The 46,357-nt window shown below is 58.6% G+C and carries 48 protein-coding genes (1 of these 48 running past the window's edge); 16 read left to right on the top strand and 32 right to left on the bottom strand.

What is annotated here, in order from left to right:
• Nucleotides 1-422, bottom strand: a 422-nt coding sequence (locus tag ACIPY9_RS17445; RefSeq protein WP_400703882.1) for a pyridoxal-phosphate dependent enzyme, incomplete at its 3' end; no start/stop codon positions are given.
• Between the two features lie 145 nt (nucleotides 423-567).
• Between ACIPY9_RS17445 and rpiA the strand changes: the two genes are divergently transcribed.
• A complete protein-coding gene (gene rpiA / locus ACIPY9_RS17440) occupies nucleotides 568-1,239 on the top strand; it encodes a ribose-5-phosphate isomerase RpiA (RefSeq protein ID WP_400703861.1) in 672 nt (223 codons plus the stop codon).
• Between the two features lie 51 nt (nucleotides 1,240-1,290).
• Here rpiA and ACIPY9_RS17435 read toward each other — a convergent pair whose 3' ends face one another.
• The 4 genes from ACIPY9_RS17435 to ACIPY9_RS17420 all read right to left on the bottom strand — a co-directional run bounded on the left by ACIPY9_RS17435 (nucleotide 1,291) and on the right by ACIPY9_RS17420 (nucleotide 5,538).
• Nucleotides 1,291-2,196 (bottom strand): SdiA-regulated domain-containing protein, encoded by a 906-nt coding sequence (locus ACIPY9_RS17435; protein WP_400703858.1) that lies wholly within the window; start codon nucleotides 2,194-2,196, stop codon nucleotides 1,291-1,293.
• A gap of 147 nt (nucleotides 2,197-2,343) precedes the next feature.
• Entirely contained in the window at nucleotides 2,344-3,264 is a 921-nt protein-coding gene (locus ACIPY9_RS17430; protein ID WP_400703855.1) for an SdiA-regulated domain-containing protein, read from the bottom strand.
• A 176-nt stretch (nucleotides 3,265-3,440) separates the two neighbouring features.
• The gene (locus ACIPY9_RS17425) at nucleotides 3,441-4,106 is read right to left on the bottom strand and encodes a fumarylacetoacetate hydrolase family protein (protein ID WP_400703852.1); all 666 of its coding nucleotides are present in this window, start codon (nucleotides 4,104-4,106) and stop codon (nucleotides 3,441-3,443) included.
• Between the two features lie 37 nt (nucleotides 4,107-4,143).
• Complete coding sequence (locus tag ACIPY9_RS17420) at nucleotides 4,144-5,538, bottom strand: FAD-binding oxidoreductase (RefSeq protein WP_400703849.1); 1,395 nt, start codon at nucleotides 5,536-5,538, stop codon at nucleotides 4,144-4,146.
• A gap of 161 nt (nucleotides 5,539-5,699) precedes the next feature.
• Between ACIPY9_RS17420 and serA the strand changes: the two genes are divergently transcribed.
• Nucleotides 5,700-6,929 carry a phosphoglycerate dehydrogenase gene (serA, locus tag ACIPY9_RS17415; protein WP_400703846.1) on the top strand — a complete coding sequence of 410 codons (1,230 nt, stop codon included), beginning with the start codon at nucleotides 5,700-5,702 and terminating at the stop codon, nucleotides 6,927-6,929.
• An 81-nt stretch (nucleotides 6,930-7,010) separates the two neighbouring features.
• Here the strand turns inward: serA and ACIPY9_RS17410 are convergent, their stop codons facing one another.
• Together ACIPY9_RS17410 and ACIPY9_RS17405 are read right to left on the bottom strand one after the other, a co-directional pair.
• Nucleotides 7,011-7,448, bottom strand: coding sequence for a DUF4399 domain-containing protein (locus ACIPY9_RS17410; RefSeq protein ID WP_400703843.1), 438 nt, complete (start codon nucleotides 7,446-7,448; stop codon nucleotides 7,011-7,013).
• A 157-nt stretch (nucleotides 7,449-7,605) separates the two neighbouring features.
• A complete protein-coding gene (locus ACIPY9_RS17405) occupies nucleotides 7,606-8,241 on the bottom strand; it encodes a 2OG-Fe(II) oxygenase (protein WP_400703879.1) in 636 nt (211 codons plus the stop codon).
• A 142-nt stretch (nucleotides 8,242-8,383) separates the two neighbouring features.
• On the opposite strand from ACIPY9_RS17405, the gene ACIPY9_RS17400 reads away from it, so the two are divergent.
• On the top strand, nucleotides 8,384-9,145 hold the full coding sequence (locus tag ACIPY9_RS17400) for a DUF2059 domain-containing protein (RefSeq protein WP_400703840.1): 762 nt from the start codon (nucleotides 8,384-8,386) through the stop codon (nucleotides 9,143-9,145).
• 20 nt (nucleotides 9,146-9,165) lie between these two features.
• Here ACIPY9_RS17400 and ACIPY9_RS17395 read toward each other — a convergent pair whose 3' ends face one another.
• Complete coding sequence (locus ACIPY9_RS17395; RefSeq protein WP_400703837.1) at nucleotides 9,166-10,107, bottom strand: alpha/beta hydrolase; 942 nt, start codon at nucleotides 10,105-10,107, stop codon at nucleotides 9,166-9,168.
• Nucleotides 10,108-10,210: 103 nt separating this feature from the next.
• On the opposite strand from ACIPY9_RS17395, the gene ACIPY9_RS17390 reads away from it, so the two are divergent.
• Together ACIPY9_RS17390 and ACIPY9_RS17385 are read left to right on the top strand one after the other, a co-directional pair.
• A complete protein-coding gene (locus ACIPY9_RS17390) occupies nucleotides 10,211-10,780 on the top strand; it encodes a DUF6436 domain-containing protein (RefSeq protein WP_400703834.1) in 570 nt (189 codons plus the stop codon).
• A 149-nt stretch (nucleotides 10,781-10,929) separates the two neighbouring features.
• Entirely contained in the window at nucleotides 10,930-13,317 is a 2,388-nt protein-coding gene (locus ACIPY9_RS17385) for a penicillin acylase family protein (protein WP_400703831.1), read from the top strand.
• A 75-nt stretch (nucleotides 13,318-13,392) separates the two neighbouring features.
• On the opposite strand, the gene ACIPY9_RS17380 is transcribed toward ACIPY9_RS17385, so the two are convergent.
• The 7 genes from ACIPY9_RS17380 to ACIPY9_RS17350 all read right to left on the bottom strand — a co-directional run bounded on the left by ACIPY9_RS17380 (nucleotide 13,393) and on the right by ACIPY9_RS17350 (nucleotide 21,765).
• Complete coding sequence (locus ACIPY9_RS17380) at nucleotides 13,393-14,256, bottom strand: ABC transporter permease subunit (RefSeq protein WP_400703828.1); 864 nt, start codon at nucleotides 14,254-14,256, stop codon at nucleotides 13,393-13,395.
• The gene (locus tag ACIPY9_RS17375) at nucleotides 14,253-15,173 is read right to left on the bottom strand and encodes an ABC transporter permease subunit (RefSeq protein WP_400703825.1); all 921 of its coding nucleotides are present in this window, start codon (nucleotides 15,171-15,173) and stop codon (nucleotides 14,253-14,255) included. Before ACIPY9_RS17375 ends, ACIPY9_RS17380 begins: the two co-directional genes overlap by 4 nt.
• Complete coding sequence (gene potA, locus ACIPY9_RS17370) at nucleotides 15,170-16,312, bottom strand: polyamine ABC transporter ATP-binding protein (RefSeq protein ID WP_400703822.1); 1,143 nt, start codon at nucleotides 16,310-16,312, stop codon at nucleotides 15,170-15,172. Before potA ends, ACIPY9_RS17375 begins: the two co-directional genes overlap by 4 nt.
• A gap of 57 nt (nucleotides 16,313-16,369) precedes the next feature.
• The gene (locus ACIPY9_RS17365; RefSeq protein ID WP_400703876.1) at nucleotides 16,370-17,437 is read right to left on the bottom strand and encodes a polyamine ABC transporter substrate-binding protein; all 1,068 of its coding nucleotides are present in this window, start codon (nucleotides 17,435-17,437) and stop codon (nucleotides 16,370-16,372) included.
• A gap of 252 nt (nucleotides 17,438-17,689) precedes the next feature.
• Nucleotides 17,690-18,787 (bottom strand): polyamine ABC transporter substrate-binding protein, encoded by a 1,098-nt coding sequence (locus tag ACIPY9_RS17360; RefSeq protein ID WP_400703819.1) that lies wholly within the window; start codon nucleotides 18,785-18,787, stop codon nucleotides 17,690-17,692.
• 188 nt (nucleotides 18,788-18,975) lie between these two features.
• Nucleotides 18,976-20,334, bottom strand: a complete 1,359-nt coding sequence (locus ACIPY9_RS17355) for an aspartate aminotransferase family protein (protein WP_400703816.1) — start codon at nucleotides 20,332-20,334, stop codon at nucleotides 18,976-18,978.
• Between the two features lie 72 nt (nucleotides 20,335-20,406).
• A complete protein-coding gene (locus tag ACIPY9_RS17350; protein WP_400703813.1) occupies nucleotides 20,407-21,765 on the bottom strand; it encodes a glutamine synthetase family protein in 1,359 nt (452 codons plus the stop codon).
• A gap of 612 nt (nucleotides 21,766-22,377) precedes the next feature.
• Here ACIPY9_RS17350 and ACIPY9_RS17345 point away from each other — a divergent pair.
• Together ACIPY9_RS17345 and ACIPY9_RS17340 are read left to right on the top strand one after the other, a co-directional pair.
• On the top strand, nucleotides 22,378-23,754 hold the full coding sequence (locus ACIPY9_RS17345; protein WP_400703810.1) for a glutamine synthetase family protein: 1,377 nt from the start codon (nucleotides 22,378-22,380) through the stop codon (nucleotides 23,752-23,754).
• 160 nt (nucleotides 23,755-23,914) lie between these two features.
• Nucleotides 23,915-24,553, top strand: coding sequence for a TetR/AcrR family transcriptional regulator (locus ACIPY9_RS17340; RefSeq protein ID WP_400703807.1), 639 nt, complete (start codon nucleotides 23,915-23,917; stop codon nucleotides 24,551-24,553).
• A 60-nt stretch (nucleotides 24,554-24,613) separates the two neighbouring features.
• On the opposite strand, the gene ACIPY9_RS17335 is transcribed toward ACIPY9_RS17340, so the two are convergent.
• From ACIPY9_RS17335 to ACIPY9_RS17310, 6 genes are all read right to left on the bottom strand, one after another.
• Nucleotides 24,614-24,829, bottom strand: a complete 216-nt coding sequence (locus ACIPY9_RS17335; RefSeq protein ID WP_025262382.1) for a molybdopterin-binding protein — start codon at nucleotides 24,827-24,829, stop codon at nucleotides 24,614-24,616.
• A gap of 26 nt (nucleotides 24,830-24,855) precedes the next feature.
• Entirely contained in the window at nucleotides 24,856-25,668 is an 813-nt protein-coding gene (ssuB, locus tag ACIPY9_RS17330; protein ID WP_400703803.1) for an aliphatic sulfonates ABC transporter ATP-binding protein, read from the bottom strand.
• Nucleotides 25,665-26,462, bottom strand: coding sequence for an aliphatic sulfonate ABC transporter permease SsuC (gene ssuC / locus ACIPY9_RS17325; RefSeq protein ID WP_400703800.1), 798 nt, complete (start codon nucleotides 26,460-26,462; stop codon nucleotides 25,665-25,667). The genes ssuB and ssuC overlap by 4 nt, the downstream gene beginning before the upstream one ends.
• Before the next feature lie 28 nt (nucleotides 26,463-26,490).
• Nucleotides 26,491-27,456, bottom strand: coding sequence for a sulfonate ABC transporter substrate-binding protein (locus ACIPY9_RS17320; RefSeq protein WP_400703797.1), 966 nt, complete (start codon nucleotides 27,454-27,456; stop codon nucleotides 26,491-26,493).
• Between the two features lie 341 nt (nucleotides 27,457-27,797).
• Nucleotides 27,798-28,436, bottom strand: a complete 639-nt coding sequence (locus tag ACIPY9_RS17315; protein WP_400703794.1) for a peroxiredoxin — start codon at nucleotides 28,434-28,436, stop codon at nucleotides 27,798-27,800.
• A 171-nt stretch (nucleotides 28,437-28,607) separates the two neighbouring features.
• On the bottom strand, nucleotides 28,608-29,942 hold the full coding sequence (locus tag ACIPY9_RS17310) for an OprD family porin (RefSeq protein WP_400703791.1): 1,335 nt from the start codon (nucleotides 29,940-29,942) through the stop codon (nucleotides 28,608-28,610).
• 439 nt (nucleotides 29,943-30,381) lie between these two features.
• Between ACIPY9_RS17310 and ACIPY9_RS17305 the strand changes: the two genes are divergently transcribed.
• The 4 genes from ACIPY9_RS17305 to tauC all read left to right on the top strand — a co-directional run bounded on the left by ACIPY9_RS17305 (nucleotide 30,382) and on the right by tauC (nucleotide 34,058).
• Nucleotides 30,382-31,299: an aliphatic sulfonate ABC transporter substrate-binding protein gene (locus tag ACIPY9_RS17305; protein ID WP_400703788.1), complete on the top strand. Its 918-nt coding sequence runs from the start codon at nucleotides 30,382-30,384 to the stop codon at nucleotides 31,297-31,299.
• A 129-nt stretch (nucleotides 31,300-31,428) separates the two neighbouring features.
• The gene (gene tauA, locus ACIPY9_RS17300; protein WP_400703785.1) at nucleotides 31,429-32,406 is read left to right on the top strand and encodes a taurine ABC transporter substrate-binding protein; all 978 of its coding nucleotides are present in this window, start codon (nucleotides 31,429-31,431) and stop codon (nucleotides 32,404-32,406) included.
• A gap of 24 nt (nucleotides 32,407-32,430) precedes the next feature.
• A complete protein-coding gene (gene tauB, locus ACIPY9_RS17295; RefSeq protein WP_400703782.1) occupies nucleotides 32,431-33,222 on the top strand; it encodes a taurine ABC transporter ATP-binding subunit in 792 nt (263 codons plus the stop codon).
• Nucleotides 33,219-34,058 carry a taurine ABC transporter permease TauC gene (gene tauC / locus ACIPY9_RS17290; protein ID WP_400703779.1) on the top strand — a complete coding sequence of 280 codons (840 nt, stop codon included), beginning with the start codon at nucleotides 33,219-33,221 and terminating at the stop codon, nucleotides 34,056-34,058. The genes tauB and tauC overlap by 4 nt, the downstream gene beginning before the upstream one ends.
• A gap of 280 nt (nucleotides 34,059-34,338) precedes the next feature.
• Here the strand turns inward: tauC and ACIPY9_RS17285 are convergent, their stop codons facing one another.
• The gene (locus tag ACIPY9_RS17285; protein WP_400703776.1) at nucleotides 34,339-34,779 is read right to left on the bottom strand and encodes a hypothetical protein; all 441 of its coding nucleotides are present in this window, start codon (nucleotides 34,777-34,779) and stop codon (nucleotides 34,339-34,341) included.
• Between ACIPY9_RS17285 and ACIPY9_RS17280 the strand changes: the two genes are divergently transcribed.
• Complete coding sequence (locus ACIPY9_RS17280) at nucleotides 34,778-35,233, top strand: tRNA (cytidine(34)-2'-O)-methyltransferase (protein ID WP_400703773.1); 456 nt, start codon at nucleotides 34,778-34,780, stop codon at nucleotides 35,231-35,233. The genes ACIPY9_RS17285 and ACIPY9_RS17280 overlap by 2 nt on opposite strands.
• A gap of 52 nt (nucleotides 35,234-35,285) precedes the next feature.
• Here ACIPY9_RS17280 and secB read toward each other — a convergent pair whose 3' ends face one another.
• The 3 genes from secB to ACIPY9_RS17265 are packed head-to-tail and all read right to left on the bottom strand — an operon-like array spanning nucleotide 35,286 to nucleotide 36,478.
• Nucleotides 35,286-35,771: a protein-export chaperone SecB gene (secB, locus tag ACIPY9_RS17275; protein ID WP_400703770.1), complete on the bottom strand. Its 486-nt coding sequence runs from the start codon at nucleotides 35,769-35,771 to the stop codon at nucleotides 35,286-35,288.
• A gap of 37 nt (nucleotides 35,772-35,808) precedes the next feature.
• The gene (gene grxC, locus ACIPY9_RS17270; protein WP_400703767.1) at nucleotides 35,809-36,063 is read right to left on the bottom strand and encodes a glutaredoxin 3; all 255 of its coding nucleotides are present in this window, start codon (nucleotides 36,061-36,063) and stop codon (nucleotides 35,809-35,811) included.
• Nucleotide 36,064: 1 nt separating this feature from the next.
• Nucleotides 36,065-36,478, bottom strand: a complete 414-nt coding sequence (locus tag ACIPY9_RS17265) for a rhodanese-like domain-containing protein (protein ID WP_400703764.1) — start codon at nucleotides 36,476-36,478, stop codon at nucleotides 36,065-36,067.
• Nucleotides 36,479-36,624: 146 nt separating this feature from the next.
• Here ACIPY9_RS17265 and gpmI point away from each other — a divergent pair, with 146 nt between their 5' ends.
• The 4 genes from gpmI (at nucleotide 36,625) to ACIPY9_RS17245 (ending at nucleotide 41,760) form a co-directional block, all read left to right on the top strand.
• Nucleotides 36,625-38,157 (top strand): 2,3-bisphosphoglycerate-independent phosphoglycerate mutase, encoded by a 1,533-nt coding sequence (gene gpmI, locus ACIPY9_RS17260; protein WP_400703761.1) that lies wholly within the window; start codon nucleotides 36,625-36,627, stop codon nucleotides 38,155-38,157.
• Nucleotides 38,158-38,310: 153 nt separating this feature from the next.
• Nucleotides 38,311-39,606, top strand: coding sequence for a murein hydrolase activator EnvC family protein (locus ACIPY9_RS17255; protein WP_400703758.1), 1,296 nt, complete (start codon nucleotides 38,311-38,313; stop codon nucleotides 39,604-39,606).
• A 33-nt stretch (nucleotides 39,607-39,639) separates the two neighbouring features.
• On the top strand, nucleotides 39,640-40,971 hold the full coding sequence (locus ACIPY9_RS17250) for a S41 family peptidase (protein ID WP_400703755.1): 1,332 nt from the start codon (nucleotides 39,640-39,642) through the stop codon (nucleotides 40,969-40,971).
• A 3-nt stretch (nucleotides 40,972-40,974) separates the two neighbouring features.
• The gene (locus tag ACIPY9_RS17245; protein WP_400703752.1) at nucleotides 40,975-41,760 is read left to right on the top strand and encodes a divergent polysaccharide deacetylase family protein; all 786 of its coding nucleotides are present in this window, start codon (nucleotides 40,975-40,977) and stop codon (nucleotides 41,758-41,760) included.
• A gap of 33 nt (nucleotides 41,761-41,793) precedes the next feature.
• Here ACIPY9_RS17245 and ACIPY9_RS17240 read toward each other — a convergent pair whose 3' ends face one another.
• The 7 genes from ACIPY9_RS17240 to ACIPY9_RS17210 form a co-directional block, all read right to left on the bottom strand.
• Nucleotides 41,794-42,549: a substrate-binding periplasmic protein gene (locus tag ACIPY9_RS17240; RefSeq protein WP_400703750.1), complete on the bottom strand. Its 756-nt coding sequence runs from the start codon at nucleotides 42,547-42,549 to the stop codon at nucleotides 41,794-41,796.
• 146 nt (nucleotides 42,550-42,695) lie between these two features.
• Nucleotides 42,696-43,466, bottom strand: a complete 771-nt coding sequence (gene hisF / locus ACIPY9_RS17235) for an imidazole glycerol phosphate synthase subunit HisF (protein WP_400703747.1) — start codon at nucleotides 43,464-43,466, stop codon at nucleotides 42,696-42,698.
• A gap of 93 nt (nucleotides 43,467-43,559) precedes the next feature.
• Entirely contained in the window at nucleotides 43,560-44,297 is a 738-nt protein-coding gene (hisA, locus tag ACIPY9_RS17230) for a 1-(5-phosphoribosyl)-5-[(5-phosphoribosylamino)methylideneamino]imidazole-4-carboxamide isomerase (protein WP_400703744.1), read from the bottom strand.
• A gap of 22 nt (nucleotides 44,298-44,319) precedes the next feature.
• Entirely contained in the window at nucleotides 44,320-44,580 is a 261-nt protein-coding gene (locus ACIPY9_RS17225) for a DUF2164 domain-containing protein (protein WP_400703742.1), read from the bottom strand.
• Between the two features lie 5 nt (nucleotides 44,581-44,585).
• A complete protein-coding gene (hisH, locus tag ACIPY9_RS17220; protein WP_400703739.1) occupies nucleotides 44,586-45,224 on the bottom strand; it encodes an imidazole glycerol phosphate synthase subunit HisH in 639 nt (212 codons plus the stop codon).
• Nucleotides 45,224-45,817, bottom strand: a complete 594-nt coding sequence (gene hisB, locus ACIPY9_RS17215; protein ID WP_025262442.1) for an imidazoleglycerol-phosphate dehydratase HisB — start codon at nucleotides 45,815-45,817, stop codon at nucleotides 45,224-45,226. The genes hisH and hisB overlap by 1 nt, the downstream gene beginning before the upstream one ends.
• A 175-nt stretch (nucleotides 45,818-45,992) precedes the next feature.
• Nucleotides 45,993-46,357, bottom strand: the 3' end of a protein-coding gene (locus ACIPY9_RS17210; protein ID WP_400703736.1) for an aromatic amino acid transaminase. Its footprint extends 844 nt past the window's final position; the window shows 365 of its 1,209 coding nt (coding positions 845-1,209); its start codon lies beyond the right edge, outside the window; it ends in the stop codon at nucleotides 45,993-45,995.

Here is a 46,357-nt window from a genome sequence, read left to right as displayed (position 1 = left end):
ACGAAGCCTTTTTCTTCCACCAGCTTGAGTGAATACGCCAGCGCCTCCGGGAAGGAATCGCCGTGCAGCACCACCAGACCGCCGCGTGAGCGCACACCTTCGACCTTGATCTCGGGAGTGGTCTTGGGCATGACGATGGTGGCCTTGATCCCCAGTTCCCGTGCCGCCAGCGCCAGCCCCTGGGCATGGTTGCCCGCCGAGGCGGTGACCACGCCGCGTGCCAGCTCTTCCGGGGTCAGTTGCGCCAGCTTGTTGTAGGCACCCCGGATCTTGAACGAGAACACCGGTTGCAGGTCTTCGCGCTTGAGCAGCACCTGGTTGGACAGCCGTTCGGACAGCTGACGAGCGCCCTGGAGCGGGGTTTCGACGGCGACGTCATAGACGCGGGAGGTGAGGATTTTCTTGACGTACTGTTCAAGCATCGGGGCGATATCACTGGCGTTGGGGGCAAGGTCGGGAAGTCTACCCCGCACTCCGATGAACGACCATACGAATGAAAAGGCTTTGCGGCGCAGTCGCCGCTATAATGCGGCCCCTTTTTGCATCTTTGGCACCCGTGGAGCCAGCATGACCCAGGATCAACTCAAACAGGCCGTGGCCCAAGCCGCTGTCGATTTCATTCTTCCCAAGATCGACGACAAGAGCATCATCGGTGTCGGCACCGGCTCCACAGCCAACTGCTTTATCGATGCACTGGCCAAGCACAAGGCCGCCTTCGACGGCGCGGTCGCCAGCTCCGAAGCCACGGCAGCACGCCTCAAGAGCCACGGGATTCCGGTCTATGAACTCAACACGGTCAGCGATCTGGAGTTCTACATCGACGGCGCCGACGAAAGCGACGAGCACCTGAACCTGATCAAGGGCGGCGGCGCGGCGCTGACACGCGAAAAGATCGTGGCCGCCGTAGCCAAGACGTTCATCTGCATCGCCGATGGCAGCAAACTGGTGCCCGTGCTGGGCGCCTTCCCGCTGCCGGTCGAAGTCATCCCGATGGCTCGCAGCCACGTTGCACGCCAGCTGGTCAAACTGGGCGGCGACCCGGTCTATCGTGAAGGTGTACTGACCGATAACGGCAACATCATTCTCGACGTCCACAACATGAGCATCACCAACCCGGTGGAGCTGGAAACCCAGATCAACGCCATCGTGGGCGTGGTCACCAACGGCCTGTTCGCAGACCGTCCGGCCGACCTGCTGTTGCTGGGTACTGCCGAAGGCGTGAAAACCCTGACGCGCTAAGCTGCAGGCAAGCCTGTACAGGACCTCCACACATCGTGGAGGTCCTGATGCTTACGGCTTGCGAAACGAATAGAACAGGTTCGGCTCGCTCACCACGTAAAGAGTCCCCTCGTCATCCATGGTGAAGCCCTCGGCCTGTGGCACGCTCTTGCTCAAGCCCATCTGGCCCTTTTTCAACGAAGCACTGGCAATGGGTCGCCCCAGCTCATTGAGTTCCAGAATCTGTTTCGACTCATCGGACATGGCCATCAAATGCCCTGTGGGCGCATCGAAATACAGGCTGGACAGGTCGCGTACAAACAGGCCGGCATCACGCTTGCCATCAAAAATGACATTCAGGCTATTGGCGTCCCCGGTATCGGGCTGCGGGAACCCGCGCACTTCAATGATCTGCACCGGTTCGCTTTCCTTGGCAATAAACAACCGCTGCCCTTTCGCGTCATAGGCCAGACCTTCAAAGCCCTTGTTGCGCCCCGTATCGAGGCTCAGGGTCAGTAGCTCGGCATCGGCAGCATCGAGCGAACGGGTCGTGTCGTCGACATTAACCTTGAGCAGCCGTTGCTGGCGTTCATCGCTGATGACGTAAACACCGGGACTGATGTACTCGACCGCTTCCGAATCCCCGAAACCGGTCAACGGAATCCTTCGCAGGATACGACCCTCCAGGCTCAGCTCGACCAGTTCATTCTTCTGATTGGTCACCGTGAACAGGCTTTTGCGGTCTGGATCGTAGCTCAGGGCCGAGACATCATCCTCCAACCCTTCAATGACCTGCCCTTCAATCACGACGCGATAGCGATCAAGACCGACCGATTTGATCGATTCAGGTTGCCAGAACGTCTGCCAGGCAAACGAGGCACGTTTCACGAAACGAAACTCCCGATCGGCAAAGAACAACAGTGCAGCCAGGGCAATCAACAACACGAACAGGAAAGAAGACCGGATAGAGCGACGCATCAAAATGACTCAAAAATCAAACGGGGCAGCATGAATATCACGGGAATATGAATTCATGCTTAATAGCTCAATGCCATTGTTGCTGTAGGAGCGAATTCATTCGCGAACCAACTTTTTTCGCGAATGAATTCGCTCCTACGGGGGGGCTCAGTGCTTGCGGAATGAATAGAAGAGGTTCGGCTCGCTGACGATATAAAGAGTGCCGTCATCATCCAGCGCTACACCTTCCGCTCTCGGGATGGTGTCCTTCAGACCGTTCATGCCACCCAGCAAGGTCATGAAACTCACCTGTTCGCCATGCTCATCCAGCTCCAGCAGCAGATGTGAATCAGCAGACAGGGCAAGTACGTGCCCCGTACGAGGATCGACACTCAAGGACGATAGATTACGCAGATCCAGAGAGTCATTGCGGACTTTCTGTTTCTCGCCTTTCAATACATCACCGCCATCGCTTTTCCAGGTGTAAAGCGTCGGTGGACGTTCTTCCCCCAGCAGCAATTGCTGACGAGCCGGGTCCCAGGCAACCCCCTCGAACCCCTTGTTCTGGTTTTCGGACGGTCCCAGATCGTATTTCGGGAAATCAGCGATATTCAGCGTCGTGGTGTCAGCGGTTACCTTGACGATGGTCAGCATATGCTGGCGCTCGTCGGTAATGGCGAGCAGGCCATCTTTCATGACGGCAACGCCTTCGGGATTGCTCCAGCCGACCAGGGGGATCTTGCGCAACACATCGCCCTTGAGCGTCAGCTCTACCAGGAACGGGTGCTTGCCCATGACCGAAAACAGCGTCCTGGTGACAGGGTTATAGGAAAGGTCGGAAGCTTCGTGCTTCTCCATTCCCGGCAAGACCTTGGCATCGATATCGACCTTGTAGTCCGGCAACCAGATACTGGCGCTGCGGGAGGCCTTGCTCTCGAAACCTTCCTGCAACCAGAGCCGTGCCCGATCGTCCCAATGCATGACAAACGCCAGGCCGTAGCCCAAGGCCAGAATAAGCAGCATCCATGCATACCAACGCATGCGCGGCATGCGAAAACGTCGATTTTGAGTCGTGGGTAGCATAGCCATTCCAGAGTTCACAAGCTGATATCACGCAATCATGGCGTGATGCTCTCACAGGAGAGGCAGCCGGATTATCCAGATCAAGTGTGAAAAAATCGCCAATTTAGCCGCAAATTACCGCCCATAAACAAAAAACCGCCGGAGACGGGCTCCCCGGCGGTTTTTCTGCGGCGAATTAACGCTTAACGAACGCTGCTTTCAAAGCGGGTCTGGCCGGTCAGCTCCAGCACGATTTCGTCACCGGCCTCGAACGGCCCGACACCGGCCGGGGTGCCGGTCATGATGATGTCGCCCGCCTGCAACGAGAAGTTGGCGGCCATGTGCTGGATCATCGGCACGATCGGGTTGAGCATCAGGCTGCTGTTGCCATCCTGCACGACCTTGCCGTTGATGCTCAGGCGAATGCCGATATCGGTCAGGTCCGGGTAGGTTTCAGCCGGTACGAAAGGCGCCACGACCGCTGCACCGTCGAAACACTTGGCCAGTTCCCATGGCAGGCCTTTCTCACGCAGACGCGATTGCACGTCACGCAGGGTCAGGTCCAGACCTGGCGCAAAACCACTGATGGCGTCGAGCACTTCTTCACGGGAAGGGTTCTTGCTCAACGGTTTGCCGATCAAGACAACAATCTCGGCCTCGTAATGCACGGAGCCACGGTCTGCCGGGATGCTGAACCCGCCTTCCAGGGCCACCACCGCACTGCCGGGCTTCATGAACAGCAAAGGCTCGGTCGGTACAGGGTTGCCCAGTTCCTTGGCGTGCTCGGCATAGTTACGACCGATGCAGACCACTTTGCCCAGCGGGAAGTGGATGCTCGTTCCATCGACATATTTATGCTGGTAGCTCATGGCGTCTCCTGGGTCTGTAAGGCTGGCTTGGTTGATTTCACACTGGGAATATCTTGCCCGGGTTCATGATGCCGTTAGGGTCGAAGACCGCTTTCAGAGCTTTCATGTACTCGATTTCAGCGGGAGAGCGACTGTACGTCAGATAGTCACGCTTGGTCATCCCCACACCGTGCTCGGCAGAAATCGACCCGTTGTATTTCTCGACCGTCTCGAACACCCATTTGTTGACCTTTGCACAGGTCTCAAAGAACTCACTCTTGTCGAGGTTCTCGGGCTTGAGGATGTTCAAGTGCAGGTTGCCATCACCGATATGACCGTACCAGAGCACCTCGAAATCGGGGTAATGCTCGGCCACGATGGCATCGATCTCGCTCAGAAAGGCCGGCACCTTTGAAACCGTGACCGAAATGTCGTTCTTGTAGGGCGTGAAGTGGGAGATGGTCTCGGAAATGTACTCACGCAGCTTCCAGAGGTTCTGCAACTGCTGCTCGCTCTGGCTCATGACGCCATCGAGCACCCAACCCTGCTCGACACAGTGCTCGAAGGTCGCCAGGGCATCGTTGGCCACGTCTTCGGTGGTGGCCTCGAACTCCAGCAGCACATAGAACGGACACGGGGTGTCGAATGGCGAAGGAACGTCGCCACGGGCCATGACCCGGGCAAACGACTTGTCGGAAAAGAACTCGAACGCGGTCAGGTCCAGCTTGCCATGGAAGGCATGCAGCACCGGCATGATCGAATTGAAGTCGGTAGTGCCCAGTACCATCGCCGTCAGGTTGCGGGGCGCACGGTCCAGACGCATGGTGGCCTCGACCACAAAGCCCAGCGTGCCTTCGGCACCGATGAACAACTGGCGCATGTCATAGCCGGTAGCGTTCTTGATCAGGTCCTTGTTCAACTCCAGCAGGTCGCCCTTGCCGGTGACGACCTTGAGGCCCGCAACCCAGTTGCGGGTCATGCCGTAGCGAATGACCTTGATCCCGCCAGCATTGGTGCCGATATTGCCGCCAATCTGACTGGAACCCGACGACGCAAAATCCACCGGGTAATACAGGCCGTTTTCCTGGGCCAGCGTCTGCAACTGCCGGGTGATCACACCGGGCTGACAAACGGCCGTGCGGTCCGTGAAGTTGAGCTCCAGCACCTGGTTCATGTAGTCGAACGAAACCACCACTTCTCCATGGGCCGCGACTGCGGCGGCGGAAAGCCCCGTCCGGCCACCCGAAGGCACCAGCGCCACAAGACGCTCATTGGCCCAGCGCACGATGGCCTGAACCTGCTCGATGGTCTTGGGGAATACGATAGCCAGAGGGGCAGGCGCGAACTGCTTGGTCCAATCCTTTCCGTAGGCTTCAAGGGAGCCGGAATCGGTCAACACCTTGCCTGGCTCTACCAGGGTCTTGAGCTCATCAATCAAAGCGGGATGTGTCATCGACGCAACTCTCGAAGATTTCATGGGCATCCTGAGAACGGTTCACGTTCAGGAATGGGGTTTCGCGGGGTGCATATGCTAGCATACGCCCCCCGCGAATCGTGCCCACAGCCGATCCGGCCCCCTCCTGCCATTTTTCTCCGGGACACAGGTTTACGCAGATGAGCAAGACTTCCCTCGACAAGAGCAAGATCAAGTTCCTTCTTCTCGAAGGCGTCCACCAATCCGCCGTCGACGTCCTCAAGGCCGCCGGCTACACCAGCATCGAGTACCACACCAAGTCTCTGCCGGAAGCCGAGCTGAAGGAAAAGATCGCCGACGCTCACTTCATCGGCATCCGCTCCCGCACGCAACTGACCGAAGAGCTGTTCGACAGCGCCAAGAAGCTGGTCGCCGTCGGCTGCTTCTGCATCGGCACCAACCAGGTCGACCTCAACGCTGCACGTGAGCGTGGTATCGCGGTGTTCAACGCCCCGTACTCCAACACCCGCTCCGTGGCCGAACTGGTTCTGGCCGAAGCCATCCTGCTGTTGCGCGGCATCCCCGAGAAGAACGCTTCCTGCCACCGTGGCGGCTGGATCAAGAGCGCGGCCAACTCCTTCGAGATTCGCGGCAAGAAGCTGGGCATCATCGGTTACGGCTCGATCGGTACTCAGTTGTCGGTTCTGGCTGAAAGCCTGGGCATGCAGGTGTTCTTCTTCGATCCACTGACCAAGCTGCCACTGGGTAACGCCACCCAGGTCACCAGCCTGACCGAACTGCTGGGCCTGGCCGACATCGTCTCGCTGCACGTGCCTGAACTGCCATCCACCCAGTGGATGATCGGTGAGAAAGAAATCCGTGCCATGAAGAAAGGCGCCATTCTGATCAACGCTGCACGTGGCACCGTGGTCGAGCTGGAAGCACTGGCTTCGGCCATCAAAGACAAGCACCTGATCGGCGCGGCCATCGATGTATTCCCGGTGGAGCCACGCTCCAACGACGACATCTTCGAGAGCCCGCTGCGTGGCCTGGACAACGTGATCCTGACCCCGCACATCGGCGGTTCCACTGCCGAAGCTCAGGCCAACATCGGTCTGGAAGTGGCAGAGAAGCTGGTCAAGTACAGCGACAACGGTACGTCGGTGTCCTCGGTCAACTTCCCGGAAGTGGCCCTGCCTGCCCACCCTGGCAAGCACCGCCTGCTGCACATCCACGAGAACATTCCGGGCGTGCTGAGCGAAATCAACAAGGTCTTCGCGGAAAACGGCATCAACATCTCCGGCCAGTTCCTGCAGACCAACGAGACCGTCGGCTACGTGGTCATCGACGTCGATGCCGAGTACTCGGACCTCGCGCAAGAGAAGCTGCAACAGATCAAAGGCACCATCCGTAGCCGCGTTCTGTTCTGATAGCTTCCTGTAGGAGCGAATTCATTCGCGAATGAATTCGCTCCTACTCCCTCCTGCTGTCCTTCGCGAATAAATTCGCTCCTACTTGACGTTGACGGTGATCTTCTTCGACTCGACTGTCGGGTTCAGCGGGATATGCGCCTTGTCGCCCACAATCAATTGCAAGGTGTGACTGCCCGGTGGCAGGCTCAGCTCGGTTTCGGTCTGGCCCTTGCCGAAATGGCGGATATTGTCGGTGGTCGGCAATGGAACATTCGCCGCTGGCTCATCCTTCACATCGATCAGCAAATGATGATGGCCCGTTTCGGGAATATCGACACCCGCCGGTGCCACGCCCATCCCCTTCAGACCAAACTGGACCTTGAACGGCGACGTCACGATTTCACCATCCTTGGGTGAAATGATGTAGACCTCTGCGCCCGCAGGCGAAGGCGTACGTGGAATATCGGCCGCCTGAACCAGAGCAGAGGCTCCCAGTAGCAGGCTGACGAGGGCAGTTCTAGAAAATAGGGATGTCATGGTCTCTCCAGACTTTTATGAGGCTAGGTATCGGACCCTGAACCCGGGCTTTCGGTTCAGAACCTCTCAAGAGCGCCCTTTACGATAGTTCGCTCTCGACGCTCATGACTGGAGAATGTGCTTCATGACGCCGATTTCATGAAACCGGCTCAGGCCATCACAGAAACGGCTCGGCACCGCGACGCCGGAACCAGCCGGTCACCGAGAGCCGGTCACGTGTCGCCGGCAATACCTCATGAGGCACATCGCCGGACATGAACACCACCAGACAACCGCCGGTGGGCTGGACGTCGTAGGTCACGTCATTCTTGAGGTACATGCGCAACTGGCCGCCATGCTCCGGCAGCCAGGCCTGGTTCAGATAGAGCACCGCCGTGACCATGCGCTTGTCATCGTCGCGAAAACGGTCCAGATGCCTGAGGTAGAAAGCGCCCGGCGGGTACATCGCGAAATGGCTCTCATAATCCTCAAGCCCCAGGAACAGGCCGCGGTTGAGCGCAACACGCAAGCTGTCCATCAGTTCAAGGTAACGGTCGCTGCACTCGGCCTGGCCGGGCTCGATCCACTGGATATGATCGCCACGGATGCCTTCGCGCACTTCCTGTGCAAGCCCTCGTCCCACCGCGGCCGGTTCAAGCTCGCCTTCTTCGGCCCGGCGATGGCACTCTTGTGCCAGTTCACGGGTCAGACCTTCGGGCAGGAAAATATTCTGCTGCGACCAGCCATTGGCGGCCAGGTCGTCGACGATTCGCAGCAGGAGAGGATGTTCAGGAGATATGCGCATGGCGTGCATAGTATCCATAAGCCTCTGAATCCGACAGAGGTGTGTATGCCGCACAGTCATGTCAGGGTGTTTTCATCTTGCAAGGGCAGTCATAACTCGACAAATCCCCGCTAACACCCCGAGAATAGCGACCTGTCGACAGGAGTCCCGAATGCGTCGTTTGTTTGTTTTGCTGTTGTTGTTCTGCACTTTGCCTGCCTGGGCAGACAGCTACGATCAGTTGTACAAGACCGCAGGCTGGCCGGAACAGCGCGCGCATTTCAACGATGCGATCAAGGCGGCCCAGCAACGCTATCGCGACAACCTGCCCGCCGCGGTCTATCAGGCCCTGGTCACCAACAGCAACCAGCGTTTTGCACCGCAGGCCATGGACCAGCGCGCCGAAAAGCGTCTGCGTGAAAGCCTGAAGGACCCGGCGCCGGCCCTGCGGTTCTTCCAGTCTCCGCTGGGGCGCAAGATCGTCAAGGCCGAACTGACCGCCACCCGTGCCGACCAGTTGGCCAAGCACGCCCAGGGGCTGCCCCATATCGAAGCCGATGCCACCCGTCAGTTGCTGATCGGTCATCTGGCCCAGGCGCTGCCCGCCAAACAGGCCGGTGCCGAAGTCAGCCTCGCCATTGCCGGTGTGGCTGCCGACAGCCTGAGCCAGATGATTCCGGGGCTTCTGGGAGGCGGTCAGGCACAAGGGATGCTTGAAGGCCAGCGCGAACGCCTGATGGCGCAGATCAGCGAGGATCTGAACAATACGCTGCTGTATGTCTACCGCGACCTGTCCGATCCCGAGCTGGAAGAGTTCTCGACCTTCGCCGAATCACCGGAAGGCAAGGCCTACTATCAGGCCGCGCTCGCCGCGATCCGTGCAGGTCTGGCAGTCGGTCAAAGCACATCCAGCCTGTCTTCCGGCGGTATCTGACGCCGACCCAGGCGGCTGGACTACTCCATTCGCCCCTTCAGAAACTCGAAATACCGCGCCCGGAACTCGGGCACCTCATTGGCCAGATGATGGCGTGCCTTGCCGAGCATGAGGATCTGCGGTTCGTTGAACTTGCTCTTGAGCACCGTCAGGTTGTGGTCCCAGTCAACGGTCATGTCCGCATCCCCCTGGATGATCAACGGACTGCGCGTGCTGCGCGGCGCACGTTCGATCTGCACGATCCAGCGCGACAGAGCACCGACCCAGACCGTCGGCAGGCGACGAGGCTGTAGCGGATCGGCCAGCAGAAACGGCAGAAACGCCGGGGCATTGGTGTTCTCGGAAAAACGCCGGGTAATGCCATCCACAAAAGGCTTGAGCATGTAGTAGCTGAGTCTGGACCAGCCCCAGGCACGCGGCCGGACCAGAGGCGACAGGAGAATGGCCTTGCCCTGCGCCGGGCTGTCGTGCCCCTGATTGAGCAAATGATCGATCACGATGGCCCCACCCGTGCTTTGCCCGCACAGGTGCCAGGGGTGAGGCAGGTTCAACGCTTCGGCTTCCAGAAACAGACGCTGCAACACCGCCTGATACTCGGCAAAGTCATTGATGCTCGCCCGGCTGCCACTGGACAGCCCGTGCCCCGGCAAGTCGCAGGAAATGACCGCAAACCCCTGAGCCAGCGCCCACTCGATCACGTAGCGATACAGCCCCATGTGGTCATAGAACCCATGGAACAGGAACAGGGTCGCCACCGGGGTCTCGGGAAGCCAGACCTGCCCCACGATTTCATAGCCCCCGACATCCAGACGCCCGAGCCAGCTGCGTATGACGTGCTCGCCTCCCAGACCGGCCAGCCCATAGAAACGCTGATAGACCTGCCCGTCCAGAGAGAGCGGTTCCATGGCGCTCAGCGGCGACAGCGTGGCGCGAAGTTGATCGGGGTCAAACGTTGCGGACATAAGGCTTCCGGATTCCGGCAGGATCTTGAAAAGACAGTGTAGCGATATTCATCTGTCTGACCTGGCATGGCAAGCTACACCACCTTAAATAGAAACGTCTGTCATGAAAGCCTCACAGCGCACCTCTCTGCTTGTCTGCCTGTTTACCCTGGTGTGTGCGACTGGACTCTGGATGACCTATGAATGGTTTCAGAGCCGTTACGTGCGCGCTTTCAGCGATCAGACCGCCCTGTTCACCGGCGACACGCTGAGCCTTCCGCCTGAACTGGCAGGCCCAGGACGCATTCGACTGGTGCATTTTCAAGACCCGGCCTGCCCCTGCAATGTCGGCAATCAGCAGCATCTGGGCGAACTGGTTGAACGTTTCGGAGGCGATAAAGGCGTGGACTTCTATGTCGTGCAAAAGCCCGGCACCGCCAACGCCTCGCCACCAGGGCCGGCAGCGATCAAAAAGCTGGCGACTCTTCCCGGCGTCGACAGGGTCACCGCCAGCCCTGCCGTCGCCATCTGGGATAAAGAAGGCAGACTCGCGTATTTCGGGCCTTACAGCGAAGGGCTGACCTGCAACGCGAGCAACAGCTTTATCGAACCGATCCTCAATGCCTTGATCGAAGGCCGCAGCGTGAATGCCACCCACACCCTGGCGGTCGGTTGTTATTGCGCCTGGCAATAAATATCCCGAGCGCTTATCCGTTCCTGTAGATACCGCTTTGGCCTCTCGCGAATGAATTGGCTCCTACCGCAGGAGCGAATTCATTCGCGAAAACCATCCACTCCTGTAGCCTGCATACCCCCTGCCCGAGCCTTTCATAGGGAAGTTGAATGAAACGCATCCTTTCCATCCTCGCCATCATCCTCGCGCTGCTTGCCGCCGGTGCTGGCTGGTATATCCACAGCAAGCAGCCCGTGCGTGACGGCGAAATCGCCATGGCTCATCTGCAGGCGCCGGTCAGCGTGCGCTACGACGAGCGCGGCGTACCGCATATCCGCGCCGGGAACGAAGCCGACATGTACCGCGCCCTCGGTTACGTGCATGCCCAGGACCGTTTGTTCCAGATGGAAATGCTGCGCCGTCTGGCGCGGGGTGAACTGGCCGAGATCCTTGGCCCCAACCTGATCGGCACCGACAAACTGTTCCGCAGCCTGCGCATCCGTGAACACGCGGACGCCTATGCGGCCCGGCAGAATCCGGACGCCCCGTCCTGGAAAGCCCTGCAAGCCTATCTGGATGGCGTCAACCAGTATCAGGACACCCACGCCAGGCCCATGGAGTTCGACGTACTGGGCATCCCCAAACGACCGTTCACCCCCGAGGACACGCTCAGCATCGCCGGTTATCTGGCCTACAGCTTCGCGGCAGCCTTCCGGACCGAGCCGCTGCTGACCTATGTCCGCGATGAACTCGGCCCGCAATACCTGAAGGTGTTCGACCTGGACTGGCATCCACAAGGCATGCTCGATCAAAAGCCGTCTCTGGCCAGTGCCGACTGGAAAGACCTCAACACCCTGGCCCAACTCAGCCACGAGGCCGTCGCAGCGGCCGGTCTGCCACAGTTCGAAGGCAGTAACGCCTGGGCGGTGTCCGGCAGCCGCACCCAAAGCGGCAAGCCCTTGCTGGCAGGCGATCCACATATCAGCTTCTCAGTGCCGTCCGTATGGTACGAAGCCCAGCTATCGGCACCGGGCTTTGAGTTGTACGGCCATCATCAAGCGCTCAATCCTTTTGCCTTTCTGGGCCACAACATGGACTTCGGCTGGAGCCTGACCATGTTCCAGAACGATGACGTGGACCTGATCGCCGAGAAGGTCAACCCCGAAAACCCGAACCAGATCTGGTATCAGGGCAAATGGGTGGACATGACCAGCAGCGAGCAGCAGATCAAGGTCAAGGGCCAGCCGGACGTCACGCTGACCCTGCGCCAGTCACCCCACGGTCCGATCGTCAACGATGTAGTGGGCAAGAACGCCGGCAAGGCACCGATTGCCCTGTGGTGGTCGTTCCTGGTGTCGGAGAACCCGGTACTCGATGGCTTCTATGAAGCCAACCGCGCCAACACCCTGGAAAAGATGCGTCATGCTGCCGAGAAGATTCAATCGCCGGGCCTGAACATCGTCTGGGCCAACAGCCAGGGCGATATCGGCTGGTGGGCGGCTGCGCAATTGCCGATCCGCCCCGAAGGCGTCAACCCGGCCTACATTCTGGACGGCAGCACCTCACAGGCCGACAAGCTCGGTTTCTACCCGTTCAGCGCCAACCCTCAGGAAGAGAACCCGGCCCGCGGCTATATCGTTTCGGCCAACTTTCAGCCCCTCTCTCCGACCGGCATGCAGATTCCGGGCTATTACAACCCGGCCGACCGTGGTCAATACCTGAACAAGCAGTTGAGTGACCCGGCGATCAAGTGGGACCTGAACAACACCAAGGCCTTGCAGCTGGGCACCCGGACTGAGTATGCCGACAGCATCCTGAAGCCGCTGATTCCCGTGCTGCGCACCGTCATCACCGACCCTGAAGAACTGGCGCTGGTGGAGCGTCTGGCGCAGTGGAAAGGCGATTACCCGGTCGACTCGGTCGGCGCGACGCTGTTCAGCCAGTTCCTGTTCGATCTCACGGAAGAAACCTTCCATGACGAGCTGGGCGACGGTTTCTTTGAAACCCTGACGACATCGCGTGTACTCGACGCGGCCCTGCCCCGTCTGGCGGCCGATGCCAACTCGCCGTGGTGGAACAATCGTCACTCACCCCACACCGAAAGCCGGGCCAATACCGTCAAGGTCGCCTGGCGTGCCAGCGTTTCGCATCTGAAATCCATGTACGGCAACAATGCGGACGAATGGGTCTGGGGCAAGGTGCACACCCTGACCCAAGGCCATCCGTTGGGTTCGCAGAAGCCACTGGACCGCGTGCTGAATGTCGGCCCTTATGCTGCGCCCGGCAGCCATGAAGTGCCCAATAACCTCTCTTCACGCCTGCGCACAGCGCCATGGCCCATCAACTATGGCCCTTCGACCCGCCGCCTGATCGACTTTGCCGACCCGGCCCATAGCCTGGGCATCAACCCGGTCGGACAAAGCGGCGTACCGTTCGACAGGCACTATTCGGATCAGACCAAGGCGTTCGTCAACGGCGAGTACATGCCGCAGCATTTCAGCGAGAAGGATGTTGAAGCACACACGGAAGGGTTGTTGAAGCTGGTGCCAGTTCAATAACACACAAACTGTGTGGGAGCGGATTTATCCGCGAAGGCCTTTCGCAAATGAATTCGCTCCCACAAAGAAAGTGATTTATACCGACTTGGGTTTGTAACTCTCGGCAGCACTCTCTTCGATCGCCTGCTGGATAGCGCGCTTGCGGCGCTCTTCTGCACGGCGGGTGAAGAACCAGACCAGGAAGGTCACCAGCGAGACTGCCAACAGGATCAGGCTGGCCACCGCGTTGATCTCAGGCTTCACGCCCAGGCGCACGGCCGAGAACACTTCCATCGGCAGGGTCGTCGAACCCGGCCCGGAAACGAAACTGGCCAGTACCAGGTCATCCAGCGACAGGGCAAAGGACATCATGCCACCCGCTGCCAGCGATGGCGCGATCATCGGGATGGTGATCAGGAAAAACACCTTCCACGGCCGCGCGCCCAGGTCCATGGCCGCCTCTTCGATGGACAGGTCCAGCTCACGCAGACGCGCCGACACCACCACCGCGACGTAAGCCGCACAAAACGTGGTGTGAGCGATCCAGATGGTGACGATGCCGCGCTCCTGCGGCCAGCCGATCAACTGCGCCATGGCCACGAACAGCAGCAACAGCGACAGACCAGTGATCACTTCCGGCATCACCAGTGGAGCCGTGACCAGACCGCCGAAGAACGTACGCCCCTTGAAACGCGAAATGCGGGTCAGCACAAAGGCCGCCATCGTGCCCAGTGCAACAGCGGCAATGGCCGTGTAGAGGGCGATTTCCAGTGAGCGCCCTACCGAGCCCATCAATTGGGTGTTGTCCAGCAGGCCGACGTACCACTTGACCGACCAGCCACCCCAGACCGTGACCAGCTTGGAATCGTTGAACGAGTAGATGACCAGAATGACCATCGGCGCGTAGATGAACAACAGGCCGAGCACCAGGATCAGGTTGGAGAAGCGAAAACGGTTCATACCTTGCCCTCCAATTCCTTGGCCTGGCTGCGGTTGAACAGAATGATGGGCACGATCAATACCAGCAACATGATGACCGCCAGCGCCGAAGCCACCGGCCAGTCGCGGTTGTTGAAGAACTCCTGCCACAGCACCCGACCGATCATCAGGGTTTCCGGGCCACCCAGCAGTTCCGGGATGACGAACTCGCCCACCACCGGGATGAACACCAGCATGCAGCCGGCAATCACGCCATTCTTGGAAAGCGGCACGGTGATTTTCCAGAAGCTGTTGAAGGTGCTGGAACCCAGGTCGGACGCCGCTTCCAGCAGGCTCGGGTCATGTTTGACCAGGTTGGCGTACAGCGGCAGGATCATGAACGGCAGGTAGGAATAGACCACGCCGATATAGACCGCCAGGTTGGTGTTGAGGATCTGCAACGGCTCGTCGATCAGCCCCAGCCACATCAGGAAGGCATTGAGCAGCCCGTTATTGCTGAGGATGCCCATCCAGGCGTAGACGCGAATCAGGATCGCCGTCCAGGTCGGCATCATGATCAACAGCAACAGCACGGTTTGCATGTCCTTGCGGGCATTGGCGATGGCGTAGGCCATCGGGTAACCGATCAGCAGGCACAGCAAGGTGCTGAAGAACGCCATCTTCAGCGAGCCCAGATAAGCCGAAATGTATAAGTCGTCACCGCTCAGCAACGTGTAGTTGGCCAGGTTAAGGACCAGTTGCAGCTTGTCTTCGGCGTAACTGAAGATTTCGGTATAAGGCGGGATCGCCACATCCGCCTCGGCGAAGCTGATCTTGAGAACGATCAGGAACGGCAGGGCGAAGAACAGGAACAGCCAGAGAAACGGCGCACCGATGACCAATTGGCGGCCATTGGGCGTGATTCGCTGAAAGGCACGTTTGATCTTGCGGATTTTCATGAGCGCAGCACCACGCCGCTGTCGTCTTCCCACCACACATAGACTTCATCGTCCCAGGTAGGCCGGGTGCCCTGACGCTCGGCGTTGGCCACGAAGGACTGCACCAGCTTGCCGCCGGGCAACTCGACGTAGAACACCGAATGGCCGCCCAGATAGGCGATGTCATGCACCTTGCCGCGCGACCAGTTGTGCTCGAACGTCGGCTGTTCAGTGGTGATCAGGAGCTTTTCAGGGCGCAGTGCATAGGTGATGTGCTTGTCTTCCACCGAGGTGGTCACACCGTGCCCGACATAGATCTGGCGCTCAAGGTCAGGACTCTGGATCAGCGCATACCCCTCCATGTCCTCGATCACCTCGCCCTCGAAGAGGTTGACGCTGCCGATGAACTCGCAGACCAGACGGCTGGTCGGGGTTTCGTAGATATCGATGGGGCTGCCGATCTGGGCAATCCAGCCCAGGTGCATGATCGCGATACGCGCGGCCATGGTCATGGCCTCTTCCTGGTCGTGGGTCACCATCACGCAGGTCACGCCTACGCGCTCGATGATTTCCACCAGTTCCAGTTGCATCTGCGAACGCAGTTTCTTGTCCAGTGCGCCCATGGGTTCGTCGAGCAGCAGCAACTTGGGTTTCTTCGCCAGCGAACGGGCCAGGGCCACGCGCTGACGCTGACCACCGGAAAGCTGATGCGGCTTGCGCTTGGCGTACTGGGTCATCTGCACCAGCTTGAGCATTTCGGCCACGCGGGCGTCGATCTCGTCCTTGGGCAGCTTGTCCTGCTTGAGGCCGAAGGCGATGTTGTCCGCCACGGTCATGTGCGGGAACAGCGCATAGGACTGGAACATCATGTTGATCGGACGTTCGTAGGGCGGCATGTCGGTAATGTCGACGCCATCCAGAAAGATCCGGCCCTCGGTGGGGCGCTCGAAACCGGCCAGCATGCGCAGCAAGGTGGACTTGCCGGACCCCGAACCGCCGAGCAGGGCGAAAATCTCGCCCTTGTTGATTTGCAGGGACACATCGTCCACAGCGACTGTCTCGTCGAATTTCTTCGTGACCCGCTCGATCCTGACCAGAACCTCTTTGGGTTGCTGACCGCCTTCGATGGCTTTCTTGTAGGCGCCAGAGGCAACTGCCATGGGTGAAACTCCCAACAGAATATGCAGCCCGGCAGTATTGGCCGGGCGCTGGATTTTTTATTTGCCCGACTTGACCCTGGTCCAGCTGCGGGTCATCAGACGTTGCACCTTGGGCGGCAACTCACTGTTCACAAACAACCGGTCCAGCACGTCCTGAGGCGGGTAAACCGCTTCGTCGGTACGAATGTCCTGATCCATCAGGTCGCCGGAGGCCGGCGTCGGGTTCGCATAACCCACTTCATCGCTGACCTTGGCGATCACCGCCGGGTCGAGCAGGTAGTTGATGAAGGCGCTGGCTTCCTTGACGTTCTTCGAGTCCGCCGGGATGGCGAGCATGTCGAACCACAGGTTGCCTCCTTCCTTGGGAATGGAATAGGCAATCTTCACACCCTTGCCCGCCTCTTCTGCACGATCACGGGCCTGAAACACATCCCCCGAGAAACCGGCCGCGACACAGATATCGCCATTGGCCAGATCGGTAATGTACTTGGAGGAGTGGAAATAGGTGACATAAGGACGAACCGCCAGCAGCCTGGCTTCGGCCTTCTTGTAGTCAGCCTCCTTGGTGCTGTTGGGGTCCAGGCCCAGGTAATTGAGCACGGCCGGAATCATTTCATCGGCCGAGTCGAGAAACGCCACGCCACAGCTGGAGAGCTTCTTGATGTTTTCAGGCTCGAACAGCACGGACCAGGAATCGATTTTATCGACACCCAGCACAGCCTTGATCTTCTCGACGTTGTAACCAATGCCGTTGGTGCCCCACAGGTAGGGAACGGCGTACTGGTTGCCCGGATCGTTCTTCTCCAGACGCTTGAGCAGTGCCGGGTCGAGGTTCTTGTAGTTGGGCAGCAGCGATTTGTCGAGCTTCTGGAAAGCGCCCGCCTTGATCTGCTTGCCAAGGAAATGGTTGGACGGCACCACAACGTCGTAACCGGTACGCCCGGCCAGCAACTTGGCTTCCAGGGTCTCGTTGGAGTCGAATACGTCGTACATCGGCTTGATGCCGGTGGTGGTTTCAAAATCCGCCAGGGTGGTCTCACCGATGTAATCGGACCAGTTGTAAATGTGCACAGTGGATTCGGCCTGAACACTGGCCACAGTGGTCAGCGCCGCAACAGCGAGCATCGATTTGGCCAATAAAGAAATAGACACGTAAACAATCCTTTTCAGTATGGGGGTCTGGTGCCCGTTTCGGTGAGCTGAAAAATGGGTCGGCAACTTACCGTTGATGACTGTGAAGCGCAAAAAAACTTTATATGACACTCCCCCTGTAGGAGCGGATTCATCCGCGAAAGCTCTTGTTCAGACGCTGCCATTGCATTGAATGAAAGAGAGCTTCGCGAATGAATTCGCTCCTACCGTATCGGGGGGAGAGGGTTATTTACCCGATTTGATCTTGGTCCAGCTGCGGGTCAGGATCCGCTGGGTTGCCGCAGGCAAGTCAGCGATGGCATAGAGCTTGGCCTGTACATCGGCAGGTGGGTACACGCCTGGGTCGCTGGTGATTTCCTTGTTGACCAGTGACGTCGCTGCGGCGTTGCCGTTCGGGAAGCGCACCTCGTTGGTGATCTCGGCCATGATTTCCGGTTTCATCAGGAAGGTCATGAACTTGTAGGCACCGTCGACGTTCTCGGCATCCTTGGGAATGGCGACCATGTCAAAGAAGCTGCCAGCGCCTTCCTTCGGAATGTTGTAGCCCACCTTGACCTTGCCACCCGCCTCTTCGGCACGGGCCTTGGCCTGGTAGATATCACCCGAGTAGCCGACCGCTACGCAGATGTTGCCGTTGGCCAGGTCGGAGATGTACTTGGACGAGTGGAAGTAGGCAATCGATGGACGAATCTTCATGAACAGCGCTTCAGCTTCGGCCAGCTGCTTCTTGTCCTGAGAATCGGTCGGGTAGCCCAGGTAATGCAGAGCGATCGGCAGCATTTCCGTTGGCGAATCGAGGAAGCTGATGCCACAGGATTTCAGCTTGGCAGCGTTTTCAGGCTTGAACAGCAGGTCCCAGGAGTTGACCGGCGCGTCAGCACCCAGCGCGGCTTTCACTTTCTCCGGGTTGAAGCCGATACCGATCGAACCCCACATGTACGGGAAGGCGTGCTTGTTACCCGGGTCGCTGACCGAAACGGCCTTGAGCAGATCCTTGTTCAGGTTGCCGTAGTTAGGCAGTTTGGACTTGTCCAGTTCCTGATAGACGCCCGCCTTGATCTGCTTGGCCAGGAAATTATTGGACGGAACAACGATGTCATAACCGGACTTGCCCGCCAGCAGCTTGGCTTCCAGTGTTTCGTTGCTGTCGAACACGTCGTAGACCACCTTGATGCCCGACTCTTTCTCGAACTTGGCAACGGTGTCCGGTGCGATGTAATCGGACCAGTTATAGACGTGCAGCACTTTTTCATCTGCCTGCGCAGTGGCGGCCACAACGCCCATCAGGGACAAGGCGAGAAGGGTCTTGCCAAATGTTTTCATGCGTACAGCTCCAATATTTATCACTGACCGTTAGATTAGCGGCTTCTAGCCATTAGTCTGGCAAGTTCCGGTTCGCGCTTTCAAGCCAAGTTTCACCACAAAACACACCATGACCGTAGGAGCGAATTCATTCGCGAAAGGCCAATACATCTGAAGAAGAGGTATACCCTTCGCGGATAAATCCGCTCCTACAGTGCTGCCAGAGTCAGGTCCAGGCACTTGCGGGCCTTCTCGACCAACTCATCGATTTGCGCAAGGCTGATGACCAGTGGCGGCGCAATGATCATGGTATCCCCCACCGCTCGCATGATCAGGCCATTGTCGAAGCAGAAGGTTCTACAGATCATGCCCGCCCCCTTGCCGGTGTAACGCTCACGAGTGGTCTTGTCTTTGACCAGCTCGATCGCCCCCAGCATGCCGACACCCCGCACCTCACCTACAAGTGGGTGGTCACTCAGCTCACGCAGACGTTTCTGCAAGTATGGTGCCGTTTCCGAGCGGACTTTTTCGACGATGTTTTCTTCGCGCAGGATACGTATGTTTTCCAGCGCCACCGCAGCCGCCACAGGATGCCCGGAGTAGGTAAACCCGTGGTTGAAGTCGCCGCCTTCATGGAGCACCGCAACGATTTCATCCCGAACGACCAGCCCACCCATGGGTACGTAACCCGAGGTCAGGCCCTTGGCGATGGTCATCATGTCCGGCTTGAGACCATAGAAATCGCTACCGAACCACTCACTGGTGCGCCCGAACCCACAGATCACTTCGTCAGCAACGAACAGAATGTCGTAGCGGGCCAGGATTTCCTTGATCTTCGGCCAGTAGGTATCCGGCGCAACGATCACACCACCAGCCCCCTGAATCGGCTCGGCAATGAAGGCGCCGACATTTTCCACGCCCAGCTCGAGAATCTTTTTCTCCAGTTGCTCGGCCGCCCAGATACCGAATTCGTCGGGCGTCATGTCGCCGCCCTCGCCAAACCAGTACGGCTGGGGAATATGCACCACGCCGGGGATCGGCAGATCGCCCTGCTCGTGCATGTAGGTCATGCCACCCAGGCTGGCACCGGCCACGGTCGAGCCGTGGTAGCCGTTGACCCGGCTGATGATGGTCTTCTTGCCGGGCTGGCCTTTGAGCGCCCAGTAATGACGGACCATGCGCAACATGGTGTCGTTGCCTTCGGAGCCCGAGCCGGTAAAGAAGACGTGGTTCATTCCCTCGGGCGTGATCTCGGAAATGGCCTTGGCCAGCTCCAGCGCTGGCGGGTGAGCGGTCTGGAAGAACAGGTTGTAATAAGGCAACTCGCGCATCTGTCTGCTGGCCGCTTCCACCAGTTCTTCACGCCCGTAACCGATGGCGACACACCACAGGCCGGACATCCCGTCCAGAATCCTGTTGCCTTCGCTGTCCCACAGATACACGCCCTCGGCACGGGTGATGATGCGCGGACCGTTTTCTTTCAACTGCCTGTAATCGCTGAACGGTGCCAGGTGATGCTCGCTGCTCAAGGCTTGCCATTCGAGGGTTTGAGGGTTGTTGGCACTCATGCAGCGCTTCCTATGTCCGGGGGTACGGTAACAAGACGCCGCACGCAGGGTCTGCGGCGGCGCCTGCATGAATCAAACGGCGAAGAGCAGAAATTCACGCTCCCATGAACTGATCACACGCTTGAAGTTCTCGTGCTCGGCACGCTTGACCGCCACGTAGCCGACGATGAACTTCTTGCCCAGGTATTTTTCGATGGTCTTGCTGTTCTCCATACGCTCCAGGGCATCCTCGATGGTCAGCGGCAGACGCAGATTGCGGCGCTCATAACCGCGACCGACCACCGGCGCGCTCGGATTGATCCCCTCGACCATACCGATGAAACCACACAGCAGGCTCGCGGCAATGGCCAGATACGGGTTGGCATCGGCACCCGGCAGGCGGTTTTCCACCCGACGGTTCTGGGGAACGGCATCCGGCACACGCAGGCCGACCGTGCGGTTTTCCTCCCCCCACTCCACGTTCACCGGCGCAGAGGTGTCCGGCAGGAAGCGGCGGAACGAGTTGACGTTGGGCGCGAACAGCGGCAACAGCTCGGGGATGAGCTTCTGCAGACCTCCGACATGGTGCAGGAACAACTGGCTCATGGTCCCGTCATCATTGGAAAAGATGTTCTTGCCTGTCTTGATGTCGATGATGCTCTGGTGCAGGTGCATCGCACTGCCCGGCTCGCCGGTCATGGGCTTGGCCATGAAGGTGGCCGCCACATCATGCTTGAGCGCGGCTTCGCGCATGGTGCGCTTGAACACCAGGATCTGGTCGGCCAGCGACAGCGCATCACCATGACGGAAGTTGATTTCCATCTGCGCCGTGCCGTCTTCGTGGATCAGGGTGTCCAGATCCAGATTCTGAAGCTCGCACCAGTCGTAGACGTCCTCGAATAGAGGGTCGAATTCGTTGGCGGCTTCGATGGAGAAAGACTGACGCCCCGTTTCCGGGCGACCAGAGCGACCGATAGGTGGCTGCAACGGGTAATCGGGGTCGTCGCTGCGCTTGGTCAGGTAGAACTCCATCTCCGGCGCCACGATCGGCTGCCAGCCCTGGTCGGCGTAGAGCTTGAGGACTTTCTTGAGGACATTGCGGGGCGACAGCTCGATGGGGTTGCCCTGCTTGTCGTACGTGTCATGAATGACCTGCGCCGTCGGCTCGATGGCCCAGGGCACCAGATACACCGCGTTCTGGTCGGGACGGCAGACCATGTCGATATCGGCCGGGTCCAGCAATTCGTAGTAGATGTCGTCTTCTACATAATCGCCGGTCACTGTCTGCAACAGCACGCTCTCGGGCAGACGCATGCCCTTTTCGGCAATGAACTTGTTGGTCGGAGAGATCTTGCCACGGGTAATGCCGGTGAGGTCGGACATCATGCATTCGACTTCGGTGATCTTGTGTTCTTTCAACCAATCGGTGAGCTGGTCGAGGTTGGTACTCATAAATACCTCAGGGTTGGCGTGTCCTGATCGTTATCAGGCGTTTTTTCGACGCAACGGCGTCACGTTGTACAACTCGTTTCGGCAGATACGAATAAGCGCTATGGTGGCATCTGCGTGTCTGGAAAGCATGAGGGCCGAGCGGGCCGCTATAGTGATACTGTTCGGCATGAAAAGGTCGTACAGCCCGACACAGATGTCCAGTATGGCTGGAACTCCTCACTGTGCTATCGGGTCTTGTGAGATTCAGCGACACGTCATCAAGAATACGTGTATGAATGTGACCATGACCTTTCTGTCTGGTGCAGAAGTGAGGATCGATCAAGGGAAGGCAAGGCATTGAACCCTCGGTTTTATTGCTCTGTGGGTTGCAATCGAGCTTAGCCTTGTTCATTTTTTTATACAACTTCCCGCAATAAAGAGAACACAACCCTTCCAGCCCCTGACTCAACAAGGGTTTCAATACAAAAGGAGTGCCCCAAACGGCAGCAAAAGTGGCTGTTTTGCGCAGTTTCAGGGCAACCAAAGGCTCTATTGACTTCATCCTGGCTTTCGGATTGACTGAAACCCGCAAGGCTCGATGATTGATATTTTTAACAACAAAGGTGTTGCATCATGTCGGTACCCCCGCGTGCCGTTCAGCTCAACGAAGCGAACGCGTTCCTTAAGGAACATCCTGAGGTTCTGTACGTTGACCTTCTGATTGCAGATATGAATGGTGTGGTTCGTGGCAAACGCATCGAACGCACCAGCCTCCATAAGGTTTACGAGAAAGGCATCAACCTGCCGGCCTCTTTATTTGCTCTGGATATCAATGGCTCCACGGTGGAAAGCACCGGCCTGGGCCTGGACATCGGCGATGCCGACCGGATCTGTTATCCCATCCCCGATACCCTGTGCAACGAGCCATGGCAGAAGCGCCCGACGGCCCAACTGCTGATGACCATGCACGAACTCGAAGGCGACCCGTTCTTCGCCGACCCGCGTGAAGTGCTGCGTCAGGTAGTGACCAAGTTCGATGACCTGGGCCTGACCATCTGCGCCGCTTTCGAGCTGGAGTTCTACCTGATCGACCAGGAGAACGTGAACGGTCGCCCGCAACCGCCACGCTCGCCCATCTCCGGCAAACGTCCACACTCGACACAGGTCTACCTGATCGACGACCTCGACGAGTACGTCGACTGCCTCCAGGACATTCTGGAAGGCGCGAAAGAACAAGGCATCCCTGCCGACGCCATCGTCAAGGAAAGCGCCCCGGCCCAGTTCGAGGTGAACCTGCATCACGTGGCCGATCCGCTCAAGGCCTGCGATTACGCTGTCCTGCTCAAGCGTCTGATCAAGAACATCGCCTACGACCATGAAATGGACACCACCTTCATGGCCAAACCCTATCCGGGTCAGGCAGGCAACGGGCTGCATGTCCACATTTCGATTCTGGACCGCGACGGCAAGAATATCTTTGCCAGCGAGGATCCCGAGCAGAACGCCGCATTGCGTCATGCGATCGGCGGTGTGCTCGAGACCCTGCCAGCACAAATGGCGTTCCTGTGCCCGAACGTCAACTCGTACCGCCGGTTCGGCGCCCAGTTCTATGTCCCCAACTCCCCGACCTGGGGCCTGGACAACCGTACCGTTGCGCTGCGTGTGCCAACCGGCTCGGCCGATGCCGTACGCATCGAACACCGCGTGGCCGGTGCCGATGCCAACCCGTACCTGCTGATGGCCTCGGTGCTGGCAGGCGTGCATCACGGTCTGACCAACAAGGTCGAGCCGGGCGCGCCGGTAGAAGGCAACTCCTACGAGCAGCACGAACAAAGCCTGCCGAACAACCTGCGCGACGCACTGCGCGAGCTGGACGACAGCGAAATCATGGCCCGTTACATCGACCCGAAATACATCGATATCTTCGTGGCCTGCAAGGAAAGCGAGCTGGAGGAGTTCGAGCACTCCATCTCCGACCTTGAGTACAACTGGTACCTGCACACCGTTTGACCGGCATGCAGTAAAAACGCCGCAGGCCGCAAGGTTGTGCGGCGTTTTTGTTTATGGCTTCGCGAATGAATTCGCTCCCACCGGTCCATGTAAGAGCGAATTCATTCGCGAAGGCAACGCCGCGTTACAATGCCCACAATCCCGCTCAAGAGACCACCCCATGACCCGCCCCGCCACACCTCGCAAACCCAGAGCACGTAGCCAGGCCCGAATCGATTCGATTCTCGATGCCGCACGCACCCTGCTCGCTGCCGAGGGAGTGGCCAGCCTGTCGATCTACAGCGTGGCCGAGCGCGCCGAGATACCGCCGTCGTCGGTCTATCACTTCTTCGCCAGTGTCCCTGCCTTGCTGGAAGCCCTGACCGCCGATATTCATGCAGCCTTCCGCGCCTCCCTCCAGGCGCCCATCGAGCATGACGAACTCAAGAGCTGGCACGATCTGTCCCGTCAGGTGGAACTGCGAATGCTGAGCATCTACAACGCCGATGCCGCCGCACGACAACTGATCCTCGCCCAGCACGGCCTGACTGAAATCAATCAGGCCGACCGCCAGCACGATATCGAACTGGGCCACCTGATGCTGGAGGTGTTCAACCGCCACTTCCCGCTCCCGACGCTGCCGGATGACGTGGATGTCTTCGCACTGGCGATGGAGCTGGGCGACCGTGTCTACGCACGCTCGGTGCAACTGCACGACCAGATCACCCCGCGCATGGCCGAAGAAGGCATGCGAGTGTTCGACGCTTACCTGGGGCTGTACCTGCCGCCCTTCCTGCCCAAGCGCGCCCAGCCGCTTTGATCCGCCCATGAAAAACCCCGGAGGGCTTTCACCGTCCGGGGTCGTGTGTATCACGAGCGATCACAGCTTGGCGATCGACACCTCGGTGGACTTCACGAAGGCAATCACTTCGCTGCCCACGGCCAGTTCCAGTTCTTTGACCGAACGGGTGGTGATGACCGAGGTCACGATGCCGGAAGCGGTCTGGACGTCGATTTCGGACAGCACGTCACCCTGAACGATTTCCTTGATAGTGCCTTTGAACTGGTTGCGAACGTTGATGGCTTTGATAGTCATGGTCTGTCTTCCTTTTGGGGATAGGGTTAATTGGCCCAGCGCAATTGCGTGGGCAATGGTGAAACGGGTTCAGGTTCCGGTGGCGATCCGGGCAGGGACAGCACACGGTTGAGCACTTCGGTTTCCAGCGCCGCCAGGCGATGAGAGCCGCGGGCACGCGGGCGCGGCAGGTCGACGGTCAGGTCCAGGCCGATGCGGCCTTCTTCGATCAGAATCACGCGGTCGGCAATCGCGACCGCCTCGCTGACATCGTGGGTAACCAGCAGCACCGTGAAGCCATGTTTGCGCCACAGGTTTTCGATCAGTTGCTGCATCTCGATACGGGTCAAGGCATCCAGCGCCCCCAGTGGCTCATCGAGCAACAGCAGGCGTGGCTTGTGAATCAGGGCCCGCGCCAGGGCAACGCGCTGCTTCTGGCCACCGGACAGCGCCGCCGGCCACTCATTGGCTCGCTCGGCCAGGCCCACCGCTTCAAGTGCTTCGAGCGCTTGCGGACGCCAGTCACCGCTCAGGCCCAGCCCGACGTTATCGATGATTTTTTTCCAGGGCAGCAGACGCGCCTCCTGAAACATCAGCCGTGTGTCTTCCCGGGCATCGGCCAGCGAGGCAGAACCGGCCAGCAATTCGCCCTCGGTGGGCTTGTCCAGCCCTGCCAGCAGGCGCAACAAGGTGCTTTTGCCGCAACCGCTGCGACCGACCACCGCCACGAACTGCCCGGCCGGAATGTGCAGGTCGATGTCCTTGAGCACTTCACGGGAGCCGAACGCCTTTTTCAGGTTCTGAATCGCCAGCGGGATACCCCGCAGCAAATGTGCAGGTTGTTCTTTCAGACTGGTCATGCGGCACCGCCTTTGCTGACTTGATAGGCCGGATGCCAACGCAGGCATACACGTTCCAGAGCACGGGCCGCCAGATCGGCCAGCTTGCCGAGCACGGCATACAACACGATGGCCAGCACCACGACGTCGGTTTGCAGGAATTCGCGGGCATTCATGGCCAGATAACCGATACCGGAACTGGCCGAGATGGTTTCGGCCACGATCAGCGTCAGCCACATGAAGCCCAGAGCAAAACGTACCCCCACCAGAATCGAAGGCATGGCACCCGGCAGGATCACATGGCGGAACAGGCTGAAACCCGAGAGGCCGTAGCTGCGGGACATCTCCACCAGGGCCGGATCGATGTTGCGGATCCCGTGGTAAGTGTTCAGGTAGATCGGGAACAAGGTGCCCAGGGCGACCAGGAAAATCTTCGCGGTCTCATCGATACCGAACCACAGGATGACCAGCGGAATCAGCGCCAGATGCGGCACGTTACGAATCATCTGCACTGAACTGTCCAGCAGACGCTCGCCCCATTTGGTCAGGCCGGTAATAAAACCCAGTACCAGGCCAATGCCGCCACCGATGGCAAAACCGATACCGGCACGCCAGCCACTGATTGCCAGGTGAGTCCAGATTTCACCGCTGACGATCAGGTTGACGCCCGCCTCAATCACCGCGCTGGGCGCAGGCAGAATGCGTGTAGACAGCCAGCCGGCGCTGACCGAGAGTTGCCAGACCGCCAGCAGCAGGACGGGAAGCGCCCAGGGTGCCAGTCGGTGAATCGTTCGTTGCGAAGCACTAAGGCTCATGGAGTGGTCTCCTCGAAGGGCCTGACAATCACTGTGCTTTCGCAACAGCAGCCGGAGGGGTCCAGACCACATCAGCAATGCTCAGTGGTTTGGGAATCAGCTTGAGCTGGTAGAAGCTGTCAGCAATCTTCTGCTGGGCAGCAACGACCGGCGGCGTCAGAAACAGCGCACCGTAACCCTGGCGTTTCACCGACGTCAGGGTGATATCGGCGGGCAATCCCAACAAGGGCGCAACCTGTCGGGTCACCTCATCGGGGTTGGCCTTGGACCATTCGCCCACGGCCCGCACTTCCTCGATCAGCGCCTCAATGACTTTCGGGTTCTTCTGCGCGTAGGGCCTGGTCGCCAGATAGAACTGGTGGTTATCGACGATACCGGTGCCGTCTTTGAGCGTACGCGCCTGCAATTGCTGCTCGGCCGCGGCCTGATAAGGGTCCCAGATGACCCAGGCATCGACGCTGCCACGCTCGAAAGCTGCACGGGCATCGGCAGGCGGCAGGAACACCGTCTGGATATCGGTGTATTTCAAACCGGCCTCTTCAAGCGCTCGAACCAGCAGGTAATGAACGTTGGAGCCCTTGTTGAGTACGACTTTCTTGCCTTTGAGGTCTTTCACCGACGTGATCGGCGAATCCTTGGGTACCAGAATCGCTTCGCTGGTCGGCGCTGGCGGCTCGTAGGCCACATAGAGCAGATCGGCTCCGGCAGCCTGGGCAAAGACTGGTGGTGTTTCGCCGGTGACGCCAAAATCGATGGAACCGACATTCAGCCCTTCCAGCAACTGCGGACCGCCGGGGAACTCCGTCCACTGGACTTTAACGCCCTGCTCGGCCAGACGCTTTTCCAGCGAGCCCTTGGCCTTGAGCAGCACCAGCGTGCCGTATTTCTGATAACCGATACGAAGGTCTTCGGCCTGAGCCTGGGTGATGACACCCAGCGAGACCGCTGCGGCAAACAGAGCGACCAGGCCTCGACGCAAGATGAGAGTGCGCATGGGGCGCTCCTTTGCTGTGTAGTGAGTGGTCACCTGCCTGGCCGATGGCGGACAAGTAAGGTGAGGATTCATGGGGCGAAAAACGCCGCGATGGAGATGACATTAACAGCAGTTTTTTATATCCATAAATCTCATTTTTTCATTTGGTTATTTCCAAATTGAATATAAGAATTTCCATCCCCCGTAGGAGCGAATTCATTCGCGAAGAAAGCATTCCAACCGATGAAGATTCATGGGCTGTACGGCTTTTTCGCGAATGAATTCGCTCCTACGGGATGTGTGCGGGCATAAAAAAGGGCCGGTAAACCGGCCCGAATAACCCCACTCGATGAGTCTGTGAATCAGCGGTTCGGCTGTGGCGTCAGACGCAGGTAAGGCGTGACGGCCTTGTAGCCCTTGGGGAACCGCTCTTTGATTTCGGCTTCGTCCTTGATCGACGGCACGATCACGACATCGTCCCCATCCACCCAGTTGGCAGGGGTGGCGACCTTGTAGTTGTCGGTCAGTTGCAACGAGTCGATGACCCGCAGAATCTCGTGAAAGTTGCGACCGGTGCTGGCCGGATAGGTGATGGTCAGACGAACCTTCTTGTTCGGATCGATCACGAACAGGGAACGCACCGTCAGGGTATCGCTGGCATTGGGATGGATCAGGTCATACAGATCGGACACCTTGCGGTCGGCATCGGCCAGGATCGGGAAATTGACCCGAGTGTTCTGGGTGGTGTTGATGTCATCGATCCACTTGATATGCGAGTCGACCGGGTCCACGGACAAGGCAATCGCCTTGACGCCACGCTGGGCGAACTCATCTTTCAATTTGGCGGTGAAACCCAGCTCGGTGGTGCAGACCGGCGTGAAATCGGCAGGGTGAGAGAACAATACACCCCAGCTATTACCCAGCCATTCATGAAAACGAATACGGCCTTCACTGGAATCCTGTTCAAAGTCAGGGGCGATATCGCCAAGTCGCAGTGTCATGGTGTAGCTCCTTGTGTCGGTCGGGCATTCGATGAGTGATGGGGCTACTGTGCACCGCCTTTTAAGAAATTAAAAAGAATGGATATCGATTTGGTTAGACCTGAAAAGAATATTAAATGTCAGGCAAAAAGAACCCCGCACGAGGCGGGGTTCTTTTTCAACTGACCCGGCTTATTTGAAAGCGTAGGTGTAGTTGAAGATCAGACGAGTCTGGTCGGTATCAACAGTAGAAGTGCTGTCGCCACGGAAAGTACCGTGACGCAAGGTAGTGCCGAAGCCTTTCAACGGACCGCTCTGGATCACGTAGTCAACGCGCATATCGCGTTCCCACTCAGAGTGCTCGGTGTTGACAGCACGGTTGACATCCTTGATGTCACGACCGCTCAGGTAAGCAATCGATGCCTTCAGACCTGGAACACCCATTTTGCCGAAGTCATACGAGTATTGACCGAAAGTGGTGTTCTCACCGGCACGAGCAAACTGACCAATCATGCTATCGGTGAACAGGTAGAAGCTGGAACCACCCACACCTTCGTTGCGACCACGATTGTCAACGATGTTACCGTTGCTCATCCAGACAAAGCCGCCATCGTCACCCACCTGTTGGTGGCCGAGAAGGAACGAGTTACCACCCAGGGTATAGGTGAACATGGCAGACCAGGTTTTGTTATCAACTTCACCGGCGTTCTTGGCATAGCCGTTGTTGTTGTTGAAACGGTAACCAACATCGCCGTTCTTGCCGTCAGAGCTGCTGTCGAAGTAGCGCAGGTCGGTCTTGAAAGACTGGTTGTCAGCGATTGGGTAAACGTGCACCAAGCCCAGGAAGTGCTGCTTGTAGTAGTCTTCCAGGTTCGAGTAGTAGTACTGCAGGGTCAGGTCTTTAGTGACTTTCCAGTCAGCACCACCGAAGACGAAGCTGTTGGAAGCTTCTGTGCCGCCAGAGACAGCAAAACCATCGAAGTTGCTCGATGCACGACCGATGCCGTGAGTCAGTTTACCGGCATTGAAAGTAACGCCATCCAGTTCCTTGGAGGAAATGGTGCCGCCTTCAAACGCTTGCGGCAGCAAACGGCCATCGTTGGACACGAGGATTGGCAGGCTTGGCGTCAGTGCATTACCGAGTTTCAGCTCGGTCTTCGAGAAGCGAGCCTTGGCGTTTCCACCCAGACGAGTCCACTCATTCACAGAAGAACCGTCGGTATCGGTAGGAGTAATACCGCCGTTCGCTGCGTGATGGCCTTTACCGCCATCCAGGTGAACACCGACCATTGCCTGAGCATCCAGACCGAAACCGACAGTACCTTCGGTGAAACCCGACTGATAGTCGAACTTCAAGCCAGTAGCGGTTTCACGGTTGCTGTTGCCAGTACCTTCGCGAGGATCGTTATCAAAATACAGGGTACGAGAACTTACGGACGCTTTGCTGTCTTCAATGAAACCTGCAGCGCCGGCCTGCTGAGCCAGGATGCCGAAGGTAACGGCCAGGGCCAGGGTGGACTTCTTCATTGCTACGCTCCTCGTGAATCTAATTTTTTTAACCGATGGTGCCGAGCTACGCTCTGACCCATGGATTCGCGTTAAGCGACAGACCCGACTGTTGAGGTCAATGGTTGCTGTACGCCTCGAGACTCAAATGACTAGACCGCGTGTGTCACTGGTGCAAGGTAGTGAAAATTCGATAAATCCAAAAGAAATTATTCACATCTCATTTAGATCTATTTGATATATGTCACAACACATGTCAACCAGAGACGACAACGAGTGTATCCATCAAATAAGCTAATTCCCAAAAAATATTTTAATACCGTTCGTCAGATCGTTTAGTTTTCAGCTACCGGACAACCGGATTGCGACTCCCCAGTCACGAAATTCCATCCGGGAACCCCACTTCATGAAACTTGAAACCCTTGTAAAACGGGCACTTGCAGCATCAATAGCAACAATTATGACAATTGCCACCACGCTGACGCTTCCCGCGTTGGCGGACGCAAAAGAAACTCTGCGGATCGGCTTTCAGAAGTCCTCAACGCTCATTTCGGTGCTCAAAAGCCAGGGTACGCTGGAGCGTGAACTGAACAAAAAGGGCATTTCGGTGTCATGGCACGAGTTTCCCAGCGGCCTGCCCCTGCTCGAATCGCTGAACGTCGGGAACGTCGATCTGAGTGCCGACGTGGCCGATACCGTTCCGGTCTTTGCTCAGGCGGCCGGTGCCAGGCTCACGTATTTCGCCCAGGAGGCCGCGTCTCCGTCCGCGCAGGCGATTGTCGTACGCAACGACTCCCCTTTGCGGACCCTGGCCGACCTCAAGGGCAGGAAAGTGGCAGTCACCAAAGCCGCTGGCAGCCATTACCTGCTGATCGCTGCCCTGACCAGGGCCGGGTTGAAATTCACCGATATAGAACCGGCCTACCTCACACCCGCCGATGGCCGAGCGGCCTTCGAGAATCGCAAGGTGGATGCCTGGGTGGCGTGGGAACCGTTTCTGAGCAGCGTGCAGCGACAACTGCCGACCCGTACCCTGGCTGACGGCACGGGACTGGCCGAATACAAACGCTACTACCTGACCACAACCCCTTACGCCAACAGCCATCCGGAAGTCCTGAAAGTGGTGTTCACCGAGCTGAAGAGGACAGGCGAGTGGGTCAAGGCGCACCCGACCGAAGCTGCAAAAATCCTGGGCCCGCTCTGGGGCAACCTGGACATCCCGACCGTAGAGGCCGCCAATGCACGGCGCAGCTACGCAGTGCAAAGTGTCCAGGCCAGCCAGTTGGGTGAGCAACAAAGCATTGCCGATGCATTTCTGGCCGCCGGGCTACTGCCCAAAGCCGTGAACGCCAGGGATGTGCAGGTGTGGAAGCCTTGATAGCAAGCCTGACATGGCGTGTTTTTGGCTCATAAGCTAAGTCAGAAAAGTTATTTATTTCGTAATTCTTAGATCATTTACGCTCCGTCATCAGCCAAGTCCCCGGCCCGCCTGATACGGAGCATCGCCATGAAACTGCACTTCTCTCTGCGCCTTTTGGTCGCCCTGTCGCTGACAGGTGCCTCTTACCTTGCACAGGCCGCCGATTTCACTGTTGCCTATCAGACCACGGTCGACCCTGCCAAGGTCGCGCAGGCCGATAACGCCTACGAGCAGGCCACGCACTCGAAGATCGAATGGCGCAAATTCGAGAACGGTGCAGATGTCATCACCGCCATTGCTTCGGGAGACGTGCAGATCGGTTATCTCGGTTCAAGCCCGCTGACGGCGGCCGCTACCCGCAAACTGCCTGTGGAAACCTTTCTGATCGCCACCCGGATCGGCGCAGCAGAAGCGCTGGTGGTTCGCAATGGTTCAGGCATCAACACACCTCAGGACCTGATCGGCAAGAAGGTCGCCGTGCCGTTCGTATCCACGGGGCACTACAGCCTGCTCGCCGCACTCAAGCACTGGAACATCGATCCGGCCAGGGTCACCATTCTGAACCTGGCACCGCCTGCCATTGCCGCAGCCTGGAAGCGCGGTGATATCGATGCGACTTACGTCTGGGACCCGGCCCTGGGCGTAGCCAAAGAAACCGGCAAGGTATTGATTACCTCTGGTGAGCTGGCTCAGGTCGGTGCGCCCACCTTCGATGCCTGGATCGTGCGCAAGGACTTCGCAGCCAAGAATCCGCAAGTGGTCAGCGCCTTCGCCAAGGTGACGCTCGATGCCTACGCCAGCTATCGCAAGGACCCCGGCGCCTGGATCGCCAATGCCAGCAACATCGACAAGCTGAGCCGGTTGTCCGGAGCCAAGGCGGCGGATATTCCAGCCCTGCTGCAAGGCAACGTCTATCCATTGGCCTCCGACCAGAAAGTATTGCTGGGCACCCCGACCATCGAAGCCATCACCAAGACCGCAGCCTTCCTGAAAGAACAGGGCAAGGTCGATGCCGTTCTGTCGGACTACTCGCCGTACACCAGCACAGCCTTCATTCCACAATAACCACCCCCCTGTGAGGGAATGACCATGGCTCTATTGCAACTGGAGCGTATCAGCGCGCACTACCCCGGCGCGCCGGAACCTGTGCTGTCGGACATCAACCTGAGCCTGGGGCCACAACAATTGCTGGTCGCGCTGGGGCCGTCCGGCAGCGGGAAGACCTCATTGCTCAATCTGATCGCGGGCTTTGTCCGCCCCAGTGCCGGACGCATCACACTCGACGGCAGACCTGTGGAAGGCCCCGGTGCCGAGCGGGGTGTGGTGTTTCAGGACGATGCGCTGCTGCCCTGGCAGGATGTGCAGGCCAACGTTGCCTTCGGCCTGGAACTGGCGGGCGTCGCACGTGCAGAGCGTGAAGCGAAAGCCCGCGAAATGCTGTCCCTGGTGGATCTGGCCGGTTTTGAACAACGCCGTATCTGGCAGCTTTCGGGCGGACAGAAACAGCGCGTCGGCCTGGCCCGTGCGCTGGCGGCAGATCCTCGCGTGTTGCTGATGGATGAACCGTTCGGCGCACTCGACGCGTTTACTCGCGAGCAGATGCAGGAACTGCTGCTGCAAGTCTGGCAACGTACCGCCAAACCGGTATTCCTCATTACCCATGACATCGAAGAAGCCGTGTTTCTGGCCACTGACCTGATCCTGCTGGCCCCCAACCCCGGCCACATTGCCGAACGCCTGCAACTGGATTTCGGACGACGCTACAGCGCCGGAGAGTCGGCACGGGCGATCAAGTCCGATCCGCGCTTTATTGAAACCCGGGAACATGTGTTGGCGACCGTCTTTTCCCGGCACCACCTCGCACGGGAGCAGCGTGCATGAACAGCTATGAATTGCAGAATCCTGTCAGCACAGGCGCGGACAAAGCAGTACGTGCCCCGCGGCACCTAAAATTGAGCACACGGACCATCAGCACTCTGACGCTGGCGACGTTACTGAGCGTCTGGTGGCTGGTGACCGCTGCGCAATGGATCGATCCCCTGTTTCTGCCACCGCCGTCTGCCGTTCTGGAGAAGGCCTGGTTGCTGCTGACGACAGGCTACATGGACTCGAACCTCTGGCAGCATCTGAATGCCAGCCTGCAACGCATCGGCCTGGCATTGGGCGCAGCCATCCTCAGCGCGATCCCGGTGGGAATTGCCATTGGCCACAACCGTATTGCCCGAGGCATCTTCGATCCGTTGATCGAGTTCTACCGCCCCATTCCCCCCTTGGCCTACCTGCCGTTGATCGTCATCTGGTGCGGCATCGGCGAGTTCTCCAAGGTGCTGCTGATCTATCTGGCGATTTTCGCGCCCATCGCCATCGCTACGGCCACCGGCGTACGCACGGTGGACCCGGCCAGGCTGCGTGCCGCGCAGTCCCTGGGTGCCACACGCTGGCAGTTGATCCGTCATGTGATTCTGCCCAGTGCCTTGCCGGACATCCTGACCGGCATAAGGATCGGATTGGGTGTGGGGTGGTCGACACTGGTTGCAGCGGAACTCATTGCAGCCACCAGCGGGCTGGGCTTCATGGTGCAATCCGCCGCTCAGTTTCTGGTAACGGACATTGTGATCCTGGGCATTCTGGTGATTGCCGTGATCGCCTTTGCGATGGAGATCAGCCTGCGCGTACTGCAACGCAAGCTGGTGCCTTGGCATGGTCGGCAACACTGATCCGCACCGCCATGCGCACATTCGCCTACCTTATGCACCGCTTTGGTGCTCAACTGACGTGCTTATATAAAGAAGGATCAGCAATAACGAAATGCCCGACTTGACCGGAGAAATTATTCTGAATGATCCAAGGCCCCGTTCTTACAGGGTTTTCAGAGAAAAAAAGAGATTTTTAAAACTTTCGGCTTCAGGATCTTCAAAACTGGCACGGCCTCTGCAATAGGTCATACATCACCAGTTTTGGGGACCTTGGTACAGGCAGGCCGGGGATTCCCCTCTTTTATTCCTCCCGGAGACTGACCTCCAGTCTCCAGCGCCCGTCCACTTCAGCAGTGCGCCAGTCGCCATGCAGTGGGCGGGCCGCCAGGAGCGTCAACACCAGCCCTTTCTCTCCTCGCTCCAGCTTCCAGCGCGCAACCTTATTGTCGATCCTCAGTTGGCCATTCCATGGCTGGCCCGCCGCCACAAATCGCAAGACAACCGCCCCGTCGACATTGTCGCCCTGAATCTTCGGCTCTTCGTTGAACCAGAGCGCCAAGCCTGTGGGCAATTCTTCGATCTGCTCCAGCTCCAGCGGCGCAGGCTGCTGCAAACGACCGATTATCATGCCCACCGTGAAGCCGACAATCGCCATGGAGCCAAGAACTCGCGGCCATAGCTTCGGTCTGGGGTCCTCTTCAGGGGTAGAATGCATCCCGTCCTTTCGTTCGGAGCCGTGCATGTTTCACGTCATCCTTTTTCAACCAGAAATTCCGCCGAATACCGGCAATGTCATCAGGCTATGCGCCAACAGTGGCTGCACCCTGCATTTGATCGAGCCTCTGGGCTTTGAGCTTGACGACAAGCGCCTGCGCAGGGCCGGGCTCGATTACCACGAGTATGCCACGCTGCAAACCCACGCAGACCTGCCCAGTTGCCTGGAAAAGATCGGTAACCCGCGTCTGTTCGCCTTTACGACCAAAGGTTCGCGCCCTTTCCACGATGCCCACTTCGAGAAAGGCGATGCCTTCCTGTTCGGCCCGGAAAGCCGGGGCCTGCCTGCCGACATTCTCGACTCGCTGAGCGGCGACCATCGGTTGCGCCTGCCCATGCGCGAAGGCTGTCGCAGCCTGAACCTGTCCAATACCGTTGCCGTCGCCGTCTATGAAGCCTGGCGCCAGCACGGCTTTGCCTGAATCCCCATAAAAAAAGCGCCTCGAAAGGCGCTTTTCATCAGGATCGTAACGCTTACTGCACAGTTGGCGTTTCGCCAGCTTCCTGCATGCGTTGCAGCTCTTGCGCGTACAGCGCGTCGAAGTTCACCGGGGACAGCATCAGCGCCGGGAACGAGCCACGAACGACCAGGTTGTCGATCGCTTCGCGTGCGTACGGGAACAGGATGTTCGGGCAGAACGCACCCAGGGTGTGGCTCAACGAGGCGTCGTCCAGACCTTTGATCAGGAAGATACCGGCCTGCTGGACTTCAACGATGAAGGCGACTTCGTCACCATTGTTGACGGTCACGGACAGGGTCAGCACCACTTCGTAGAAGTCGCCTTCCAGGGACTTCTGACGGGTGTTCAGGTCCAGGCTTACGCTGGGTGTCCACTCCTGACGGAAGATGGCAGGGCTTTTTGGCGCTTCGAACGACAGGTCGCGAACATAAATACGTTGCAAGGAAAACTGAGGCGCGTTTTCTTCGTTGGTAACGCCGTTGGTCGATTGTTCGGTCATGTCGAATCCTTATGAAAAATAGGGTGTAAAGGTGAACTCAGTTTTCCAGCAACAGGTCGAGCTTGCCTGCACGCTCCAGGGCAAAGAGGTCATCGCAACCGCCGACATGACTGGAACCGATCCAGATCTGCGGGACGGAGGTGCGACCAGCCTTTGCCACCATTTCAGCGCGAACCTGCGGCTTGCCATCGACTCTTATCTCTTCGAACGCGACTCTCTTGCTTTGCAGCAGCTGCTTGGCACGCGAGCAGTAAGGGCAATAGTCGCTGGAGTAGACGATGACTTCAGGCATTTCATTTCACCAGGGGCAAGTTATCGGCGCGCCAGCTTGAAATACCGCCAGACAATTTGGCTGCCTTGAAACCCGATTTGAGAAGCTCACGGGCCGTACTACCTGCATGCTGCCCGAATGCATCGACTATGATCAATGTCTTGTCCTTGTGTTTTTCCAGCTCGGACGTACGGCTCAGCACCTTGTCCTGCGGAAAATTCAGGGAACCGACGATATGGCCTGCCGAGAAATCCTTCTTGGAGCGAACATCGATGACCACGCCCTGATCGCTATTGACCAGTGCCGTCAGCTCACGTGTGCTCAGGCTGCGGCCGCCCTTGCTCAATTCATAGGCAATCAGCAGGGCCAGCAAGATGACGAAAGCACCGGTGATCAGGTAGTGGTTAGTGGCGAATTCAAGCAGTTGAGCAACCATCGGTAGGTTCCAGGGCGTTAAAATGTCGGCCAGTATACACAGCACCCATGGTGGGCCAAAGTCTGCGCGACAGTGACGCCGTTTGAACTTGCCCCTAAAATATCGATCTTTTTTGTACTTTCTCTCATCAGCCTTGAGTGGGTTCTATGACCGCCACCCCAAAACCTCTGGTCCTTATCATCCTGGATGGCTTCGGACACAGCGAAAACCCTGACGGCAACGCCATTATGGCCGCCAGAATGCCCGTCATGGATCGCCTCTACAAAACCATGCCCCATGGCCTGATTTCAGGCTCCGGCATGGACGTGGGTCTGCCGGACGGGCAGATGGGCAACTCCGAAGTCGGCCACATGAACCTGGGGGCCGGTCGCGTGGTTTATCAGGACTTCACTCGCGTGACCAAGGCCATTCGCGATGGCGAGTTCTTCGAGAACCCGACCATCTGCAACGCCGTGGACAAGGCCGTGAATGCGGGCAAGGCCGTCCATATCATGGGGCTGTTGTCCGATGGCGGCGTTCACAGCCATCAGGATCATCTGGTGGCCATGGCCGAACTGGCCGTGAAGCGTGGCGCCGACAAGATCTACCTGCACGCCTTTCTCGATGGCCGCGATACGCCGCCACGCAGCGCGAAAGGCTCGCTTGAACTCATGGACGAAGCTTTCGCCCGTCTGGGCAAGGGCCGTACCGCCACGATCATTGGCCGTTACTTCGCCATGGACCGCGACAATCGCTGGGACCGTGTCTCCACGGCCTACAACCTGATTGTCGACAGCGTGGCCGAATTCCAGGCCGACACGGGCGTCGCCGGTCTGGAAGCCGCCTATGCGCGTGACGAGAACGACGAATTCGTCAAAGCCACCCGCATCGGTGAGCCGGTCAAGGTCGAGGACGGCGACGCCGTGGTCTTCATGAACTTCCGCGCCGACCGTGCCCGCGAATTGACCCGCGTCTTCGTCGAAGACGACTTCAAGGACTTCGATCGCGCCCGTCAGCCCAAGGTCAACTACGTGATGCTGACCCAGTACGCGGCCAGCATTCCTGCGCCATCGGCCTTTGCGGCCGGCAGCCTGAAGAACGTGCTGGGCCAGTACCTGGCGGACAACGGCAAGACGCAACTGCGCATTGCCGAAACCGAGAAGTACGCACACGTCACCTTCTTCTTCTCCGGCGGTCGTGAAGAACCGTTCCCGGGCGAAGAGCGCATCCTGATTCCGTCGCCCAAAGTCGCCACCTACGACCTGCAGCCGGAAATGAGCGCTCCGGAAGTCACCGACAAGATCGTCGATGCCATCGAAAACCAGCGTTATGACGTCATCGTCGTCAACTACGCCAACGGTGACATGGTCGGCCATAGCGGTGTCATGGCCGCAGCAGTCAAAGCGGTGGAATGCCTGGACCTGTGCGTCGGCCGGATCACCGACGCTCTGGAGAAGGTCGGCGGCGAAGCCCTGATTACCGCAGACCATGGCAACGTCGAACAGATGACCGATGACTCGACAGGTCAGGCGCACACCGCCCATACCTCCGAGCCGGTGCCTTTCATCTATTTCGGCAAACGCAAGCTGAAAGTCCGCGAAGGCGGGGTTCTGGCCGATGTCGCGCCAACCATGCTGGGGCTGATGGATCTGGAGAAACCGCAAGAGATGACCGGTCATTCGATTCTGGTTGCGGAGTAAAAGGCTCTGAACCGGCATTTCGATACCCGACAATGCCGGTTTTTTGTGCATAAGGCCCCAAAGCAGTGGCGGCGGGGCGTTTTTTTTGTAGCGCATGGCGGGCATACTAGGCCTGTCATTTTTTCTCACAATTCCTCGGTATCGCCCACCCTCATGCTCCGCGCCTTGATCGCCCTTGCCCTGATCTGCCTGCTCAATCCGGCGTTCGCCGACGATGAGCGTGCGCAGACCCAAAAACAGATCGACGCTGCGCGTCAGGATGTTGCCGAGTTGCAGAAAGTCCTGAACAAGCTCCAGGAAGAAAAAGCGGGCGTCCAGAAGGACCTTCGCAACACTGAAACCGAAATGGGTAAGCTGGAAAAGCAGGTCGAGGTCCTGCAAAAGGAACTAAAAAAGACCGAAAGCGAGCTCCAGCGGCTCGACAATGAGAAAAAAAAACTCAACAGCGCCCGCGCTGAACAGCAACGCCTGATTGCCATTCAGGCCCGTGCGGCCTATCAGAGCGGTCGCCAGGAATACCTGAAGCTGCTGCTCAACCAGCAGAACCCCGAGAAGTTCGCTCGCACCCTCACCTATTACGACTACATGAGCCAGGCCCGCCTGACTCAGTTGAACAATTTCAACGAAACCCTGCGCCAGCTGGCCGCCGTCGAAAAAGACATCGATCTGCAACAGGCGCAGTTGCTGGTCCAGAAAAGCACACTCGAAAGCCAGGGCGAAGAGCTGGCCAAGGTTCGCCAGGAACGCCAACAGGCGCTGGCCAGACTCAATCAGGACTACAAGGCCCGCGATCAGAAGCTTCAGGCCCGCCAGCAGGATCAGGCCGACCTGAGCAAGGTGCTGAAAACCATCGAGGAAACCCTTGCCCGTCAGGCCCGTGAAGCCGAAGAGGCGCGGCAGAAAGCACTGGTGGCCGCTCGCGAAGCCGAAGAGCAACGCCAGCGCGCAGCCAGCAACAGCCGAAACAAGGATGAACCCGCACCCAAGCGACCAGTCAAAGCCCCCGGTGAACTTGTTTCAAGCGCCGGTGCGTCTTATGGCGGGGCTTTTGCAGAAGCCAAGGGAAAACTTCCATGGCCCGTCAATGGTCGATTGCTTGCACGCTTTGGCGAAGCCCGTGGCGATGACGAGCGGACCAAATGGGACGGAGTGATGATCAGTGCAGGCGCAGGAAGCCAGGTGCATGCCGTGCATGGCGGGCGAGTCGTTTTCGCCGACTGGTTGCGCGGCGCGGGTCTTCTGGTCATTCTCGACCATGGAAACGGCTATCTGAGCCTGTACGGCCATAACCAGAGTCTGCTTAAAGCAGCCGGTGACATCGTCAAGGCCGGAGAAGCCATCTCCACCGTAGGCAACAGTGGCGGCCAAGACACATCAGCGTTGTATTTTGCCATTCGTCAGCAGGGTCGCCCGAGCGATCCAGCCCAATGGTGCCGCACTCAAGGATAAGTCGGCCCCACTATCTGTAGGAGTTCGTTAGACATGCTGCATTTGTCCCGCCTCACCTCGCTGGCCCTGGCTGTCGCCATCGTTATCGGCGCGCCCCTGGCGCAGGCAGCCGAGAAAACCACGCCAGCGCCTGCGCCGGCAGCAGCAGTCGCGCCCGCCAACGCCAAGGCTCCGCTGCCGCTCGATGAGCTGCGCACCTTTGCCGAGGTCATGGATCGGGTCAAGGCCGCCTATGTCGAGCCGGTCGACGACAAGACCCTGCTGGAAAACGCCATCAAGGGCATGCTCAGCAACCTTGATCCACATTCGGCCTACCTCGGCCCGGAAGACTTCCAGGAGCTGCAGGAAAGCACCAGCGGCGAATTCGGCGGCCTGGGCATTGAAGTCGGTGTCGAGGACGGTTTCGTCAAGGTGGTTTCGCCCATCGACGACACCCCGGCCTCCAGGGCCGGCATCGAGGCAGGCGACCTGATCGTCAAGATCAACGGTGCGCCGACCCAGGGACAGACCATGCAGGAAGCGGTCGACAAGATGCGGGGCAAGATCGGCGAGAAGATCACCCTCACCCTGGTACGCGATGGCGGCAATCCGTTCGATGTGACACTGGCGCGCGCCACCATTCAGGTCAAGAGCGTCAAGGCGCAGATGCTGGATAACGGTTACGGCTACATCCGCATCACTCAGTTCCAGGTCAAGACCGGCGACGAAGTCGGCAAGGCGCTGGCCAAGCTGCGCAAGGACAACGGCAAGAAGATGAGCGGTCTGATTCTCGACCTGCGCAACAACCCCGGCGGCGTGCTGCAATCTGCCGTGGCCGTGGCGGACCACTTCCTGACCAAAGGCCTGATCGTCTACACCAAAGGCCGTATCGCCAACTCCGAGCTGCGCTTCTCCGCCGACCCGGCAGACGCCAGCGAAGGCGTGCCGCTGGTGGTGTTGATCAACGGTGGCAGTGCTTCGGCATCGGAGATCGTCGCCGGTGCATTGCAAGACCAGAAACGCGCCATCCTGATGGGCACCGACAGCTTCGGCAAAGGCTCGGTACAAACCGTTCTGCCGCTGAACAATGATCGCGCCCTGAAAATCACCACGGCGCTGTACTACACGCCAAACGGTCGCTCCATTCAGGCCCAGGGCATCAACCCGGACATCGTGGTTCGTCGCGCCAAGGTCACCAATGAAGCGGACGGCGAGAACTACAAGGAAGCCGACCTGCTCGGTCACCTTGGTAACGGCAACGGCGGTGCAGACAAACCGACCATCAAGGGCGGCGCAGCGGCCAAGGCGCGTCCGCAGGATGAAGACTACCAGCTCAATCAGGCCCTCAGCCTGCTTAAAGGTCTGAGTATCACCCGCGGCAACTAAGGCATGCGTTTTTTCTCATTCCTGTGGCTGATCCTCTCACTGTCCGGCGTTGCTCACGCAGCGCCAGACGGTGAGAAGACCGGCAAGCCGTCTGCAATCTATCTGAGCCTGATCATTGACGATCTGGGTCAGAATCCCGCCCGCGACAGCCGTACCCTGGCCCTGCCCGGTCCCGTGACGCTGGCAATCATGCCTGACACGCCCCATGCCACCGAGTTCGCACGGCAGGCACACAAGGCTGGCAAGACCGTCATGCTGCACATGCCGATGGACCCGGCGACCGGCCCGTATGCCTGGCATCCTGATCTGCCGCTGCCGGAACTTGAAAGCCGCCTGAGCGCAGCGCTGCTCAAGGTCCCTTACGCGGCGGGCATCAATAACCACATGGGTAGCCGCATGACGTCCGAGCCTGTCGCCATGGCCTGGCTCATGGAAGAGTTGCAGCGTCGCCACATGTTCTTCGTGGACAGCCGCACCAGCGCCCGGACCGTGGCCGCCGCCCAGGCTCAAAAAATCGGCCTGGCCAGCGTGTCCCGCGATGTATTTCTGGACGATGAACGCACCGCCGAAGCCATTACCCGGCAACTTCAGATCGCGATCAAGCTGGCCCATAAACAGGGATCAGCCGTCATCATCGGCCACCCCTACCCCGTAACCCTGGATGTTCTGGAACGGGAGCTGCCAAAGCTCAAGGCACAAGGTATCGAATGGATCGAACTGCGCCACATGATCAGTATCAGGGGCAACAAAGCCATGGCCGGGCATGGGAAGGACGGCATCTATCGCTAATGATCCGCGCGCCATCCCGCCAAGGGATAGGGATCATTGATAGCGCGTCAACACCTTGCTCACCCAGCCTTCGGCGCGCATTTCATCGAGTGATTTCTGCAACCGGGATACCACCTCGTCGGGCGTCCCCTTGTTCAGCGCCAGGAACAATTCGGCAGAGTGGAAACGCAATACCGTTTTCAGGTCGGTAATACCTTCTTGTCTGGCCAGGTAACGTCCGACGGGATCGGCCGTCGCCCAGAGGTCGATCTGGCCATTGACCAGCTTTCTGGGGTTGTCCTGGTCACGCAGCATCAAGACCGGATTGAACCCTTTGATGATCAGACTTTCGGCCACGGCATCGCCTTTGTAGGCTCCGACCTGATACGCCTCGGCCTGCTCCAGGTTGTCCAGCGTGATGGCGCTGTCATCACGTGCCAGCATGACCCAGTCCACCGGGCCAATGGGGCCGACCCACTTGAAGAGTTTCTCCCGCTCGGGCGTACGCACGGTAGAAAACACGCCATAGCCGTTTTTCTCCAGCGCCAGCTTGTAGATACGCTCCCACGGGAAGCGCAGGGTCATGCTGTAACCGATACCTGAACGTTTGAACATTTCACGGACGACTTCGACGGAAATACCATCGATATTGTCTTCCTGAGCGAAGTTCTTGCCATCGACCGCCATGTTGTAGGGCGGGTAGTTTTCGGTCAGCAGGACCAGCGAATAGGCAGGGGTATCACTGCCGCGGGCACTGAAACTCAGAAGAGCGGCCACACCGATCAGCGCAAGAAAAAGACGTTTGTACATATTTCGGCACTCGACCACGACGACTCCGAGCAGAGTGCCGTGAACCTATTACAGTGTCTAGCTCGGTGCTTTGAGATGTCGCTTTCAGACACCTGCAACCCGATGACGCCTGACAGACGGGCAATTTGCCCGCCCCTCAGGGTTTTTCAGCGAACGACGATGCCCCGCTGAGCCATGTAGGCCTTGGCCTCAGGCACGGTGTATTCACCGAAGTGAAAGATGCTCGCGGCCAGCACAGCACTCGCATGCCCTTCGATGACGCCAGCTGCCAGATGCTCCAGATTGCCGACGCCGCCGGATGCAATCACCGGAATGCCCAGCGTATCGCTGATCGCCCGGGTTACGCCCAGATCGAAGCCGTTCTTCATGCCGTCCTGGTCCATGCTGGTCAGCAGGATCTCGCCAGCGCCCAGGTCTTCCATCTTCTTCGCCCACTGCACGGCGTCCAGCCCGGTCGGCTTGCGACCGCCGTGGGTGAAGATTTCCCAGCGTGGCGTTTCACCAGGCTGCGAAACCTTCTTGGCATCGATGGCAACCACGATGCACTGCGAGCCGAAACGGGCAGCCGCTTCCCCCACGAACTCCGGGTTGAACACGGCAGCCGTGTTGATCGAAACCTTGTCGGCCCCGGCGTTCAGCAGATTGCGGATGTCCTGCACGGTACGCACGCCGCCGCCAACCGTCAGCGGAATGAACACCTGACTGGCCATGCGCTCGACAGTATGCAACGTGGTATCACGGCCATCGACACTGGCGGTGATGTCCAGAAAGGTGATTTCGTCAGCGCCTTGCTCGTTGTAACGACGCGCGATTTCCACCGGGTCGCCAGCATCGCGGATGTTCTCGAACTTGACGCCCTTGACCACACGACCGTTGTCGACGTCCAGGCAAGGGATGATGCGTTTGGCCAGGGCCATGGGACAATCTCCAAAACAAATCAGACGTGCAGGAGCGCATTCATTCGCGAAGCGGTTTCAGCTTTCGCGGATAAATCCGCTCCTACAGTTGGATTAGCGGCTCTCCAGATCACACAGCGCCTGGGCTTCAGCCACATCCAGCGTGCCTTCGTAGATCGCACGGCCGGTGATTGCGCCGATGATGCCCGGTGCCTTGGCGTCCAGCAGGGCCTTGATGTCGCCCAGGTTATGAATGCCGCCGGAAGCGATCACCGGAATGCGGGTGGCCGCGGCCAGGGCGGCAGTGAACGGAATGTTGCAGCCCTGCATCATGCCGTCTTTGGCAATATCGGTGTAGACGATGGCCGACACGCCATCGGCCTCGAAACGCTTGGCCAGGTCGATGACCTGCACGGAGCTGACTTCCGCCCAGCCATCGGTCGCGACGAAACCGTCCTTGGCGTCCAGGCCGACGATGACCTTACCGGGAAACGCACGGCAGGCTTCGGCCACGAACTCAGGCTCCTTGACGGCCTTGGTGCCGATGATGACGTAGCTCACGCCCGCCTTGACGTAATGCTCGATGGTTTCCAGCGAGCGAATGCCACCGCCGATCTGGATCGGCAGTTGTGGATAACGCTTGGCAATGGCCGTGACCACTTCACCGTTGACCGGCTGACCTTCGAATGCACCGTTCAGGTCGACCAGATGCAGACGGCGGCAACCGCCATCGACCCACTTGGCAGCCATGCTCACCGGGTCATCGGAAAAAACCGTGGAATCTTCCATGCGGCCCTGGCGCAGACGTACACAGGCACCGTCTTTGAGGTCGATTGCGGGAATAATCAGCATCTGGAAACCTATCGTTCAGAAATTAGTTTTTTTCGAGCGCCCACAGGTCGCTTTCGATGCTCTCGAACCGCTCCTTGAGGAGCTGCTGCACATCGAAAACGGCCCGGTTGTAATAGTGCGGCGCAATCTCATGGGTGAAGAACTCAAGCACCTCAGCCACTTCAAACGACCCCAGGTCCATTTCAAAGCGCTGCGAGAACAACCGCTTGAGCTTATCCACAGCCTGCTGCTCCTGTTCAGGAGTCAGCGAGAGAATCGGGGCCTTGGCTTTGGCTCTGCTCATGGCGATTACCAGCGACCGTCCCAGGCGATGAAGTTCTGCAGCAATTGCAGGCCATGGGTATGGCTCTTCTCCGGGTGGAACTGCACGGCAAAGCGCGAACCGTCGGCCAGAGCGGCCGCGAAGTCGACACCGTAGTGACCACGCCCCACGACCTGACGCTGATTCGCCGCCTCGATATAGAAGCTGTGGACGAAATAGAAACGCGCCAGATCGGGAATGTCATGCCACAGCGGGTGATCCACCGACTGGCTCACTTCGTTCCAGCCCATGTGCGGCACTTTCAGGTGCTCGCCCTCTTCCTTCAGGTCCTTGCCGAAGAATTTAACCTGGCCGGGGAACATGCCGATGCAGTCCACGCCGTCGTTTTCTTCGCTGCGGTCGAGCAAGGCCTGCATGCCGACACAGATACCCAGGAAAGGACGGTCCTTGCTCACTTCACGGACCAGCGAGTCGAACTCAAGGCGACGGATTTCAGCCATGCAGTCACGAATTGCGCCCACACCCGGAAACACCACACGGTCAGCCTCGCGAATCACCTTGGCATCGCTGGTGATCAGCACACGACCGGCGCCGACATGCTCGAGCGCCTTGGCAACCGAGTGCAGGTTGCCCATGCCGTAATCGATGACAGCAACCGTCTGCATCAGAGGACACCCTTGGTCGAAGGCATTTGCCCGGCCATGCGCTCATCCAGCTCGACCGCCATGCGCAGGGCGCGACCGAACGCCTTGAAGACGGTTTCGATCTGGTGGTGGGTATTGGTGCCGCGCAGGTTGTCGATGTGCAGGGTCACGTTGGCGTGGTTGACGAAGCCCTGGAAGAACTCCTGAAACAGGTCCACGTCGAAACCACCGACCACGGCACGGGTGTAAGGCACGTGCATTTGCAGGCCGGGACGGCCCGAGAAGTCGATGACCACACGAGACAACGCCTCGTCGAGCGGCACATAGGAATGGCCGTAGCGACGAATGCCCTTCTTGTCACCGATAGCCTGGCTGAAGGCCTGACCCAGAGTGATACCGACATCTTCCACGGTATGGTGGTCGTCGATTTCCAGGTCGCCTTTGCACTCGATATCCAGGTCGATCAACCCGTGTCGGGCGATCTGGTCGAGCATGTGCTCAAGGAAGGGAACCCCGATATCGAATCGGGCCTTTCCGGTGCCATCCAGGTTGATCGAGGCTTTGATCTGGGTTTCCAGAGTATTGCGCTCGACGGATGCCTTACGTTCGGCCATCACCAGCTCCGCAAAATCATTGGGCGAAAAAGGCGATCATTATAGGCCCAGATGCGGCCGGCATGAAGCAAACAGACGAGGGGAAGGCAAGATGATGGCTGTTTGTCGGGGTTGAAGGGGGCGAAACCCACGGTTTCACGCCCTTCAACCTGACTTCAGCCTTGTGAAACGACTGTTACGCACCCGTTCCGGCAAACAGGCTGCCAAGCGCATCGCACACCTTGCCGATGTTCTGCTCGTTCAACCCGGCCATGCACACACGGCCACTGCGAACCAGGTACACGCCATGCTTCTCACGCAGCTCATCGACCTGCTCAGGGCTCAGACCGGTGTAGCTGAACATTCCGCTCTGCCTGAGGATGAAGCTGAAATCACGGCCCGGAACTTTCTGTGCCAGTGCCGTCACCAGCTTCTGACGCATGTCGATGATGCGCAGACGCATGCCTTCCACTTCACTCAACCACTCATCGCGCAGTGGCGGAGTGTTCAGCACTCGGGAGACGACATAGGCACCGTGAGCCGGTGGGCTGGAGTAGTTGC

It is taken from the genome of Pseudomonas sp. NPDC089734 (assembly GCF_044748865.1).
Classification (GTDB): Bacteria; Pseudomonadota; Gammaproteobacteria; order Pseudomonadales; family Pseudomonadaceae; genus Aquipseudomonas.
Note: the sequence above shows the minus strand (reverse complement) of the source record. Positions and strands in the feature narration are given on the sequence as shown.

Coding starts and splice junctions, on each gene's coding strand:
- serA (WP_400703846.1), top strand. CDS start 5,700: ATGAGCAAGACTTCCCTCGACAAGAGCAAGATCAAGTTCCTTCTTCTC.
- hisB (WP_025262442.1), bottom strand. CDS start 45,817: ATGGCCGAACGTAAGGCATCCGTCGAGCGCAATACTCTGGAAACCCAG.
- gpmI (WP_400703761.1), top strand. CDS start 36,625: ATGACCGCCACCCCAAAACCTCTGGTCCTTATCATCCTGGATGGCTTC.
- ssuC (WP_400703800.1), bottom strand. CDS start 26,462: ATGAGCCTTAGTGCTTCGCAACGAACGATTCACCGACTGGCACCCTGG.
- tauB (WP_400703782.1), top strand. CDS start 32,431: ATGGCTCTATTGCAACTGGAGCGTATCAGCGCGCACTACCCCGGCGCG.
- ACIPY9_RS17280 (WP_400703773.1), top strand. CDS start 34,778: ATGTTTCACGTCATCCTTTTTCAACCAGAAATTCCGCCGAATACCGGC.
- ACIPY9_RS17365 (WP_400703876.1), bottom strand. CDS start 17,437: ATGCTCGCTGTTGCGGCGCTGACCACTGTGGCCAGTGTTCAGGCCGAA.
- secB (WP_400703770.1), bottom strand. CDS start 35,771: ATGACCGAACAATCGACCAACGGCGTTACCAACGAAGAAAACGCGCCT.
- ssuB (WP_400703803.1), bottom strand. CDS start 25,668: ATGACCAGTCTGAAAGAACAACCTGCACATTTGCTGCGGGGTATCCCG.
- ACIPY9_RS17305 (WP_400703788.1), top strand. CDS start 30,382: ATGACAATTGCCACCACGCTGACGCTTCCCGCGTTGGCGGACGCAAAA.
- ACIPY9_RS17385 (WP_400703831.1), top strand. CDS start 10,930: ATGAAACGCATCCTTTCCATCCTCGCCATCATCCTCGCGCTGCTTGCC.
- ACIPY9_RS17225 (WP_400703742.1), bottom strand. CDS start 44,580: ATGAGCAGAGCCAAAGCCAAGGCCCCGATTCTCTCGCTGACTCCTGAA.
- hisA (WP_400703744.1), bottom strand. CDS start 44,297: ATGCTGATTATTCCCGCAATCGACCTCAAAGACGGTGCCTGTGTACGT.
- ACIPY9_RS17405 (WP_400703879.1), bottom strand. CDS start 8,241: ATGCACGCCATGCGCATATCTCCTGAACATCCTCTCCTGCTGCGAATC.
- ACIPY9_RS17255 (WP_400703758.1), top strand. CDS start 38,311: ATGCTCCGCGCCTTGATCGCCCTTGCCCTGATCTGCCTGCTCAATCCG.
- ACIPY9_RS17320 (WP_400703797.1), bottom strand. CDS start 27,456: ATGCGCACTCTCATCTTGCGTCGAGGCCTGGTCGCTCTGTTTGCCGCA.
- ACIPY9_RS17410 (WP_400703843.1), bottom strand. CDS start 7,448: ATGACATCCCTATTTTCTAGAACTGCCCTCGTCAGCCTGCTACTGGGA.
- ACIPY9_RS17420 (WP_400703849.1), bottom strand. CDS start 5,538: ATGACACATCCCGCTTTGATTGATGAGCTCAAGACCCTGGTAGAGCCA.
- ACIPY9_RS17375 (WP_400703825.1), bottom strand. CDS start 15,173: ATGAAAATCCGCAAGATCAAACGTGCCTTTCAGCGAATCACGCCCAAT.
- ACIPY9_RS17245 (WP_400703752.1), top strand. CDS start 40,975: ATGCGTTTTTTCTCATTCCTGTGGCTGATCCTCTCACTGTCCGGCGTT.
- ACIPY9_RS17390 (WP_400703834.1), top strand. CDS start 10,211: ATGAAAGCCTCACAGCGCACCTCTCTGCTTGTCTGCCTGTTTACCCTG.
- ACIPY9_RS17435 (WP_400703858.1), bottom strand. CDS start 2,196: ATGCGTCGCTCTATCCGGTCTTCTTTCCTGTTCGTGTTGTTGATTGCC.
- ACIPY9_RS17425 (WP_400703852.1), bottom strand. CDS start 4,106: ATGAGCTACCAGCATAAATATGTCGATGGAACGAGCATCCACTTCCCG.
- ACIPY9_RS17400 (WP_400703840.1), top strand. CDS start 8,384: ATGCGTCGTTTGTTTGTTTTGCTGTTGTTGTTCTGCACTTTGCCTGCC.
- ACIPY9_RS17380 (WP_400703828.1), bottom strand. CDS start 14,256: ATGAACCGTTTTCGCTTCTCCAACCTGATCCTGGTGCTCGGCCTGTTG.
- ACIPY9_RS17335 (WP_025262382.1), bottom strand. CDS start 24,829: ATGACTATCAAAGCCATCAACGTTCGCAACCAGTTCAAAGGCACTATC.
- ACIPY9_RS17360 (WP_400703819.1), bottom strand. CDS start 18,787: ATGAAAACATTTGGCAAGACCCTTCTCGCCTTGTCCCTGATGGGCGTT.
- hisF (WP_400703747.1), bottom strand. CDS start 43,466: ATGGCCCTGGCCAAACGCATCATCCCTTGCCTGGACGTCGACAACGGT.
- ACIPY9_RS17395 (WP_400703837.1), bottom strand. CDS start 10,107: ATGTCCGCAACGTTTGACCCCGATCAACTTCGCGCCACGCTGTCGCCG.
- ACIPY9_RS17285 (WP_400703776.1), bottom strand. CDS start 34,779: ATGCACGGCTCCGAACGAAAGGACGGGATGCATTCTACCCCTGAAGAG.
- ACIPY9_RS17250 (WP_400703755.1), top strand. CDS start 39,640: ATGCTGCATTTGTCCCGCCTCACCTCGCTGGCCCTGGCTGTCGCCATC.
- tauA (WP_400703785.1), top strand. CDS start 31,429: ATGAAACTGCACTTCTCTCTGCGCCTTTTGGTCGCCCTGTCGCTGACA.
- ACIPY9_RS17310 (WP_400703791.1), bottom strand. CDS start 29,942: ATGAAGAAGTCCACCCTGGCCCTGGCCGTTACCTTCGGCATCCTGGCT.
- rpiA (WP_400703861.1), top strand. CDS start 568: ATGACCCAGGATCAACTCAAACAGGCCGTGGCCCAAGCCGCTGTCGAT.
- tauC (WP_400703779.1), top strand. CDS start 33,219: ATGAACAGCTATGAATTGCAGAATCCTGTCAGCACAGGCGCGGACAAA.
- ACIPY9_RS17345 (WP_400703810.1), top strand. CDS start 22,378: ATGTCGGTACCCCCGCGTGCCGTTCAGCTCAACGAAGCGAACGCGTTC.
- ACIPY9_RS17265 (WP_400703764.1), bottom strand. CDS start 36,478: ATGGTTGCTCAACTGCTTGAATTCGCCACTAACCACTACCTGATCACC.
- grxC (WP_400703767.1), bottom strand. CDS start 36,063: ATGCCTGAAGTCATCGTCTACTCCAGCGACTATTGCCCTTACTGCTCG.
- ACIPY9_RS17340 (WP_400703807.1), top strand. CDS start 23,915: ATGACCCGCCCCGCCACACCTCGCAAACCCAGAGCACGTAGCCAGGCC.
- hisH (WP_400703739.1), bottom strand. CDS start 45,224: ATGCAGACGGTTGCTGTCATCGATTACGGCATGGGCAACCTGCACTCG.
- ACIPY9_RS17240 (WP_400703750.1), bottom strand. CDS start 42,549: ATGTACAAACGTCTTTTTCTTGCGCTGATCGGTGTGGCCGCTCTTCTG.
- ACIPY9_RS17355 (WP_400703816.1), bottom strand. CDS start 20,334: ATGAGTGCCAACAACCCTCAAACCCTCGAATGGCAAGCCTTGAGCAGC.
- ACIPY9_RS17315 (WP_400703794.1), bottom strand. CDS start 28,436: ATGACACTGCGACTTGGCGATATCGCCCCTGACTTTGAACAGGATTCC.
- ACIPY9_RS17350 (WP_400703813.1), bottom strand. CDS start 21,765: ATGAGTACCAACCTCGACCAGCTCACCGATTGGTTGAAAGAACACAAG.
- potA (WP_400703822.1), bottom strand. CDS start 16,312: ATGGCAGTTGCCTCTGGCGCCTACAAGAAAGCCATCGAAGGCGGTCAG.
- ACIPY9_RS17430 (WP_400703855.1), bottom strand. CDS start 3,264: ATGGCTATGCTACCCACGACTCAAAATCGACGTTTTCGCATGCCGCGC.